At 32.1% G+C, this 57,671-nt stretch carries 59 protein-coding genes, 5 tRNA genes, 2 riboswitches and 1 other annotated feature (1 of these 67 running past the window's edge); of the genes, 5 read left to right on the top strand and 59 right to left on the bottom strand.

Annotated elements, in window-relative coordinates; all coding sequences use genetic code 11:
- Positions 1 to 251 precede the first annotated feature (251 nt).
- The 6 genes from DW1_RS14220 to DW1_RS14250 form a co-directional block, all read right to left on the bottom strand.
- Positions 252 to 1,694 carry a potassium/proton antiporter gene (locus tag DW1_RS14220; RefSeq protein WP_074351553.1) on the bottom strand — a complete coding sequence of 481 codons (1,443 nt, stop codon included), beginning with the start codon at positions 1,692 to 1,694 and terminating at the stop codon, positions 252 to 254.
- Positions 1,695 to 1,782: 88 nt separating this feature from the next.
- Complete coding sequence (locus tag DW1_RS14225) at positions 1,783 to 2,376, bottom strand: ABC transporter ATP-binding protein (RefSeq protein ID WP_074351555.1); 594 nt, start codon at positions 2,374 to 2,376, stop codon at positions 1,783 to 1,785.
- A gap of 4 nt (positions 2,377 to 2,380) precedes the next feature.
- A complete protein-coding gene (locus DW1_RS15365; protein ID WP_159433600.1) occupies positions 2,381 to 2,539 on the bottom strand; it encodes a hypothetical protein in 159 nt (52 codons plus the stop codon).
- Positions 2,540 to 2,738: 199 nt separating this feature from the next.
- On the bottom strand, positions 2,739 to 2,972 hold the full coding sequence (locus DW1_RS14235) for an ATP-binding cassette domain-containing protein (protein WP_074351557.1): 234 nt from the start codon (positions 2,970 to 2,972) through the stop codon (positions 2,739 to 2,741).
- 44 nt (positions 2,973 to 3,016) lie between these two features.
- Positions 3,017 to 3,304 carry an ATP-binding cassette domain-containing protein gene (locus DW1_RS14240; protein WP_074351559.1) on the bottom strand — a complete coding sequence of 96 codons (288 nt, stop codon included), beginning with the start codon at positions 3,302 to 3,304 and terminating at the stop codon, positions 3,017 to 3,019.
- A gap of 465 nt (positions 3,305 to 3,769) precedes the next feature.
- The gene (locus DW1_RS14250) at positions 3,770 to 4,720 is read right to left on the bottom strand and encodes an amidohydrolase family protein (protein WP_074351560.1); all 951 of its coding nucleotides are present in this window, start codon (positions 4,718 to 4,720) and stop codon (positions 3,770 to 3,772) included.
- 325 nt (positions 4,721 to 5,045) lie between these two features.
- On the opposite strand from DW1_RS14250, the gene DW1_RS14255 reads away from it, so the two are divergent.
- Entirely contained in the window at positions 5,046 to 5,417 is a 372-nt protein-coding gene (locus tag DW1_RS14255) for a YbaN family protein (RefSeq protein WP_074351562.1), read from the top strand.
- Positions 5,418 to 5,447: 30 nt separating this feature from the next.
- Here DW1_RS14255 and DW1_RS14260 read toward each other — a convergent pair whose 3' ends face one another.
- The 5 genes from DW1_RS14260 to DW1_RS14280 all read right to left on the bottom strand — a co-directional run bounded on the left by DW1_RS14260 (position 5,448) and on the right by DW1_RS14280 (position 11,477).
- Positions 5,448 to 5,918 carry an acyl-CoA thioesterase gene (locus DW1_RS14260; protein ID WP_242942514.1) on the bottom strand — a complete coding sequence of 157 codons (471 nt, stop codon included), beginning with the start codon at positions 5,916 to 5,918 and terminating at the stop codon, positions 5,448 to 5,450.
- Positions 5,919 to 6,214: 296 nt separating this feature from the next.
- The gene (locus tag DW1_RS14265; protein ID WP_074351565.1) at positions 6,215 to 7,291 is read right to left on the bottom strand and encodes an NlpC/P60 family protein; all 1,077 of its coding nucleotides are present in this window, start codon (positions 7,289 to 7,291) and stop codon (positions 6,215 to 6,217) included.
- 438 nt (positions 7,292 to 7,729) lie between these two features.
- Positions 7,730 to 9,982, bottom strand: coding sequence for an RNA polymerase recycling motor HelD (gene helD, locus DW1_RS14270; RefSeq protein WP_074351567.1), 2,253 nt, complete (start codon positions 9,980 to 9,982; stop codon positions 7,730 to 7,732).
- A gap of 290 nt (positions 9,983 to 10,272) precedes the next feature.
- Positions 10,273 to 10,719 carry a threonine/serine exporter family protein gene (locus tag DW1_RS14275; RefSeq protein ID WP_074351569.1) on the bottom strand — a complete coding sequence of 149 codons (447 nt, stop codon included), beginning with the start codon at positions 10,717 to 10,719 and terminating at the stop codon, positions 10,273 to 10,275.
- On the bottom strand, positions 10,716 to 11,477 hold the full coding sequence (locus DW1_RS14280) for a threonine/serine exporter family protein (RefSeq protein ID WP_074351571.1): 762 nt from the start codon (positions 11,475 to 11,477) through the stop codon (positions 10,716 to 10,718). Before DW1_RS14280 ends, DW1_RS14275 begins: the two co-directional genes overlap by 4 nt.
- A gap of 331 nt (positions 11,478 to 11,808) precedes the next feature.
- Between DW1_RS14280 and DW1_RS14285 the strand changes: the two genes are divergently transcribed.
- The gene (locus DW1_RS14285) at positions 11,809 to 12,147 is read left to right on the top strand and encodes a LysM peptidoglycan-binding domain-containing protein (RefSeq protein ID WP_074351572.1); all 339 of its coding nucleotides are present in this window, start codon (positions 11,809 to 11,811) and stop codon (positions 12,145 to 12,147) included.
- Positions 12,148 to 12,311: 164 nt separating this feature from the next.
- Here DW1_RS14285 and DW1_RS14290 read toward each other — a convergent pair whose 3' ends face one another.
- From DW1_RS14290 to DW1_RS14445, 31 genes are all read right to left on the bottom strand, one after another.
- The gene (locus DW1_RS14290; protein ID WP_074351574.1) at positions 12,312 to 13,142 is read right to left on the bottom strand and encodes an endonuclease VIII; all 831 of its coding nucleotides are present in this window, start codon (positions 13,140 to 13,142) and stop codon (positions 12,312 to 12,314) included.
- 679 nt (positions 13,143 to 13,821) lie between these two features.
- On the bottom strand, positions 13,822 to 14,691 hold the full coding sequence (locus tag DW1_RS14300; RefSeq protein WP_074351576.1) for an AraC family transcriptional regulator: 870 nt from the start codon (positions 14,689 to 14,691) through the stop codon (positions 13,822 to 13,824).
- A 489-nt stretch (positions 14,692 to 15,180) separates the two neighbouring features.
- Positions 15,181 to 16,011, bottom strand: coding sequence for an alpha/beta fold hydrolase (locus DW1_RS14305; RefSeq protein WP_074351578.1), 831 nt, complete (start codon positions 16,009 to 16,011; stop codon positions 15,181 to 15,183).
- Between the two features lie 369 nt (positions 16,012 to 16,380).
- On the bottom strand, positions 16,381 to 17,070 hold the full coding sequence (locus tag DW1_RS14310) for a radical SAM protein (RefSeq protein WP_074351580.1): 690 nt from the start codon (positions 17,068 to 17,070) through the stop codon (positions 16,381 to 16,383).
- Positions 17,071 to 17,129: 59 nt separating this feature from the next.
- Positions 17,130 to 17,227, bottom strand: a riboswitch (guanidine-I (ykkC/yxkD leader).
- A gap of 306 nt (positions 17,228 to 17,533) precedes the next feature.
- On the bottom strand, positions 17,534 to 19,159 hold the full coding sequence (gene pruA, locus DW1_RS14315; protein ID WP_074351582.1) for an L-glutamate gamma-semialdehyde dehydrogenase: 1,626 nt from the start codon (positions 19,157 to 19,159) through the stop codon (positions 17,534 to 17,536).
- Positions 19,160 to 19,259: 100 nt separating this feature from the next.
- Positions 19,260 to 19,380: riboswitch (molybdenum cofactor riboswitch) on the bottom strand.
- 300 nt (positions 19,381 to 19,680) lie between these two features.
- Positions 19,681 to 19,944, bottom strand: a complete 264-nt coding sequence (locus DW1_RS14320) for a GNAT family N-acetyltransferase (protein WP_143474441.1) — start codon at positions 19,942 to 19,944, stop codon at positions 19,681 to 19,683.
- Between the two features lie 825 nt (positions 19,945 to 20,769).
- Positions 20,770 to 21,927 carry a tryptophan synthase subunit beta gene (trpB, locus tag DW1_RS14325; protein ID WP_074351586.1) on the bottom strand — a complete coding sequence of 386 codons (1,158 nt, stop codon included), beginning with the start codon at positions 21,925 to 21,927 and terminating at the stop codon, positions 20,770 to 20,772.
- A gap of 47 nt (positions 21,928 to 21,974) precedes the next feature.
- Positions 21,975 to 22,217 (bottom strand) — a binding site (T-box leader).
- A gap of 413 nt (positions 22,218 to 22,630) precedes the next feature.
- Positions 22,631 to 23,515, bottom strand: coding sequence for an alpha/beta fold hydrolase (locus tag DW1_RS14330; protein ID WP_074351588.1), 885 nt, complete (start codon positions 23,513 to 23,515; stop codon positions 22,631 to 22,633).
- Between the two features lie 55 nt (positions 23,516 to 23,570).
- Entirely contained in the window at positions 23,571 to 24,332 is a 762-nt protein-coding gene (locus tag DW1_RS14335) for an REP-associated tyrosine transposase (protein ID WP_074351590.1), read from the bottom strand.
- Between the two features lie 120 nt (positions 24,333 to 24,452).
- Entirely contained in the window at positions 24,453 to 24,770 is a 318-nt protein-coding gene (locus DW1_RS14340) for a type II toxin-antitoxin system VapC family toxin (protein WP_074351592.1), read from the bottom strand.
- On the bottom strand, positions 24,761 to 25,003 hold the full coding sequence (locus DW1_RS14345; RefSeq protein WP_053962824.1) for a hypothetical protein: 243 nt from the start codon (positions 25,001 to 25,003) through the stop codon (positions 24,761 to 24,763). The genes DW1_RS14340 and DW1_RS14345 overlap by 10 nt, the downstream gene beginning before the upstream one ends.
- A 331-nt stretch (positions 25,004 to 25,334) precedes the next feature.
- Positions 25,335 to 25,784 (bottom strand): DUF4431 domain-containing protein, encoded by a 450-nt coding sequence (locus DW1_RS14350; protein WP_074351594.1) that lies wholly within the window; start codon positions 25,782 to 25,784, stop codon positions 25,335 to 25,337.
- A 311-nt stretch (positions 25,785 to 26,095) separates the two neighbouring features.
- Positions 26,096 to 26,977, bottom strand: coding sequence for a MerR family transcriptional regulator (locus DW1_RS14355; protein ID WP_074351596.1), 882 nt, complete (start codon positions 26,975 to 26,977; stop codon positions 26,096 to 26,098).
- 315 nt (positions 26,978 to 27,292) lie between these two features.
- The gene (locus tag DW1_RS14360; RefSeq protein ID WP_074351597.1) at positions 27,293 to 27,847 is read right to left on the bottom strand and encodes a Uma2 family endonuclease; all 555 of its coding nucleotides are present in this window, start codon (positions 27,845 to 27,847) and stop codon (positions 27,293 to 27,295) included.
- A gap of 106 nt (positions 27,848 to 27,953) precedes the next feature.
- On the bottom strand, positions 27,954 to 28,355 hold the full coding sequence (locus DW1_RS14365) for a hypothetical protein (protein WP_074351599.1): 402 nt from the start codon (positions 28,353 to 28,355) through the stop codon (positions 27,954 to 27,956).
- A gap of 347 nt (positions 28,356 to 28,702) precedes the next feature.
- On the bottom strand, positions 28,703 to 28,933 hold the full coding sequence (locus DW1_RS14370) for a type II toxin-antitoxin system MqsA family antitoxin (RefSeq protein ID WP_074351600.1): 231 nt from the start codon (positions 28,931 to 28,933) through the stop codon (positions 28,703 to 28,705).
- Between the two features lie 4 nt (positions 28,934 to 28,937).
- The gene (locus DW1_RS14375; protein ID WP_074351602.1) at positions 28,938 to 29,252 is read right to left on the bottom strand and encodes a DUF4258 domain-containing protein; all 315 of its coding nucleotides are present in this window, start codon (positions 29,250 to 29,252) and stop codon (positions 28,938 to 28,940) included.
- A gap of 175 nt (positions 29,253 to 29,427) precedes the next feature.
- Positions 29,428 to 29,688, bottom strand: coding sequence for a hypothetical protein (locus DW1_RS14380; protein WP_074351604.1), 261 nt, complete (start codon positions 29,686 to 29,688; stop codon positions 29,428 to 29,430).
- A gap of 124 nt (positions 29,689 to 29,812) precedes the next feature.
- Positions 29,813 to 30,292: a 23S rRNA (pseudouridine(1915)-N(3))-methyltransferase RlmH gene (rlmH, locus tag DW1_RS14385; RefSeq protein ID WP_074351605.1), complete on the bottom strand. Its 480-nt coding sequence runs from the start codon at positions 30,290 to 30,292 to the stop codon at positions 29,813 to 29,815.
- Between the two features lie 21 nt (positions 30,293 to 30,313).
- On the bottom strand, positions 30,314 to 31,066 hold the full coding sequence (surE, locus tag DW1_RS14390) for a 5'/3'-nucleotidase SurE (RefSeq protein ID WP_074351607.1): 753 nt from the start codon (positions 31,064 to 31,066) through the stop codon (positions 30,314 to 30,316).
- A gap of 36 nt (positions 31,067 to 31,102) precedes the next feature.
- Positions 31,103 to 31,270 carry a CxxH/CxxC protein gene (locus DW1_RS14395; RefSeq protein ID WP_074351609.1) on the bottom strand — a complete coding sequence of 56 codons (168 nt, stop codon included), beginning with the start codon at positions 31,268 to 31,270 and terminating at the stop codon, positions 31,103 to 31,105.
- A 184-nt stretch (positions 31,271 to 31,454) separates the two neighbouring features.
- Positions 31,455 to 32,249, bottom strand: coding sequence for an MBL fold metallo-hydrolase (locus DW1_RS14400; protein ID WP_074351611.1), 795 nt, complete (start codon positions 32,247 to 32,249; stop codon positions 31,455 to 31,457).
- 100 nt (positions 32,250 to 32,349) lie between these two features.
- Positions 32,350 to 33,606, bottom strand: a complete 1,257-nt coding sequence (locus tag DW1_RS14405; RefSeq protein ID WP_074351613.1) for a UDP-N-acetylglucosamine 1-carboxyvinyltransferase — start codon at positions 33,604 to 33,606, stop codon at positions 32,350 to 32,352.
- A gap of 93 nt (positions 33,607 to 33,699) precedes the next feature.
- Positions 33,700 to 34,521: a two-component system regulatory protein YycI gene (yycI, locus tag DW1_RS14410; RefSeq protein WP_143474442.1), complete on the bottom strand. Its 822-nt coding sequence runs from the start codon at positions 34,519 to 34,521 to the stop codon at positions 33,700 to 33,702.
- Positions 34,522 to 34,548: 27 nt separating this feature from the next.
- Complete coding sequence (locus tag DW1_RS14415; protein ID WP_074351616.1) at positions 34,549 to 35,988, bottom strand: hypothetical protein; 1,440 nt, start codon at positions 35,986 to 35,988, stop codon at positions 34,549 to 34,551.
- A 25-nt stretch (positions 35,989 to 36,013) separates the two neighbouring features.
- Positions 36,014 to 36,571, bottom strand: a complete 558-nt coding sequence (locus DW1_RS14420) for a hypothetical protein (RefSeq protein ID WP_074351617.1) — start codon at positions 36,569 to 36,571, stop codon at positions 36,014 to 36,016.
- A gap of 99 nt (positions 36,572 to 36,670) precedes the next feature.
- Entirely contained in the window at positions 36,671 to 38,473 is a 1,803-nt protein-coding gene (locus tag DW1_RS14425) for a sensor histidine kinase (protein ID WP_074351618.1), read from the bottom strand.
- Between the two features lie 3 nt (positions 38,474 to 38,476).
- Positions 38,477 to 39,166 (bottom strand): response regulator YycF, encoded by a 690-nt coding sequence (yycF, locus tag DW1_RS14430; RefSeq protein WP_074351619.1) that lies wholly within the window; start codon positions 39,164 to 39,166, stop codon positions 38,477 to 38,479.
- A 488-nt stretch (positions 39,167 to 39,654) separates the two neighbouring features.
- Positions 39,655 to 40,479, bottom strand: coding sequence for a peptidase MA family metallohydrolase (locus DW1_RS14435; protein WP_074351621.1), 825 nt, complete (start codon positions 40,477 to 40,479; stop codon positions 39,655 to 39,657).
- Positions 40,480 to 40,619: 140 nt separating this feature from the next.
- Positions 40,620 to 41,363, bottom strand: a complete 744-nt coding sequence (locus DW1_RS14440) for a polysaccharide deacetylase family protein (RefSeq protein ID WP_083605700.1) — start codon at positions 41,361 to 41,363, stop codon at positions 40,620 to 40,622.
- 103 nt (positions 41,364 to 41,466) lie between these two features.
- The gene (locus tag DW1_RS14445) at positions 41,467 to 42,840 is read right to left on the bottom strand and encodes an MATE family efflux transporter (protein WP_074351622.1); all 1,374 of its coding nucleotides are present in this window, start codon (positions 42,838 to 42,840) and stop codon (positions 41,467 to 41,469) included.
- Positions 42,841 to 43,068: 228 nt separating this feature from the next.
- On the opposite strand from DW1_RS14445, the gene DW1_RS14450 reads away from it, so the two are divergent.
- Positions 43,069 to 44,400 carry a S8 family peptidase gene (locus DW1_RS14450; RefSeq protein WP_083605701.1) on the top strand — a complete coding sequence of 444 codons (1,332 nt, stop codon included), beginning with the start codon at positions 43,069 to 43,071 and terminating at the stop codon, positions 44,398 to 44,400.
- A gap of 40 nt (positions 44,401 to 44,440) precedes the next feature.
- On the opposite strand, the gene DW1_RS14455 is transcribed toward DW1_RS14450, so the two are convergent.
- Complete coding sequence (locus tag DW1_RS14455; RefSeq protein ID WP_074351624.1) at positions 44,441 to 45,979, bottom strand: M23 family metallopeptidase; 1,539 nt, start codon at positions 45,977 to 45,979, stop codon at positions 44,441 to 44,443.
- Positions 45,980 to 46,157: 178 nt separating this feature from the next.
- A complete protein-coding gene (locus DW1_RS14460) occupies positions 46,158 to 46,937 on the bottom strand; it encodes a gluzincin family metallopeptidase (RefSeq protein ID WP_074351625.1) in 780 nt (259 codons plus the stop codon).
- A 135-nt stretch (positions 46,938 to 47,072) separates the two neighbouring features.
- On the opposite strand from DW1_RS14460, the gene DW1_RS14465 reads away from it, so the two are divergent.
- Both DW1_RS14465 and DW1_RS14470 read left to right on the top strand, forming a co-directional pair.
- The gene (locus DW1_RS14465; protein ID WP_242942515.1) at positions 47,073 to 48,125 is read left to right on the top strand and encodes a DnaD domain-containing protein; all 1,053 of its coding nucleotides are present in this window, start codon (positions 47,073 to 47,075) and stop codon (positions 48,123 to 48,125) included.
- A 5-nt stretch (positions 48,126 to 48,130) separates the two neighbouring features.
- The gene (locus DW1_RS14470) at positions 48,131 to 49,117 is read left to right on the top strand and encodes an ATP-binding protein (RefSeq protein ID WP_074351628.1); all 987 of its coding nucleotides are present in this window, start codon (positions 48,131 to 48,133) and stop codon (positions 49,115 to 49,117) included.
- 157 nt (positions 49,118 to 49,274) lie between these two features.
- On the opposite strand, the gene DW1_RS14475 is transcribed toward DW1_RS14470, so the two are convergent.
- From DW1_RS14475 to DW1_RS14545, 15 genes are all read right to left on the bottom strand, one after another.
- A tRNA-Thr gene (locus DW1_RS14475) sits at positions 49,275 to 49,350 on the bottom strand.
- An 18-nt stretch (positions 49,351 to 49,368) separates the two neighbouring features.
- Positions 49,369 to 49,445, bottom strand: a tRNA-Asp gene (locus tag DW1_RS14480).
- A 33-nt stretch (positions 49,446 to 49,478) separates the two neighbouring features.
- Positions 49,479 to 49,554: transfer RNA gene (locus tag DW1_RS14485), tRNA-Val, on the bottom strand.
- Positions 49,555 to 49,563: 9 nt separating this feature from the next.
- A tRNA-Glu gene (locus tag DW1_RS14490) sits at positions 49,564 to 49,638 on the bottom strand.
- A 5-nt stretch (positions 49,639 to 49,643) separates the two neighbouring features.
- Positions 49,644 to 49,719, bottom strand: a tRNA-Lys gene (locus tag DW1_RS14495).
- A gap of 468 nt (positions 49,720 to 50,187) precedes the next feature.
- Complete coding sequence (locus tag DW1_RS14500) at positions 50,188 to 50,766, bottom strand: GNAT family N-acetyltransferase (RefSeq protein ID WP_074351630.1); 579 nt, start codon at positions 50,764 to 50,766, stop codon at positions 50,188 to 50,190.
- A 41-nt stretch (positions 50,767 to 50,807) separates the two neighbouring features.
- The gene (gene dnaB, locus DW1_RS14505) at positions 50,808 to 52,151 is read right to left on the bottom strand and encodes a replicative DNA helicase (protein WP_347499886.1); all 1,344 of its coding nucleotides are present in this window, start codon (positions 52,149 to 52,151) and stop codon (positions 50,808 to 50,810) included.
- Positions 52,152 to 52,230: 79 nt separating this feature from the next.
- The gene (rplI, locus tag DW1_RS14510) at positions 52,231 to 52,680 is read right to left on the bottom strand and encodes a 50S ribosomal protein L9 (RefSeq protein ID WP_074351632.1); all 450 of its coding nucleotides are present in this window, start codon (positions 52,678 to 52,680) and stop codon (positions 52,231 to 52,233) included.
- Positions 52,680 to 54,686 (bottom strand): DHH family phosphoesterase, encoded by a 2,007-nt coding sequence (locus DW1_RS14515; protein ID WP_074351633.1) that lies wholly within the window; start codon positions 54,684 to 54,686, stop codon positions 52,680 to 52,682. The genes rplI and DW1_RS14515 overlap by 1 nt, the downstream gene beginning before the upstream one ends.
- A 22-nt stretch (positions 54,687 to 54,708) precedes the next feature.
- Positions 54,709 to 55,656, bottom strand: a complete 948-nt coding sequence (locus tag DW1_RS14520) for a DUF2232 domain-containing protein (RefSeq protein ID WP_074351635.1) — start codon at positions 55,654 to 55,656, stop codon at positions 54,709 to 54,711.
- Between the two features lie 10 nt (positions 55,657 to 55,666).
- Positions 55,667 to 55,993: a MazG-like family protein gene (locus tag DW1_RS14525; RefSeq protein ID WP_074351636.1), complete on the bottom strand. Its 327-nt coding sequence runs from the start codon at positions 55,991 to 55,993 to the stop codon at positions 55,667 to 55,669.
- Between the two features lie 221 nt (positions 55,994 to 56,214).
- Positions 56,215 to 56,448: a 30S ribosomal protein S18 gene (rpsR, locus tag DW1_RS14530; protein ID WP_074351638.1), complete on the bottom strand. Its 234-nt coding sequence runs from the start codon at positions 56,446 to 56,448 to the stop codon at positions 56,215 to 56,217.
- Between the two features lie 15 nt (positions 56,449 to 56,463).
- Complete coding sequence (gene ssb, locus DW1_RS14535) at positions 56,464 to 56,928, bottom strand: single-stranded DNA-binding protein (protein ID WP_074351640.1); 465 nt, start codon at positions 56,926 to 56,928, stop codon at positions 56,464 to 56,466.
- Positions 56,929 to 56,951: 23 nt separating this feature from the next.
- Positions 56,952 to 57,236, bottom strand: coding sequence for a 30S ribosomal protein S6 (gene rpsF / locus DW1_RS14540; protein WP_074351642.1), 285 nt, complete (start codon positions 57,234 to 57,236; stop codon positions 56,952 to 56,954).
- Positions 57,237 to 57,408: 172 nt separating this feature from the next.
- Positions 57,409 to 57,671, bottom strand: partial view of a site-2 protease family protein gene (locus DW1_RS14545; protein ID WP_074351643.1) — the 3' end only. Its footprint extends 517 nt past the window's final position; only the last 263 of its 780 coding nucleotides appear in the window; the start codon falls outside the window, past its right edge; its stop codon occupies positions 57,409 to 57,411.

The following is a 57,671-nucleotide window of genomic DNA, read 5'->3' on the forward strand; positions in this document are numbered from 1 at the left end:
ATAAAAAAGTGAGCCTATGAGTTATTCTCTAGGCTCATAATATTTCAATAATAAGTTTGCATGAATCTGCTAATATAGTTGCTCCATTTGTTAAACTTGAATCATCAGATACTAAGAGCAAAAACACGTTTGCAATTTCTTCATCTGTCTGATTCGTCTATTACATACTTAATTGCCTTCTTTTCTAAGTCATCTTCTTTTACAAGAACAGTTTGAAGATGGACTGTTTCACAAAAATAACGATTTTGAATTCAGTTTTTTTTCTTTTTTTGTATGGCCTCGTCTTCAATTTTCAAAAGCATCTTTGGATCTCCAGCCATCATTACCATATCTCCTGCTTCGATTACCGTTGTTCCCCTTGGCGTAATCATCCTGCCATTTCTTCTAACTAGAACAAATGATACATCCTTAGGCAGATTAATATCTATTATGGCTTTGCCGACAAAGGGACTACTGACTGGAATCTTTAATTCTAATAGTTCTGAATATATCTCACCAGAATAGTCTGTAAAAGTCTTTAGAACAGTCCCTTCATCCTCTACTAAATCTAACTTCTTAGCAATTGGAACCAGTAGAGTCCCTTGTATTAAAACAGATAATAGACCAACGAAAAACACAATATTAAATATTTCCTCTCCCAGCATTATCCCTTTAGTTAAAGGATATGTGGCAAAGACAATAGAAGCAGCTCCACGAAATCCCACCCAAGAAACAAGGAGTATCTCCTCCTTAGTTCTCTTAAATACAGCCAATATAGGAAATACAGCTAAAGGGCGAGCTACAAATATAATAAAAAGTGCCACTCCAACTCCTGGTAAAACTATGTTTTTCAATATAGACGGGAATACTAGCAACCCTAAAGTAAAGAACAAAAAAATCTGCATAAGCCAAGACAATCCATCAAAATAGCGAACTAAGCTTGTTTTATGAACAAGTCTACTATTTCCCATAATAAGTCCGGTGATATACACTGCCAAGAAACCATTTCCGGAAAGAATATCTGCACTAGAGTAGGATAGCAATACAAGAGCTATGGCAGTGATAGAATAAAGCCCATCTATATCAAGATTAATGTGATTTATAAACCATACTGCCCCTTTTCCTATAATAAAGCCTACTAAAGCTCCAATCACAATCTGATTAGCCAAAAGTATCCATATGTTATGTGCCTCTCCTGTTATTAAACCTAAAAAAATAGTTGTCAGCATATAAGCCATAGGGTCATTAGAACCACTCTCCATTTCTAGCATGGGTGCTAAACCATTTTTAAGATTTAATTTTTTAGAGCGTAGAATGGAGAACACAGCTGCCGCATCGGTGGATGATATAATTGAACCAAGGAGCAAGCCATATATCCATGGAAATCCTAGAATATAATGTGAAAATGCTCCTAGGGTAAAAGCAGTAAGCACCACTCCAATAGTAGCAAGTAATGTAGCAGGAAATGTCACTGGTTTTGCAGTCTCCCAATTAGTTCCAAAGCCTCCAGAGAAGATAATAAATAAAAGCCCAATATTACATAGCTCTCGGGCAATAATTGGATCATCAAAATATATTCCACCAGGTCCATCAGACCCCATGAACATTCCTAAAGCAAGAAATATTATAAGAGTAGGTATACCAAATTTATATAGCACCTTGCTTGAAATGACACATACCAGTAAGATAATCGCTACAATTAATAAAGCATCCATAGCATATCTCCTTAAAAATTAAGTCTGGTATTAGTCTTTTATTTATATCTTTAAATAATTCATATTTTTATAAAAAATAAGTCTCTTTTTAATTGCTTCCTTTTATCTGAAGGTCATAAAGATACTTATATACTCCTTGTACAGATATTAAATCTTGATGTTTTCCCTTTTCTACGACCTTTCCCTCTCCACTTGCACCAACTATGGCTGCCATCTTTCCTTCTTCTAAGGCTATATCAACTCCATCTAGTACCTTTTTGCTTTCGTCATATCCAAAGCATATGCCTTTCATCTCTAGCATACTATTTGTTAAATAATTATTTTGGCTACATTCTTTAATATTATCAGATTCCATAGGACTATTTAACATCTCAAATACTCGACTTGCACCTGCAAGGGAACCTTGGATTCCAACAATAAATCCTCCAATATTTTCAAACAAATAGCTAGCGTTTCCTTGCAAATGCAGTATTGCTGCTATTGTCCCTACATCTATTTTCCCCTTCATAGACATATATAATCCTAATACTAGAATTCCAATAGTCTTTAAAGTTCCATACAAAATATTGATTACATCCAATGTAGAATTTATTTTTCCTCTTTTAATAGTCGTTGCAGCCAAACCTTTATTGTCACTATCATACTTATTAAATACCTTATTCTCTATGTTGAATATTTTCATTTCGTTAAACCCATCTAAATATGTCAATTAATCTTTGAGTCATTTTACCCATTTTACTCTGCACATAGTCTCCAGCCTTTCTTAATGGCGTGCTAAATAAAGAGTTTATGAGAACAGATATTAATCCAATAACTATAGCTATAATAGCAAACTGCCAATTCATAAAAAACATCGAAATCATTGCAACACTTCCAATAATAATTGCACATGCAACTCTATGTCATCGTTAATAATTTCAAATATCCTGTCAACAGCTGGTACTACCATTCGCATATTCCTTTTTAAGTAAGTTATCTACTTCATCTTTAACAAAAATATTTTCGTCCTTTAGTATGATCACTTCTTCAAATAGACTTGTGACTTCATCTATTAAGTGAGTAGATATAATTACTTGTCCTGGGGTTGTTTTGTATATCCTCTAATAAAAGATTATAGAATTTGTATCTAAAGGCAGCATCTAATCCTAGTAATGGCTCGTCAAATATAGTAAGCCTAGCCCTTGAAGCTAGCCCTATAATAAGTCCAACAATAGTTTGATTGCCACGTGAGAGCTTATTATATTTCTTTTTTGTGTTAAGATTAAATTCCTTTATCAAAAAGTCTTTATAACCTTCATCCTAATCTTTGAAGAGAATCTTAGCTATTTCAAAATCCTTTTAACCTTAATATCATCTACACCAAAACCTTTTTCTTTTACTATACAGATTTTTTCTAAGTCTTTAGAGTTCTCGTATATCTCTTCACCATATAGTTTTACTTCACCGCTATTCTTATTTATTTGATTAGAGATAATATTTAGTAGTGTTGTTTTTCCTACACCGTTTCTACCTAGTAGCCCATATATTTTGTTTTCCTCCAACTTTAGATTAATATTAGTAAGTACTCTTGTACTACCATAAAATTTGCTTAAACCCTTAATTTCTATCATCCTATTCACTCCCTTTAAGCTTTAATATATATTCTGAGATCTCTTCTATAGGTATTTCAAGCCTATTAGCTTCTCGAATTATTTCAAGTAATATTTCCTGAAAAAAATGTCCTGTCTTTTCTTTAATATCTTCTTTCTTGCCCCTTCTGCCACAAACATTCCCAATCCTCTCTTCTTATATAATATTTCTTCATATACTAAGATATTGAGTCCCTTTCTTGCAGTAGCAGGATTTATTTGATAAACTTTAGCGAATTGATTTGTCCGAATTTAAGTCAAGCAATTTCCCTCCTCCATCATTGGTTGCTTGTATACCTAGTTACTTATGTAACCAAGTATGCATCCGTTTAAGATTTCTGTTAATACTTTTAGAAAAATTTTTAAAGTAGGTGAATATTGAGGATAAAACTTAAAGGACTATCTAAAAACAAGGTTTTTAGATAGTCCTTTAAGTTTAAAAACACATTATCTATATAGTAAAGAATTTTTCCTTATTTCATCTAACTCATCTTCATTGAATAGTCCTAGCTTATATAGAAGTAAAAATTCTTGTGACACTCCACTATCAAATAATAATAAATCATCACTATTAACTGTTATAGTTATGCCCTTATCAAACAATCTTCTTGCTGGATGCTTTTTAATATCCTCAACAGCTCCAAGAATGTAGTTGCTACTTGGGCATACATTTAATCTAATATTCCTTTCTTTTATAAGATCAATTATGTAATCACTTGAAACTGCCCCTATACCATGCTGAACTTCGTCTACATCTAATAGTTCTATAGCTGTTCTCACATGTTCAGCTACTAGAAATTGTCCTGCATGGATCTTGAGCTTAAGCCCCTTGTCTCTTGCATATTTATAATACTCCTTTAATCTCTGATAGCCTTCCATAGTTTCTTCACCATAGGCATCTATGGACAGGAATACTCCACTTTCTATACAAGGTATAAGGTATTTATCTAAATTCTCTCTAGAAGTAGTTATTGCCATTCCTACCTCTGGTCTAAAGTCTATGTAGTCTTTATACTTGTCTTTAATTTGGGAAATAATCTGGAAAAAGTTGTTATACTCGGTAAAGTTCATTAACTCATGGCAGTCAATACTGGTTTCTAATATCTTTATACCATCTTCTATGGCCTCTTTTACAGTCTCTTCAATTAAAAAAGCTATATCCTCTTCATTCCTGATACGTTTAATAACTTCATTGAGTATATATTCATTTAATTCTTTCACACCATTCATTTTTTTAGGTGCTCTAATCGCAGTCCCCCCTGCCCACTTGTTAAACACTGAAAACCTCATACCAGTACTGCAATGATTATGAACTTCTCCCTTTGTTACCTGCCTTAATTTAGACAAGTTTCCTTCTTGTAATCCTTCTTTAAATAATATAGTTTCCTTATTGCTCATATCTAACTCTCCCACATCTATTAATATTATATATCATTTGTACTAAATCTAACTGTTTTATATCTATATGTCAACCACATATATATAACTTTATATTTTTTCAGCGCTTAATTTCACTAGGAGTTTTCTTTTGTAATTCAGCTATTTATTTAATATACTTTATTACATTTTATAATGCTTTATTTTTCTCTCTGATTTGTCATATTCCATCAATTGAAATTGTTATAATTTAGAGTGTATGATAGAACTTCTATGATAAATATTGTCTACTTTAAAAAATGCTGGGTATAAATAAATATATTATTTTAAATAGCAGGAGATAAAAATGAAATTATTAAACTTTTTATTTATCACAATTGGTATACTATTTGCTGGAATAGGAATGATAGAAATATTAGTACCTGTGCTTCCTACTACACCCTTTTTAATATTAGCTTCAGTTTGCTTTGTAAGAGGCTCAGATAAATTTGATAGATGGTTTAAAAATACTAAAGTCTATAAAAATTATGCAGAAGACTTCGTAAATGATAGAGCCATGACATTTGCTAGAAAAGCTAAACTAATGGTTATATCAGATTTGATGCTAATGTTTCCATTTATTAAGCTAGACAACTTTTATATTAGAGTGTTTATTATAGCTGTTGTAATTATGAAATATTGGTATTTCATATTTAGGATAAAAACAAAAGTGGAATAAAGCAGTTAACTTTATTCCTTGTCATACTGTCTATTTCTTTTTATTATTTAAGTACCGCTCCCTTCCTTCTTCAAATAACCTGCGCTCCTCATCATTAGTAATTTCTAACGGAGGTACAGCTGCGGGCTTACCATTTTCATCTAAGGCTACCATGGTAAAAAAGGCTGTAGCCGCTACTTTGGCCGAGTCTTCTTTTGCAAAATCTTCTACTAGAACCTTAACAAAAACCTCCATAGAGCTATTCCCAACGAAGCTTAGTTTTGCATTAAATGTCACTAAGTTGCTTATATGTATAGGATAATGAAACTCCACTTTGTCTACCCTTGCAGTCACTACATTTCTCCCTGAATGTCGTGCTGCTACTACTCCTGCCGCATTATCCATTAGCTTCATAATCTCTCCACCATGAACATTTCCAGCTATATTAGAGTGAATAGGTTCCATTAAGTTTCTTAGATTTATCTCAGACTGTTTTACTGTCTTACCTATAATGATAATCACCCCTTAGTTTATTATAACTTTTAGTTTATTATAACTTTTAGTTTGTTAACAGTTCTATACTATTTCGTTTATTGAAATTTATTAACCTATGTAAACTACATTATTTTATTATATCAAAATTCCCATTTTATAAAAAGATAATAGTTCTAAATTTAATATACCAATTCGTTTTACTTTCAACCTATTATCCTACCTTTTTATATTTAGCCTAGCACTCCCTAAACTCTATAATGCTCTAATTATTAGATTTTTGTCTAACATCTAACAATTAGAGCATTATAAACCTAGGTGTATATTTAAGGAAGAACTCTTCTAGCTGTATAATAATTTTTGGCATAATATCCTGTTGCAAGAGTAGATATCTTCACTACCTCCCCTGCTTTAGGAGCATGAACGAATCCACCATCTCCTACATATATTCCTACGTGATTGATGTTCTTTCCATCTCGGGCGAAAAACACCAAATCTCCATATGTTAGGTTTTCTTTTGATACATAAGTTCCTGCTGTTGCTTGATCTCTCGATACTCTTGGTAGTTCTATACCGAGCTTGCCATATAAGGAATATATTAAGCCTGAGCAGTCATAGCTACTAGGTCCAGTTGCACCCCATTGGTAGGGCTTGCCCATTTCTTGAGATATAAGGCTTGCTAGTTTTGCCTTATTATTGCTTTCCTGCCTATTATACCCCCCCCTTGATACGTTTGAGTTACTCCTCAATGCATTCTCAATTTCTAAAACATTCTCATACATTCTTTCAGCTAAAACAAATGCTTGCTCCCTTGTAGTAGTTCCTTTGGGATTAAACCTGTTGTCTCCAACTCCACTTATTACACCAAAGCTATACAAGTAACTGACAGATTCTCGTGCCCACAATGAAATTATATCAGTATCAGAAAATATATAATCGTATGATTTTTGGTAGTTAAATCCAGGCCTTACTATTTGTAATGTTTGGTATAGCATCACACTGATTTCTTCTCGAGTTATGGTATTATAGGGATCAAATTTTCCATTTCCCTTACCCTTTACAATTCCTAGCTGGTATGCTTTTAAAATCTGTGTATTTTTTGTATCAGTAAATGGATTTTTTTCTGGCAATATGCCTTCCTTGCCACTCAATGCCTCGTATAAATTTATAACAACCTGACAAAACTCTTCTCGTGTAATATTAGCTCTATACCTTGATTGTAAAGTTTCTGGGATAAGATTGTTTCCTTTAGCTTTTTCAATATGTATTTTTGCCCATTCGCTAGGGATATTGACATTGCTCTGTGACAAAGCTACATCAGCATAAGTAATTTGAGATAGTGACATAATAGCTAGAATCATAATAATGAATACTAACTGAAGCTTAACAAATGGTTTCTTCATTAGTTACCATATCCTTTCTTTGTTAAATCTGTACATGGAAGCAATAATTAAAGATATGTCAGTTTTAAATTACATATATATTATCAAAAAATACACCATTTATGTTAACTTCATTATTCCATTATATCCATGTTATTCCAATTTGTATCGTAACTCATTGTTACCTTAATCAAACACTCTACTATTCTTTCCTTATTGCTGCCTAAATTGGTACTTTTACTCCTACCTCTATTCCATCAAAGCATTTTCGGTTTTTTTCTACCCTACCTTATATAATTTTTAAAAAATATGCTGTCTCTATAGACAGCAGTATTTTATGAGTATTTCCACCTTATTATTTAGTTTACTATACTATACTTCATGTAAAAGATTTGCCTCTCTACCATAGGTCAGCTTTTAAACCCATTTTGTTTGATTTGCTTAAGGAAAAACTGACTTTTAATACCTATCCTTCAACAATGGTGTAATCTCTCCAGAATAGTAAATACATAAAACATGAAGGGCTCTAGTACAAGCTGTATATAGCAGTAGTCTTTCCTCCTCACAATAGTAATTTTCATTTCCTGCATTATATATAATCGCTGCATCAAATTCTAGTCCTTTAGCTAGATAGACTGGAATAACTAACGTATCACTTACATACTCATCATCGTCTTTCATTATGGCTTTAATGTGAATCTTATCTTTTAAGAAATTATATACCTTTTTTCCTTCCTTTATAGTCCTAGTTATTATTCCAATAGATTTATATCCTTTCGCCTTATATGTTTTAATATCTTCGAGAATCCTCTCATTTATAGCCTCTTCGCCAGGAAACCCTTGTAATATAGGCTTATCTCCGTTTCTTTCAACACAGCCGTCTGTAATTTCCTTATTAAGAAGCTTTCTTGAAAAGTTTGTGATCTCCATTGTTGATCTATAGCTTTTGGTTAAGTTTATTATACATGTATTATTTTGGGGAAATATACTGCAAATATTGCAATAATCTCCTAGGTTCATAAATGGATTAATTGATTGGTTTAGATCTCCTAATATTGTCATATTAGCATGGTTAAAAAGCTGGTAAAATATTTCATACTGTAGTGGTGTATAATCCTGTGCTTCATCAATAATGACATATTTGATATCTGATGTTTTGGGGATACCTTCTAAAGCTCCTTTCAGGTATAAAAGAGCTGGTTGGTCTTCATAATTAAGTCTTCGGTTTCTAAGATTTTCTAAGGTATAGCTTCTAATCTCAGTAATATCTTTCTCGCAGAATTTAGTATTTGGACTTCTATGGAGGAACTGAGGACTTTCAAAAAGATTCTTATATATATCAACTATATCAAACTTAGTCATCTTATTGATTTCATGATATATGCCCTTCATTTCCTCATTTACAATAGCTAAGCTTTTCTGAAACACCTCTACTTTATCTAAATATTCACCTGAGTTCCAAAGCTCTTCAGTTACTTCCTCTATACGTTGGTTTCTATAAGGCTCTATGAGAAATAAAATTCTTTCTTTTACCTTTTGAAGTTTCTTTTTTACAGAAAGCTGTATATAATCATAATCTTTGAAAAACAGTTCTCTTAACTCCTCAGCAGAAACTATTAATCTGTCTCTAAAAACAATATCTTTAAAGTCTCTATCCATATTCTCAACATGAGCTACATATTGCTTTAGTACATCAATAAACTCTAAGGAAGATTTGTATTTTATATTACTGATCCTTTTCTGATAATTAGGGCCTTTTCTTGAACTCAAAATATACTCCATCATTTCACAATAGTCTTCTTTCATGAGTTCATTTCCTAAAACCTTATGCATATATTCTTTAAAAGTTGTCTGATACATGTTATCTTCTCCAAGTTGTGGTAATACATTAGAAATATAATCATTAAATATTTCATTGGGAGAGAATACAACTATGTTTTGTGGAGTTATTTTATCTCTGTACTTATATAAAAGATAGGCAATTCTATGGAGAGCCACAGAAGTTTTCCCGCTTCCAGCTGGCCCTTGAACAATTAGATTTTTGTACTCCTCATTTCGAATTGCTCTATTCTGCTCCCGTTGAATAGTAGTTACTATTGCTTTCATCTTGCTGTCAGTACTTTTACTCAATATATCTTGAAGTATTTCATCATCAATTTTTAGGTTGCTGTCAAACATATACTCAATTCTACCATTATTAATCTTGTACTGTCTTTTTAGTGTAAGCTTCCCCTCTATAATTCCTTCAGGACATTGATAATTTGCTTTTCCTATTTCATAATCATAAAACATACTTGAAATCGGTGCTCTCCAATCGTATATAAGAAAATTATAGTCAGCATTAATAAGATTTGATAACCCAATATAGTACTTCTCAGACTTCTCTTCTCCATCTTCTAGAAAGTCTATTCTTCCAAAATAGGGCGATGAAAGTATTCTCTCGTATTTTTCCTGGAGTCTTCTAGTCAACTCATGGCTTCTCTTCTGCATTTTCATAATGCTAACGAAACCCATAAAGTCAGCAATCTGCTCTAGCCCGTTAACTATAGAAACGGACCCTACATCCTCCCATAGCTCCTTTTGTATATCAATTGCATCCCTTCTGATTTTTTCTTTAGTATCCCGATTTTCATCATATTGTTTTCGAGCTTCTTCAAGTACATTTTTTAGCCATTCATTTTCAAGCTTCCACTCAATTTCATTATTTTTCATGTATTCTCCTCCTGATAAATATTTTTAAAAAATATTTTTAAAACCTATTGACATTGTTTGTTTTAAAGTATATAATATAATTGGGTAGATATATTGTGTTATTATATTTAGCGATATCATATCTATTTTATCACTCTTGTTTTCTTATGTCAATAAAAATTATAATTAGTTGAAAAAATAGCAGGGCTTACATCAAAAGATGTAAGCCCTTAGTATTTATCATCATTTAACCATAGTCTAAATGCATTTACTTATTAGACATCAAATTAAAGTTTAACACTTAAATATAATCACTGTTTTTTCAATTTCTGCTGTATTACCATAAACACTCTAAACAAAGAAGAACCAGCCATAATACCAGCCGCTATTGATGCTGAAAGACCTACCGTCTGTGCGCCACTACTTGCAAACTTGTCAAGTGCGCCATTAACAGCATAGCTCATTGTATAATATAGTGAGCGTCCAGGAATCAAAGGAATCACGGAAGAAGTTAAGAATGTAGTAGTTGGCGTTTTCTCTATACGAGCCAGTACTTCAGAATATATTGTAACTATCATAGAGGATATAAAATATCGTGACATCTCACTTTTAAGCCAAAATATAAGCAATAGATAAATTATCCATGAAAACATACCGCCTATAGCAGCATACCACAATTTCCTTCCTCTTATATTAAAAAGCATTGAAAATCCTAAGGAACCTAAAAAAGCCATTATAATTTGAATGGTATAAATCATCTAAGTATACCTCCAAAAAAAATTGATGCAACGCCAAATCCTACAGCAATTGACAAGGCCATGACAATCGCCTCACAAAGTCTAAACAGCCCTGATATAGTATCCCCTCTAATTATATCTCTAATAGAGTTAGTTAAAGCAATACCTGGAATCATTAGCATAATATTTCCTATAATAATCTTATCTATGCTTTCCCCGATTCCTGCACTAACAGATAATATTGCAAATAATCCAACTACAAATGAAGAAATTATGTTAACAAACAGTATGTTAGTATCTATCTTTTGAGTTAAAACGATTGTTAATTTCAGTAGTATACCTATCACAGAAGAAACTAAAGCATCTCTAAAGCTTCCTCCGAAAAAAACAGTGAAAACCCCTGCATTTAATGCATAGACAATATATTCAACAAAAAGACCATAGGTTTTTCCTTTATTTATTTCAGCTAACTCATTAGCAATATAATTTGCTTCAGGTGTGTAGCTACATATATAACGTGAAAGGCTGTTAAGCTTGTCCACTTTATCTAAATTAGTAGAGTACTTATGGATTCTTCTAGTTTGGGTAAAAGTACAACCATCTTCTCTTTGTAAGGTTACAACAATACTTGATGTAATTGTGAATACATCGACTCTTTTTGCATTATAAGATTTACAAATACGCTTGATAGAATCCTCTACCCTATTGATTTCAGCGCCACTAACTAACATTTGCTCTCCGATATCCAATACACAACATAACAATTCCTCAGTTAACATTATAGATATCTCCCCCATATTATGATTCAATAAGCATGAACTAAATAATATTATAACTAATATGTACTAACATATCTATATAAAAAGTAAATGAAGATTAAGCACCAGTTATTGTGTTATTAACCTGCTTAGCAATTGTTATAGCTTCAATTGCTTCTATCACAAATCCCTCCTAAAACCCTATTTTATATCATATTAATTTTATCATGTTATTTTAAATAGCGATATATTAAATTTCTTTTATCATTCAACTCAAATCTGTATCTCTTGGCTTATTGTTGATGTAGAAAAATATTTTGCAGTGCATATAATGCTACAAAGGAGTGATAATATGCCAATACTAATGCCAGCCTTATGTAGTTTTGTATATATTGTTGAGTATGGCGACACATTGTATTCAATAGCAAGGAAATTCAATACAACAGTCCCTATTATCCTTCACTTTAATCCAAATATAAATCCTAATATTATTTACCCAGGCCAAGCTATATTCATTGCTGAGTCTCCTCCAGAAGCTATTATTTACACTGTCAAACAAGGGGATACATTGTACTCAATAGCTAGAAGGTACGGAACCTCTGTGGAAAATCTAATTAAATTCAACTATCTTGCTACACCTGAGCTAATATATGTAGGTCAACAATTAGTTGTAACTGCATCACTTCGCTAGTCATAAATAACCCCTAGGAATAGTTATTCTTAGGGGTTATTTATGACTAGCCTCGCACCAACATTTCTTTTAGCCATACTGGCAATTATTATACTAACCATCAGTCGGATAAGTACTTTCTTATTCTTCTAAAATCATTTACTTCTTTTATCTAGTTATTTATTTTACTTTGGTTGACATTTCTCACAATAATATATACTTCCACCATAATAATTCTCTTTTTTTACAATAGTTCCACATCTTATGCATGGGGAATTTACGCTGTTTTTGCTCATCATAGTCTTATAGCCACCATTATTCCCAAAGAAGTCCTTTTCTGTGTCTCTGCCATTAAACTCCACCATCTCTAATAACACAGATTTAATAGCTCTATATAATTCATAAACTTGCTTATCCTTTAATGTGCTTACTTTGGATCTTGGATTAATATATGCGTTCCATAATATATCCTGCAATACACCATTGCCTAGCCCTGGTATTCTCTGTTCAGTCGCAAGGAATGCCTTTACGCTTAACTTTTTCACGTCTTCTGGAGATACTAACTTGTTGAAATACGCTTCATTAAATTCATCTGATAGTGGAGATGGCTTTTCCCGTGCAACTTTGTAATATATATTATCGAATTCAGCATCATCTCTGAAACACCATATACCTCCATACATTTGAATTGTGGCACTTACCTTAGAATTATCATCTAATTCTAGTAAGAGCTGATGCTTTATAGGAGCCTTCTGCCCCTGTCTGTGGTATCTTAAATTTGTTCCATCACCTATTAGTAGCACTGCCGAATCTAACTGGATACGAACTAGCCCACCATATGCTGTTGCATTTAAAATTGTACTCCCATTAAGAAGCTCATTATATCCTTGAGGATCACCATGATACCAGGCAAATTTATGTGGACTATAATTTACAATGCTATTAACTATTTTCCTTCCTTTTATTGTGTTATTAATCTGGCTAGCAATTGTCAAAGCCTCAGGTATTTCTAACAAGACTATCCCCCCAAAATACTATTTTATAGTCATTTTACCATATTATTTTAAATAGCGATATCTAAATTTTATCAACAAATAATAGTAGAGAGCTAACTTATTGTCTTCCTTAGTAAAAAAACTTTGACAAAGAGCCCTTTAAAACTCTATTTTAGATATATTCGACTAAACTTCCTTTCAGGACTACAGTATAAAGGGTGGCCTATAATGGTCCTCCAAACAATGATTGTTGTATAACTGACCCAATTAGCCTTATATTTATGTTTTCTCGCTTTGGAAGTATAGGAGTCTGATCAGTGGAAAGAATACTACTTGTTTATGCAATGGCGGTTACAAGCTTTGGTCTTGCAGAAACTTTTTTCAGAGGCTTCGATTACTTTCCTTTTTTATGCCAATGTTAGTTATAAGCTATTACCCAACTTCTGCTGTCTGCGGATGGGGTGAAAGCTATCTTAAGGGCCTACTTGCTCTTCCTGCAGGAGCTACGTTTTTTATCTTTTCTAATTTTGTATGGAGTTTTGGAATAAAACACTATAAGAGTACAGGAAGCTAGTAAATGACTTATATGTCAAGTAAATATTTTCAATAAGGTTCTATAATAAAGGGTTGTAGCAAAGTCTCTTATACCTTTTACTACAACCCTTTGTTTTTCACATCTCTTACTCTGTTTCCCGTCTCTTTATTTCTTTGTAATTGCTACCCAAATCTCTTGACGGTTTTCCTGCAAATAACATTCAATAACTGGCAGGTCAGCTAAATTATAACCTGAGTTAGGAAGCCACTCAGTATAAAATTGTTTATAAACTTTCTGTATTGCTCCAGGTAATTCTCCATTTGCTTCAAAAATCGCCCATGTAGCAGCAGGATAGTCAAATTCTTTCATTCCATCAAGCACTGGGACATGTGTGCAATCTTCTGCATTAACATAGTTTGTAATGCCTATTATATATTCCATTTCCTCTGATTCACCCCATTGCCCTCCTTGGGCAATTCCTAGAAAACCTGAAGGTCTATAGTCTGGGAAATTCTCAATAAACAAATTCATAGTTCCGTCCTTCCATGCGTTTTCCCAAATACCGGGAACTGTCTCAAAGGCAGATGCCGTTTTTACTTTGTGTGATACTCCCATTACTTTAAATGCAGGCCATTGTTCAATTTGATAGTTCATATGATTCTCTCCTTTTATCGTTATTTGAAAAGAGATCTTAGGACAGGACTTTAACTGAACTGTCTCGTTCCTTACACTTGAAGGCAGTACTCCATGGAAATTTTTAAATGCTCGGGTAAATGAGTCTTGAGACTCGTAACCATACTTTAAAGAAATATCAATTATTCTTTCTGTACTATTCAATAAATCAAAGGCTGCCATAGTTAAACGTCTATTTCTTATATATTCTGACAACGACTTGTCTGCTATATATGAGAACATTCTTTGGAAGTTATAAATAGAACATCCAGCAATTCTTGAAATAGTCTCATAGGATATTTCACCTGCAAGGTTTTCCTCTATATAGTTTATTGACTCGTTCAATCTTTTAATCCAATCCATTTTTCTCTCTCCTAGTTTAATCATACACTTTTCACAATAGCCCAACTCGATATTCTATGCCGCATTATGTCGGGTCACTATTTTTTAACACTATTCCTAAATAATATATTCTTAATACTAATCCTTCAATTATTCTATATATAACTATTCTAATAATATTTTCAAAATAAATCTATGTCTATTTTTATAAAGTGTTAGGTATAGTTTTAAATATTATTTAAACTAGTACTAGATAGGGGTGGGGTTATTTGGAATTAACAATTTTTGTGTATCTCAAAGTATTCATTATAGCTACTGTAGCTATTAAGTATTGATTCTTTATGTTTAAAATGAAACATAAAGAAAACTGTTGCACAATTAAATAAAAAATTTCAATATACAATAACTCCTTATAATGACACTAAATAAACTAGAAAATTCCTTATTCACCTTACAAATAGATTTGTTTTTAGAAGATGCTAAATAAAGAAATTCTTAAGCTATTCATTATTATTTACCTTCATACTTTTCTTCAATAAATTGTATTAATTCTTCGTTGAATCTTTCTTGTTGATCGTAGAATAGAAAATGTCCACATGATTCAAGCGGTACAAGTTTAGAATTTTTAATACTGTGCTTTTGTGAAATGGCTAAAGAGAAAAGACATATTTGGTCATTGAGTCCATGAAGAATCAATGTTGGAACTTTAATTGTTTTCAAGTCATTAAATAAACCTTCTTCGCCAAGCCATGTATTTGCAACAGATGCAGAAGACCAACTGGCAGCCTGCAAACCCAGTTGAAAAATCCAATCTGATAATGGTTGACTAACATAGTTATGAAATACTTTACTACCAAACTCTTTCAAGGTTTCTGGCCTGTCCTTGTATATACCTTGGATAATATCTATCACATCTTGCCTTTGCAAACCATATGGGAAATATGGTCTTTGGATCAGACTAGGTGCTGCAGCAGCAAATAAAGCCAGTTTTGATACTCCGTAGCCTTTATGTCTAGCCATGTATCTTACACAAATTGCTCCTCCTGTTGAATGTCCTCCAAGAGTGAAATTTTTTAATTTAAGAGCGTCAACTACACAGCGAATGTCGTCGGCTAAACGGTTATAATCGTATCCACTCCAAGGTTTATCAGACAGTCCGAATCCCCTAAGGTCTATGCCTATACATCTGTACCCTAACTTAGGAAATTGATTAAACTGATATTCAAACAGATTATGGTTCCCCGGCCATCCATGAATTAGCAAAATTGTCTTGTTGCCTATTGGGTTAACATCTTCTACATAAATATTGACACCAGGTTCTACATTAATATAGTACCCCACTTATATCCCTCCTCGGAAAATATCTGATAATATGATATTCAGCCGAAATTATATTCGTACCAGAATCCCTATAGATTTTATCAGCACCACTTTCTCGTTATGAGAAAAGCTTCTATCAAAAGCCCTACCTCATCAAACTGTATACAAGACTCTTCTTCCCTCAGTGTTACAGATTATTCAATTAGTCCAGGTAGTAATCTTGCCCCTTGGTGATTTTGTATTTTATCATTCTGTGATAATCTCTAAGAAAGTAATTTCCTTTCTTCCTTTATCGCATAAATATAAAAAACAACAGAAGAATTTCTGTTGTTTTTTATATTTATGCGACATATGCTTACTATATCTAGTATCTATATGTGTATTAGCTTACTAAATGTTTAATAATGCATTTGAAATTTGCTTAAATCTTTCATCATCAATACCAAGCTTTTTCTTGAACCTTTCATCTTCCATTCTCGCAATAATTATCTCGTTAGGGGATATTTTCTTAATAATGTCCTTTATCTTCTCAATAGATTCTTCATCATCATTATATCCCTTAATAATAGTAACTTCAAATATAAACTTTCCTTTGTATTGTTTATTAAATAAAGCCATGTTTGAAATATACTCTTCTAAATTATATCCTTCAATTGGTCTCTGGACTTTTTGAAAATCTTCTTCAGTTATTACCTTTATCTCTCCTATAACCTCATCACATTTATTAGCAACTTTTATATATTCTTCTTTACCTAGTAAATAGCCATTAGAAAGCAGTCTTACAGACACTCCCTTAGCTTTTATAAGGTCAATTATATGGCTAACTCTGTTATTTAAAAGAGCCTCTCCCTTTGAATTAATATAAACTAATTCTACTTTATAATTTTCTATCATATTTTCTAGTTCTTTTAATGAACTATCTATTTCCTTAAATGATTGTTGTGTATCTACTTTATTATGTGTTCGTCCTATAGGGCAAAATATACAATCAAAATTACAATACTTTTCAGGAAGTACATCTACTTCCAATACTCTCTTACCATCTTCAACGTAAATCTCTTTATAACTAAAGTCACTCATTTTTTATCCTCCTAAATTACAAATTTAAAATAAAAAAGCCTAAAGAAATATTATTAAATATCTCCCAGGCTTTTATCCCTCCGTGAACACAGTAAGAACTGTGCGCTTTCTCTCGGACCTGCCAGCTATAAACTGCGGAACCCTAGAAAACTTAAACATATATTAAATTGATGCTTATAATTTTAAAGTTATGAATAATTTTAACATAATATCATAATCAAATCACTATATAAACCTTTTTATACAAGTAGGATATCTCCGCAATAAAAGCCTTATTTTCCTAATTAAATCATTTATTTTTTTCTTCATAACTTTTGGCCTATTTTAAGATTATATTATTTGCATATTATATTCTAGTTATTCACACAAGTTTAACATATCTGACTGCTTCTAATAGACTCCGGACTGATCATAATGAAAAAGCAATAACCCCGTCCCCTTGCTTTACGATTCATAGCAACAATTATTCCATAAACGAATATCTATAACTACCAGGTGCATTAAAAGTTTCCTTTATCACTCTAGGACTTACCCATCTAAGCAGATTTAGTTTACTTCCAGCCTTATCATTTGTTCCTGAAGCTCTTCCTCCACCAAATGGTTGCTGACCTACAACTGCTCCTGTAGGCTTATCATTTATATATAAATTGCCTGCCGCATATTCAAGTATATTCTCCATTTCAACTATAGCTTTTCTATTCTGAGAAAATATTGACCCAGTTAGTCCATAAACGGTAGATTCATTACAGATATTAAGGGTTTCTTCAAATTTATTATCCTCATACACATATATCGTAAGTACAGGTCCAAAGATTTCTTCCGTCATTGTTTTAAAGAATGGATTTTTAGTAGCTATAATTGTCGGTTCTATAAAATACCCTATAGTATCATCACAATTTCCTCCCACGATTATTTCAGCTTCATTAGAATTATTAGCATACTCAATATATCCTTTAATTTTATCAAAGGATTTTTTATCTATAACAGCACCCATAAAATTAGTAAAGTCTTCTACATCTCCTACTTTAATAGTCTCAACCTCGCTAATCAATTTTTCCTTTACCTCGTTCCACAGGCTTTCAGGTATATATGCTCGAGAAGCAGCTGAACACTTTTGCCCTTGATATTCAAAAGCACCTCTTATTAAAGCAGTAACTAGCTTATCAACATCTGCATCTTTGTGAGCAAATACAAAGTCCTTTCCACCTGTCTCCCCAACAAGCCTAGGATAAGATCTATATTTATCTATATTTGCACCTACTGTTTTCCACATTCCATTAAATACTTCTGTAGAACCTGTAAAATGAACTCCTCCAAGCCATTCACTATTAAATACTATATCTCCAATTAAGCTTCCTGAGCCAGGAATAAAGTTTATCACTCCATCAGGTAAACCTGCCTCCTGTAGTAGTTTCATAAAGAAATAGTTAGAATACACAGCTGAACCTGATGGTTTCCATACAACTGTATTTCCCATTAAAGCAGGAGATATAGATAAGTTTCCACCTATAGCAGTGAAATTAAAAGGGGTTACTGCAAAAACAAATCCCTCAAGAGGTCTGTACTCCATTCTATTCCAGCTCTCATTTGTGGAGATTATTTGCTCACTGTAGATTTCTGACATATAATACACATTAAATCTAAGAAAATCTATCAATTCACAAGCAGAGTCAATTTCAGCCTGATGAGCTGTTTTACTTTGTCCTAGCATAGTTGCTGCATTTAAAGTAGTTCTCCAAGGTCCTGCTAGCAACTCAGCGGCTTTTAAAAAAATTGATGCCCTATGCTGCCATGGCATTTTAGACCATTCTCTTTTAGCTTCCAAAGCTGCTTCAATTGCTAATTTTACTTCCTTTTCTCCCGCCATATGATAAGTTGCAAGAACATGATTTTTGTTGTGGGGAATGATGCATTCTTGAGTTTGACCCGTATGTACTTCCTTTCCTCCTATTATTAAAGGAATTTCATAATGCTTCTGTTTAAGTTCAGAGATTTTTAACTTGAGGTTCATTCTTTCAGAACTTTCTTTGTCATAGGTTAGAACAGGTTCATTTTCTGGCTTTTTTACCTTAAAACAGCTGTTAGACATAAAAATCCTCCTTTTAATAATGTTTTGAATATCATCAAAGTTTTAAAAGAAGGTATCCTTGATCATAGCAAACAAACTAAATCAATATATTGTTTAGTTTGTTTCAACTACGTTCCCTTCTTTCCAAACTGGGAGGCAAAGCTGCTTCCAACTTTACCCTAACAGTCTTTTGTTCATAGGTAGAACCTCTTGGAACAAGAGACTCGAAGAAACTTTCAATATAAACTTGTCTAGACACACTATAGTTGTGGCAATTCTAAATTTTCAGAAAATAAATAATTCCATAAATATTATATGCCGTTTTAGGGACAAATTCAACTTTTTATAGCTTAAAGGACAGGCATAGTTTTTGTTCAGTCTACAGCCCTAGATATTTCCTTTATATTGTTTTTTCCATCACTTTAATCTCCCAGTTTTTTTCAGGATGAATTGAACTAACTACTTCTTTTACTACTTTGAATCCGATTTTGGTCCAAAATTTAAATCCACTTTCGTTTTGCTTTAACACACCTAGTCTTATTCTAGAGTATCCTTTTTTTTTGCATGTTAACTATAAATTCTTCTATGAATGCTTTTCCATATCCTTGTCTATGAAAGTCTCCATGAATTAATAATAATCCTATATATACTGCATCTTCATCTGGATAACTCATTATATAATCAATAATTCCAATATCTTGACTATTTATAGATATTAAACTGTATCTCTTATTCTTCAAACTTGAATTTGGCGGTATACTATTTTTATCTTCGATGACAGTTCCCATTGAAGGCTTTCCATTCATTGAAATTTTGGGACAAGGGGACGTTTCATCCGTCTTGCTTTGGGACAAGGGGACGTTTCATCCGTCTTGCTTTGCGCTCTTCTCGATTATTATCTTCCTCATCTCTAATATTCTACTTAGTTATCGTATACTTATATCTGTCTCATTATAACTTTTTTGATCATCTCATTTTTCTTCATTCAAAAATTTAGTTATATCATCGCTTCTATCATTCCAACTCAGTGGAAACTCTTGCATTCTTCTAATCGATTCTAAATATAAAAACATCATCCTTCAAATTTTTCACTTACCTCATTATTTAAGTAATCAAATAGTTTATTATTTGTTAAAACTTTCTTCATCAAAATATCCTCCCTCATTATTTAAGTCTTAAAGAGTAACTTTAATAGGAGGACCTCTTTAGGTTGTTACAAACCATATATATAATATAATAAAATAAATATACATAAAAATATTAGCTTTCTCATAAATCTACATCCAAAAATAGAAATTATTGTTTCTATTTTTATAATATTAGCTAAATTATATAATAATTTAGCTAATATTACCACTGATTTATCCTTTACTTTTTATTAGTTCAAACTCCTTGGCCAATACTTTTATAAAGAGCAATAATACAATCCCCTTATAGCTTCGATTAGCGAATCTTTTCAAATGAATATCTTAAAGATGTAGTAATGAATGATTAAAATATTATATTATTGCATCTTAGGGGGTAATTTAGACGAATAACTAAAAAGCGAAAAGAGAAAACTAAAAGAAATAAATTTTTTCTAAAAAGCCTCTCTCTTTAGTCTATACAACTAAAAAGAAAGGCTTCTATCTTCATCTCATCATATCTTTTATTTGTGCTACATCCTTATCTCCTCTACCAGATAAATTAATTATTATAACCTTATCTTTACTTAGATTTTTAGCTAACTTCATTCCATAGGCTATGGCATGGGAGCTTTCTAAGGCTGGTATTATCCCCTCAGTTTTCGATAATTTAAAGAATGCATTTAAGGCTTCTTCATCAGTTACGGATTTGTATTCAGCTCTTTTTATATCACTGTAGTAGCTATGCTCTGGTCCTACTCCTGGATAATCTAGTCCTGCTGCGATAGAATGCGTATTATGCTTTAGTAAGTAGCTTTTAAAACCATGTATTACACCCACATTACCTCTACTTATACTAGCTGCATGTTCCTTTGTATCAATTCCTCTTCCAGCTGGCTCTACTCCTACCATTTTTACTTCTTTATCATTGTAAAATGGTGAAAATAACCCTATGGCATTACTTCCTCCTCCAACACAAGCTACTACATAGTCAGGTAATCTGCCTTCTTTTTCTATTATTTGCTTTCTTGCTTCTTTTCCTATTACTGATTGGAATGTCCTTACTATCATTGGAAATGGATGAGGTCCTACTGCTGAACCAAGAAGATAAAAGGTATAATCTTTATTTTTTACATAGTCCTCTAATGCCCTATCTACTGCTTCTTTTAGTGTCCTATTTCCTTCCTTTACAGCTACCACTTTTGCTCCTAGCATTTCCATTCTAAAAACATTTAATTCTTGTCTTTTAGTGTCTTCTTCACCCATATAAATGGTGCAATCTAATCCAAGTAAGGCACATACTGTAGCTGTAGCAACACCATGCTGTCCTGCACCTGTCTCTCCTATTATTCTTGTTTTTCTCATCCTTTTAGCAAGCAGGCCCTGTCCCATTGCATTGTTAATCTTGTGAGCTCCAGTATGGTTTAAGTCTTCTCTTTTTAGATAAATCTTAGCTCCTCTCATCTCTTCTGTTAGTCTCTCTGCAAAGTATAGTGGGCTCTCTCTACCTACATATTCTCTTAAATAATAGTCTAGCTCTTTTAAGAATACTTCATCCTCCATTGCATTGTAAAACTCTTCTTCTAGCTCATCTAATACTAACTTTAATTCCTCTGAGACAAAAGCTCCTCCATACTGCCCAAATAATCCATTTTCTCTTTTCATTTTTATTCCTCCTAATATATTTTTAAATACAAAAAAACCTTCATCCTCAATAGGACGAAGGTTAAATTCGCGGTGCCACCTAATTTATGCAAAAATGCATCTCTCTTAATGGGATACTAACATATCCTGTCCTCAGTTAACGGTAGGCTTCCGGCATGGGGTACTTTCAAAAGATTTCCACCAGCTTCTACAAAGTCCATTCATTAAAACCCTCTTTGCTAAAGTCTCACCATTCTTTAGCTCTCTGTGAAAGATAAGAATTAACTACTCTTCTTTGTCCTCGAATTTAATTTTATATTTTTTAAAATTTTATCAGATATAATATAAATTTGCAATAGGCAAGATTGAATTTCTTGATAATTCTGAAAGCTTTTTCTCTTATGCAATCCTTGCTCCTAAGTACTTATTTCTTTCGCCAACTAAACTTTCTCTGTCTAGAGGAATTTGCTGTCTCGTACCAGTCATTGTGAACTCTAATACATATTTCTATAACAACTTTTATCGGGGATATATTAAGACAATTTTTTGAATGTGGATATGAGCTAATAAGAAGCCTAAAAAGCTCTATAAAAGAAATATCCTCAATGATACTAGAGTCTTTTCGCAGAGAGCCTCTAACACCTAAAGATACCACTCTACTTTAATATATCACAAAAAATGTTGTATGACAGCTGAATCGTCCCCTTGTCTCTTGTCTTTTATATCAATTTTGCTCTACCTCTTTATGAAACGCTTGGATCACCTTACTAAGTTCTAACGGATACTGGAATGCAACATATGCATGACTTCCCCCTGGAATAACCACAACCTTACTTGACTTCAAAAGCTTTTGTAAGCTTTCTATGGCTGCTTTTATCTCGTTCGACTTCCATTCATCTTCACTTGGTAACATTAAAACAGGACAGGTGATTTTTTCAAAGTATTTTTCGAATTTGATATCCCAAAAATCTTCTAGATATTTATCTATTACCCATTTTGGACAGGCCGATGTATATTTCCCACCTCCTGTTTCCCAAGTATTATATATTTCGAATTCTTCAATTTGCTTGTTCCACGAAATGCCACTTTGCTCGTAGTTCTTTTTTGCCATCTCAATTTTTTCAACTATTGAATCAAAAACAGGATTGTTTTTCTTTGCTCTTTTAGCTCGCAGTTCTATTTTTTTATTTGGTATTTCTTCTTTTCTTATATTAAATACACCATTTTCACCAAAATAATTCTGAATCGCACCTTCTGCTACAATAGATTTTACTCTTTCTGGGAAACGCGCTGCAAGATTTACTGCAATTTCCCCACCTAAAGAACTTCCTACTATATGCGCCTTCTCTATTCCTAATTGATTCATAATCTCTATAATATCTATTGCCATATTGTCTAATGTGTATCCATTTACTGTTTTCTCTGATTTGCCATGTCCTCTAAGGTCCAACGTAACTATGTGATATTTATCAACAAAATAGGGTATAACTCCATTCCATTGTGCCAGGTTTCCTCCTGAAAAGTGTAAAAACACAATGGTTTCTCCATTTCTAGGATACTGATTTACTTCTAACTCCGTCCCATTAGCTTTAACTCTCAACTGCTCCAATATTCTACCCCTCCTAACATTAATCAATTTAGCTTCTTGGTGGCAAGAGGACATTTCATTTGTCTTGTTTTATAATCCTCTCAATTGCTGTCTTCCCTATATCTAATATTCTACTTAATTGTCGTATACTTATATCTGTCTCATTATAAATTCTTTTGATTATCTCATTTCTTTCTTCATTCGAAAATTTAGTTATATCATCTATGTTATACTTTTGACTAATTATTTTTCTGTAGGTATCATCATTATATTTTTTTACTTCTCTATACTCCAGACACTCGTCGTTATTTATAATATTCATATGACTGGTAAAACCCTCTACTGTCTTAAAGTAAGTTCTGATTAACTCTGTATCTATAAAAGTACTATGTCCTTGATACGCAAGCAAATATTGTCCATAGCTACTCCACTTGTAATCTTCTGGTTTGTTTGTTATTCCAGCTTTAACTGGATTTTGATGAATGTATCTTAGTACCGTTATTAGATAGTCTTCTGTCTCAACAGGTTCGCTCTTATACCTGTTTTGAAATAAATGACCTGTCCTTTGATATTTATTGTTATGCCAACTAACATATCCTACTGTCATACGCTTGATACTCGTTCCTAGCTCTTCATCTTCTTTAATTAATACATGGAGATGATTATTCATAAGACAATAACCATATATTTTAAATTTACCAGATTCTTTAGCTTTTATAAGGACTTTAATAAACTTTTCTTTATCCTCATCATCTAAAAAAATGTCTCTTTTGTCAATACCTCTTAGCATAACATGATAAATTCCAGTTTTACTTCTTACTCTTGCTTGTCTTGCCATAATATCACCCTACTTTAATATAACATAATGAATATTGTAAGACAGACGAAACGTCCCCTTGTCCTAAGACAGACGAAACGTCCCCTTGTCCTACGTCCCCTTGTCCTACGTCCCCTTGTCCTATGGAGTTTTAATATTATAATTAGCTCTAAGCCTTGATGCTATATCTGCAATTTTATAATCCACATCAATAATTGAGAGATTTGGGTAATTGGACAATATTAATTTGTACCTATTTTCTAAAAAGACATTATTATCTTTTTTAGGTTTTACTAATATCTCCATAAAAGATACTATTGACATAAAAGCTTCATTTCTACCATCTTGTATCTCTATAAAAATTTTCTCTAATTTATCTGCATAATTATGATTATCTTCAAAATAATATATAAAACAATTAGTGTCGAGTAATATAGTTTCTCTATTGTTTATTCCCATGATTCTCTTTCCTCTTTTATATATTCATTAGTGTCAATATTGTTCCATAATTCCTTTCCTAATCCTCTCATAACTTTTGCAAAACTATCTGGCTTTTCCATTAATAAGATTTGCCTAGTTTCTTCGTCATATAGCCATATAATTTCAGCACCTGGTCTCAATCCTGCTTTTTTTAATATTTCTTCTGGTATCTTTAGACTTCGGTCCTCATTCAGCTTAGAAATAAGACTCATTATTAACACTTCCTTCCTTTTATAGATATCTTAGGATATATTAACTTACATATATTATATCATTATTTTTTACACATTGTCTGAATTTGTACTAGTTTTTCTTGCCTTTACTATAATTATAGATGCAATTTGTATTATGAAAGAAACAATTGTTATTAGTACTAAAAGACCAACAGAAGTAAAGGGCTTGAAATACCAGCTCCATTCCCCTGGTAAGTCCTCCCAAATTATATTTTATTACACCTAAATCTATTAATGAACATAATATAAATTATGTGTCATAACGGTCAGTCTTATTGTTAGAAACCAACAATAATATTTACTATGGTTATTAATCCAGAATCTCTTCTACTTGTATTAATACATCTGTATGATGTCCACCAAATATCGCTTTAAATAAAGTTCCTTGTATTCTAACTCGACTATCTATATAACTATCCAATAGTTCAGTTTCTTCTTCACCCATAGGGACTACTTGTATTTCAGTAACTCCAAGTACATCTGAATTTTGAGTATCATTCTCCGTTGCAATAACATCAATTGGGTTATCCAATTGCAATATAAACGGATATTGTTGAGCATCAGTATCAGGGTTCTCTCCATAATTTGGTGGACCATAGTACATTCTTGTAATTAATTTGCCTTCAATTATTGATACATTAGGCTCAAAATAGTATTCACCTGAATCCTTCAACACCTCTACATCATTTGTGTCTTTTTTACAGGCAATTAATGAAAGTACCAGTATCAATAAGACCAAATACATAACAGTTTTCTTCAAAATATAATCCTCCCTATCTTAAATTAGTTACATATTTATATACTTATACGTATTATATCATTTAGCTATAGCTATGATAACCCCTTATCCATCAATATTTATCCTAAATAGCTTGTCCTACTTATGGTATGGTTCACCATATCAGTTCTACTAGCAAAACTTATTTGTTGGTTGATGTATCGAAGAAAAATGAATTCAAGTAAAAAATATACCAAAAAACCAGTAGGTTTTCATCATAATAAACCTACTGGTTTTATAAAACTGATATATCTGATTCTTCAGCTTCTTGACATTTGTAAAAAACAATGTTTTTATCTTTGATACCAGTCTTGTATTTCAGGATGTTTCGCTATAAGCCTTTCATTTGTTTCTAGCAATTTTTCATAGTAATCATTATATATTGGACTTAATTTTCTCATAGCAGGTATAAAGACATCATAATATCCACTAGTTTCCCCAAATTTCCTAAACAACTCCATCAAACGTGCTGCATCAGATTCTCTATATTCTTTAGTCTTCTTATATTCAATATATTGTTCTAATATTTCTTGATTCTCATTATAATAAGTATCAAAATCATTTACAGCATTTGTCCATCCACTAGATAGCTTATATACATCTGTATCATCAATAGTAGATGTCACAGTATCAATGATATTTTGTAAATCAGTAGGAATCACAAATGATTCCACTTCATCTAAAAATGTAACTATGATTTGATATGCCTCTTTTTGTTCTTCTCTTTCTAATTCAATATTTAGAAATTGGCCAAAGTGAATACTAATAAATCTTCCGTAATATCCTGGAAATATATTTAATAATCTTTGTTTAATTGTAGATTGTTCAAATAATCTATTAAGACCACTTTCAATCGTTTCTCTATCTTCACCTTGAATTAACCCTTCCAATAATTCTAATTTTTTCTTCTCGTTATTATGTTCTATTTCCTTCTGATACTTTATCTCACGTAAAACAGTATTAGGTGATTGGCTGCATAAAACTTTACTGATTTCTTCAATACTTAAATCAAATTTACGAAGTAAAGCTATCTTTTTTAACTTTTCAACATCTCCCTGACTAAAATATCTGTATCCATTTTCTCTAATTTCAGGAGAAATCAATCCTTTTTGTTGATAATATTCTACTGCCTTTTTTGTAAGCCCTGTCTCCTGGCATATATCTTTAATTAACATATCTAACACCTCCTAATTTAATATTAATGTATCCCCTAAGGTGCTAGTCAAGTATCGAATTAATATTATACTCAATTTCATCTTGTTTTAAAGCATATTTAATATGTTTTATACTAATTTTTATAAATATTTCCAATAACGCATAGCTTGTCCACTACTTATGATAGAGTCCACCGTATCGACTCGACTCATAAAATAAATAGAATATGTTTAGTAGTTGGTTTAAGCTGATAAAATAAAACAGTAGGTTTCATCATAAGAACCTACTGCTTTATTTACAACGCTATTAATAACTTTGAAATTTATTTAGCTTTTCTATCCAAATATATCATTTAATTTAATCTCTAAATCCTCAAATATAATTGATTTTACTACATCTTCTTTAGAATATATAGTTGGCTCAGAGTAAAACCTATCTTCTTTTAATGTAAATATATGAACTGTATTATTTTTAGGAGATATTATCCAATATTCTTTTACTCCAACCTTCATATATATTCCCATTTTTTTTATGAAATCATTTGATGCTGTAGATGGAGATAATACTTCAACAACAAGAGTAGGTACACCAGTATAATTTTGTTCTCCTAATCCTTTCTTGTCACATATTACTGTTAAATCTGGTTGCACTTTGTGAATTTTTTCTTCGTCTTTTAAAACTACATCAAAGGGAGCAACAAAATGTATACAGTCTTTATTTTTAAAATAATTTCTAAATTCCGCTGACAAATTTGTTACTACCATTCGATGTGCAACTGAAGGAGCAGCTAATAGATATACTTTCCCATCAATGAATTCTAAATTATTATCACTATTTATATCTATTTCCATAAATTCTTCATAAGAAATCTCTTTTTCTTTTGGAATCATATTTTCGACCCCCAATCCCTCTTTTTTAAGACAAATTATAAAGATTCTCTTTAACATATAATACCCAGATATATTATATCATATTATATATTACATATAATATTAACTATGTGTCGTGATTTGTTTTACTGATTTTATCTTTTAAATCAAACTTTATCATTAAGAACTTATGAATTAGAAAGGTTATAATTCCACCTATAATTGTCCCTATAATATCTTTCCAATCAAATGTACCTATAGGTAGTTTAATCTGAATAAATTCATATGCTATAAATCCTAAAACTGACCCTAATATTACTATTAATTCATCTTTATATTCTTCATATTGTGCTTTAGCCATAAACAAAAAAGATGCTGTAATGACTGCCCCTATATTGGGAAATATGTCTGCTAAACCATAATCATTAATGTTGTTACCATATATATAACTTCGATATATAGTAGACATAACAAAAGTTGAAATTAGGAATATAAAAAACAATTTATAATACAATCGTCTTTTTTTCATCATTACCTCCATTTAACATGACGCATTAATCTACCTATATACATTATATCATTTAATCCTAATTAATAGTAACCCCTTAAACATTATCCTACAACGCATAGCTTGTCCTACTTATGATAGGGTTCACCGTATCAGTTTGACTCGCAAAATAAATAGAATGTATCTAGTGATAGATGTATAAACTCTACTATAAATAAATAAGGTGTTTAACATAATCTATGCCAAACACCTTGTTAACTATCTTCTAATGATTTCATTTTTATAATTCACCAAAGCTTTTACTTGAAATATTTTCTACATATTTCTTCTATATCATTTATAAATACCATCTTTTTATTAAATTACTCCTAGGCTACCATTTCATTATAATTAATGATAAGAACTTCTGCTTTATTTTTTCTTAATTCTTCTACAATGTTTTCTAGTTTTATGGCTGTTTCAGTGTCTACATAATATTCTCCACATTGATTACAAGTATTGGCAGGAACATTTTTTATAATAATTATGCCATCCCCTAAATCTATAATATGATTTACTACTCCTTTTTTTAATTTTCCTTTACATAAAGCACAATTCATATTACTACCTCCTTCTGGTCTTAAAATCTTCTAACCATTCATTAGTATTTGGATAATATGCAGTTATCATCCACACATTTCCCTCTCCCAATGAACATACTACATGAAGAACTTTATCATTATCACATCTTCCAGCTATAAGGCAACTTGGAAATGGATAATCTGAAGAATAGTATTCTATAATTTCTCCACTCAAGACACACTTTATAACATCTTTTACTTTAATTTCTCTTTGCTGCATTCTAGTTAGAACATGACCACTCCACTGTATATTATCTTCTTGTAATGCTCTTCTTATATCATCTATATCAAATAACATATTTCCCTCCTAAAACAGGTGTTTTTTTGAATAATTCCATTATTCTTTTTGAGATAATATAATATATATTTATTATACCTCATTGATAAAAGTTTGCTACATGTTGTGCATAATATAAATGATACGCATTAACTCATGTTTTAAATATCTTCCTTTATAATCTTAAAACATTTAATTATTTAGAAATGTTTGTTTTTTCTCCACAATGTCTGCAATGATAATTATGTTTTTTAGCAGAAGATAATCTTTCAAGATTTTCAAAACCTCCACAATTTGGACATCTCAATCTTTTTTTATCCAATATAATGTATGAGGATATTAAAATAGCTGAAAATATAAAAAAGGGCCATTTTGTAATTCCAACAACTAATGTAATTACTGAAAGCACAATAAATATAATTCCAAGATTAATATGTCTTTTTGAAATAGATTTCATAAGCTATACCCCCTTTAAAATAGATAACCATTACTTCGCTACTTAATACTTACACGTATTATATCATTTAATTCTACCTTATGATAATCCCTTAAATATTATCCTATAGCCCTTAGCTTGTCCACTACTTATGATACGGTTCCCCCTTCATTATCCTAAACCCTCTATAAATCTGCTCCAACAAAATCACTCTCATGAGCTGATGAGGGAAGGTCATTTTGGAGAAAGATAGGCTGAAGTTGCTTTTTTGGGATACTTCTTTTGATATTCCTAATGAGCCCCCTATGATGAAGGTTATATCGTTTATACCTTCTATCATAAGGGACTCAATTTTTTCTGAGAGTTCTTCTGAGGATAGTTGTTTGCCTTGTATTTCTAAGGTTATTATATATGAATTAGCTGGGATTTTTGAGAGGAGTCTTTGTCCTTCTTTGTCTTTGATCTGTTCCATTTCTTTATTGCTTAGGTTTTCTGGTGCTTTTTCATCTTCTACTTCTATAATCTCAAGATTACAATATCTTGATAGTCGTTTAGAATACTCCTTTATACCTTCTTGCATGAACTTTTCTTTTATTCTCCCAACAGAGACTATACGAATTTTCATTAGATTCTTATTACCTCCTAATTATAACCAGTCTTTTACCTGTTCTAATAGGTTATAGTTTGTTAAGTCATAGTGCAGAGGTGTAATCGTTATATATCCTTCTCTTAAATAGAATCTATCAGTTTCTTCTTCTTTTTCTTCATTATGTCTTCCTTTAATTGCTAAGGTTATTTCATCTTCGCCATTTCTATTTTCAACAAAATAATAATCATAAACAATTCCGCCAATCTTGCATACTCTAATTCCCTTTATATCTTCTTCTTTTCTACATGGGAAGTTAACATTTAGCACTATATTATTCTTAATCAAATCTTCTTTTACTTTTTCAAATATTTCCTTAGCATGCTTTGCAGCTACTTCAAAACAATTAGGTTCTTCCCCTAGTTCACAAGAAAAAGCCATAGCTGGAATTTTATATATATTTCCCTCAATAGCTGCTGATACTGTCCCTGAATATAATACATCTGCTCCAACATTTAATCCTAAGTTTATACCTGATAATACTACATCTACTTGCCCATCTACTAACTTATCTAGTGCAACTCTTACACAATCTGCTGGTGAGCCAGATATGCTATAGGCCCTTGATTTAATTCCTGGGATATTGACCTTTCTCACTAAAATAGGTTTTGTTAAAGTGATTGAATGTCCAGCAGCACTTCTTTGTCCTTCTGGTGCTACTATTACTACCTCATAATCTTTTTCAAACTCCTTCGCCAATGCTTGTATACCTATAGCATTTATTCCGTCATCATTTACTAATAGTAATCTCATACTTGCCTCCTCATATTGTCTTATTCGTAAATACTCTTATACAACCAAATACTTTGGATGTCTATCACAAAATTCACAGGTATGTGGACTTGTCCAGTCTGTAAAGCTTACTTGATCAAGCTCATAAACATCTGGGGACTGCTCATATGTCTCTACAAATTCCTCTAATGCAATTTCTAAATGATCATTACATACTACATACATCGAATCACTCCAAACTCATTAATATATGGTAATAGAGAATAATATATAGTATTTGCAAAAAGTATAGGTTTTACAACATTATATTGAAAACCAGGTTCAAACCAATATCCATCTGGTTTTATATGAGTGTATAGGTTTTACAACATTATATTGAAAACATGATAATCTTGGGTTTAACTTAAGATTAAAAACAAAATACTTTAGATGGTCTATCTCTATAGGTCAGCTCTAAGTTTATGTCTTTAGTCACATTTATACCCTTTTCTGTTAGTATATTAGCAACAGTTTGATAAGCCAGCTCTGGAAAATTATTTTCTTTGCTCAGGTGACCTAATAATATACATTCATTCTCACCATTTAACACTTCTGCTAAAAGCCTCCCTGCATCATCATTTGAAAGGTGTCCATGCTCACTTAAAATCCTTTTTTTCAAATACCAAGGATATTTTCCTACCTTAAGCATTTCTATATCGTGGTTAGATTCTATTAATAACAAGTGAGAATTCTTTATATTCTCTTTTACTTCTTCACTAACGTATCCTGTATCTGTCACTAAGCTAATTTTCACATTTTCATAATAGAAGCTATATCCTACAGGTTCTATAGCATCATGAGATACTTTAAAAGGATGAACGTTCAAATCTTGTATTTCAAAAATCTTATCTGTATCAAATATATTTATATTCTCTTCCTTGACTTCTCCTATTTCGGATTTCATACTTAGCCAGGTCTTTTCATTTGCATATATTGGTATATTAAACCTTCTCGACAAAATTCCTATACCATGAATATGGTCCTTATGCTCATGAGTTACTAATATTCCATTAATTGTGCTTGGTTCAACTTCTATGGAGACAAGTGCCTCCTGAATCTTTTTCCCACTTAGGCCTGCATCTACTAATAATTTTACTCTATCTGTTTCTATATATTGGCAATTTCCACTACTACCACTTGCCAGCGAACAAAATCTTACTGTCATATATTCTCCTCCAACCACTTACTATTCTACTCATCCTATTTAATAAACATAAAACAATTATATCATAGATTGAAAAATGGAAAAAGCCGAGTTGTCCCGGCTATCTATTAACCCTATATATTTTGGCTCCTAAGCCTAAAAGCTTTTGTTCTATATTCTCATATCCTCTATCTATATGGAAAACATCATCTATTTCAGTTTTACCCTTTGCTATAAGTCCTGCAACTACAAGAGCTACTCCTGCTCTTAGATCAGTGGCTCTAACTCTAGCACCAGTTAGTTCCTTCACTCCTTCGATTATAGCCACTCTTCCATCTACTTTAATATTGGCGCCCATTCTCTTTAATTCATCAATATATTTGAATCTAGCCTCAAAAACACTTTCTGTAATAACACTGCTTCCTTCCGCTATGGATAAAATAGCTGCCATTGGTTGTTGGAGATCCGTAGGAAAACCTGGATAAGGCAGTGTTTTTACATTTACTCCTACTAGTTTACCGTTTGAGATTACCCTAACTGAATCATCATATTCTATTATATTAGCTGATGTTTCTCTAAGCTTTGCTATTATAGACTCTAAATGTTTTGGTATTACATTTTTGACTAATACATCTCCACCTGTAGCAGCTACTGCAACCAAATAAGTACCAGCTTCTATCTGATCAGGTATCACACTATAGGTACAACCATGTAACTTTTCTACACCTTCAATCCTAATTACATCTGTGCCCGCTCCTTTTACATCTGCTCCCATGGAGTTTAGGTAGTTAGCCACATCTACAACATGAGGCTCCTTAGCTGCATTCTCTATTGTAGTTCTGCCCTCTGCACATACTGCAGCCATCATAATATTTATAGTAGCCCCAACACTCACTACGTCTAGATATATCTTGGTTCCAACAAGCTTGTCAGCTCTACATTTTATAACCCCATGCTCTATGTCTACCTTAGCTCCAAGAGCTTCAAAGCCTTTTATGTGCTGATCTATAGGTCTAGTTCCTATATCACAGCCTCCAGGATAAGCTACTTCAACTTCCTTAAAACGACTAAGACCAGCTCCTAATAGATAGTAAGATGCTCTTATTTGCCTTGATAGGTCATATGGAGCTACAATTTTAGTTATCTTACTTGTATCGATGACCATTGTGCCATTTTCATTTAACTCAATGTCTGCCCCAATAGAAGACATAATATTAGAAATACAAAATATATCCTTTATCATAGGAAGATTTTCAACAACACATCTTTCACCTGCTAATATAGATGCAGGGATTATAGGCAATGCTGCATTTTTAAATCCGCTAACCTCAACTGCTCCATTAAGTTCATATCCGCCCTCAATTATTATCTTCTCCACTTAATATGTCACCCTCTCTCTGCTTAAATTAAAACAAAAAATAGAAGAAATATAGTATCTCTTCTATTTTTATTTATAAAATCCTTCATTTATTTAATTATCTTCCAAAAATATTTTAGTCCCGTCATTAAATATAACTCTCCAAGCTGGAGTAGCCTTTCCACCTATGGTGTTACTAGAGGGGTCAAGATAGTAACATATTGATATTTTCTCTATTGTCTTCCCATATGCTTCCTCCATAGCTAATAGCTTAAGTAAGGCTCTAGGAGCAGACATAATAGTTAAAGTAGTAGAGTCATCAGATTCTGCTGATTCTATCCAATATCTTTCAAATTTATTTATCCCTGTGGAACTAATAGTAAATCTCATGTAACTCTTTTCAAAATAGAATCCATCGATAAACTTTGTAAATTCAATAAAATAAACATCATCATCATTACTAATAACACTTAATTTATAATCATCAGCTAAAAAGCCTTTATCCTGAATAAACTCCTTTGCAATATTTTCTGCCATAGTTTGTGTTAGGTTATCGTATACAGAAACTATGTTAGCATTCTCGTAAATTATTTCATTATCATTTCTTATACTAAGATTTTCATTTCCATTAGTATAAAAATCGCTATCATTGATGGTCTCTTTGGAGTATTTGCTGCCTAAGAAGTTACTGATTATATCTTGGGAGTCATATACTTCATACTTGATTTTATATAATGGCATAGATGGTATATCCTTAGGTATATCCACTGCTATATTAATATTCTTTTCTAGCAAAACAGCCCTTACATCATTAATAAAATTATCTCCTACTAATGGAGCATTGGTATTTCTGCTATTTATCAGCACATAAGCTAGAAATATATTTGTGATGATAAAGGCAACTATGAGAATATTTTTCGCCTTTGACCAGTCCATATTAATTTCACCATCCAAATAAGTTAGTTATCTTGGATTCCCCCCGTTTTCTACATAACCATCATAAGCATCAAATATATAGCTATGTCCTGCCACATCTATGATCCAGACTGGCTTTAAGTATTGACTTCCCTCCACTGATGAATCGTAGAATGCTAAACTTGCATTCTCAATAGCTAATTTGAACTTTTCATCTAATTCATCTGCAGATAGTATATCTATATTTATGTTATTGTACTTAATGTATTTTGCTTTAAGTTCACCGTAGTTTTTATTAATTACATCATAAGCAGACAACATATCTTTATATTTTGGTGTTACTGTCCCAACTTCCTTCCATATATGCCTTTTGTATGATTTTACTTGATTATTAAACATTTCAATTTCTATAGAGTTTAGGGCTACATTTTCATCTGATGCTACAGTTAGTCCTTTAAGTTTATATTTAAAGGTAAACCTATATCCCTTATTGTTTTCAAATTCAATTTTGTCTACCTTATATAGGTATGTATCTTTAGGCCTACCCATATGAGTATCTATAAAGTCTATAGCATTATTGAGACTCGTAATAGGGTTCCCAGCCTCTGCATTTGCTTCAACAGCTTTAAAAAATTCAAGAGTACCATTTTCATGAATCTTCAAAGTTCTTTGGCTATCAATGTATATCACTGAGCCATCATTTTCCTCGATTCTTCGTATATATGCTAAGTCCCTATTAAAAAATAAGGATGCTATATTATTCTCCTCTAGTTCACTACTTATGTCGATTTCTTTTTGCACATGTACCTGTGGTAAATTAAAATTTATCTCCCAAGGAATATATGTGTTATTTTTATTCTCACTTGAAAACAAATCCTTTACTGTATACACTCTTGTATAATCACTTTTACTTATGTTGTCAATTTCATTCTTTATATTCTCATCACTAAAGTTTACTCCACTAATTTTTATATGGTTCTTTCTATCGCTAATCACAATAAAATTTTCCCTTGGGAAATCTAGGTAGATATATATACTATTAATCTTTCTGATAGACTCATTGATTGAGGATGAAATATCAGCATCAAACATTTTTCCAAAAACAAATGTATATATATCATTAGAGAAAAAGAAGCCAATAGATCTTTTTGTCCTATTTTCTTCAAATTCTTCATCAGTCATTTCTTCAATTTTAATATTCTTTGATTGGAATGCTGCTTTAAGTATTTCCTTACCTTTATCCCAAAGCCCGTGGCTCTCATCAATATACATAATGGCACGATTATTCCCGCTAAAATTGATGATATATTTTTCAGGTAAAATAAAGTCAGATAATACACTTTCTTTAACATCATCGGATTCTTGTCCAAATGCAAAGGAACTAAATAATTCCTCTGGGAATTCAACCCATAGTTGTTGTACAAGATAAAACGTTATAAGAACTAAAAAAGCTAGTAAAAAAGATTTTGCTCTTTCTCTTTGCTTCATATTTATCATCTCCAAAGAGATACTATTATTTATTATTTATCAAATTTTTTATAGTCTCTATAACAGGAGATATAATAGCATTTTTAGCGTTATCTAAAGTCTTAGCTGCATCATCTATTCCTTTACAAAGAACATACTTTACGTCTGTATAGGTATTATATCCATCTTTTTTTGTAACAACAATTTTATAAAGTCCTTTTTTTAGCTCTATTTCCTTTGGGTATACACCACTATCATTTAACTCTACATCTTCAGATAAGAGTAAGCTATAGTCCTCATCTTTTGCAGACTCAATAAGCTTTTCAATGGTTTTAACGTCTTCCTGTATCGCAACATTTGTATTTAAATATACTTCTAGAATCACATTTGAGTCTTTTTTACCTTTAATAGTAATTAAAATAACGTCTCCCTCTGTCTGTATACCATTTTCACTATTTACATTTATTTGTACTTCTTTTTCAGTTTTTTGAGTTTCTACCTTAACAGCCTGTTTGGTAACTGTATCATCACCAGCATATGCCATATTGCTTGTAATACTAACAGTTGCCAGTACTAGTGCCATTGCAAGGAGTTTTCTAGACATAATAATTCCTCCTCATACCATATAATACTACATTTTCATTATATACTAATTTTATTACAAACATATTACAGTGCAATTAAATTTGAATTACACATAGACTTATTTTAAAGGTAGTATTATGTCAACAGTTGTTCCAACATTGCATTCACTATTAATTCGAATCTCACCATTATGGGCTTCGATGATTTGTTTAGCAATGGAAAGACCTAATCCAGTACCACCCATCTCTCTAGATCTTGCTTTATCTACTCTATAAAATCTCTCAAATATTCTGTTTATGTCTTCCTTAGGAATTCCAATTCCATTATCCTTAACTGTTATAGTCACTCTCTCAGAATCTGAGTTTGCTCCAATTTCTATTGTCCCATTATTAGGTGTATATTTGATTGCATTGGTAATTATATTTAGTATCACCTGCTCTATCCCATCTTTATCAGCTAAAACTTCCCCAATATCTTCCTTAATATTCAATTCTATCTTTTGATTTTTTTCCTCTGCTGATATTCTAATCTTTAGATAAATACTTTTTAAAAGTTCGTTTACTTTTATAGATTTTTTACTCCATTTCGTTTGTTTATAATCTAAATCAGAAAGCTGTAATAAATCTTTCACAATTCTTGCCATCCTATCGCATTCACTATCTATTACAGACAAGAAGTTCATTGAGATTTCCTTATCATCAATAGCACCATCCATTAATGTTTCGGTATAGCTTTTTATAGTGGTAATAGGCGTTTTAAGCTCATGAGACACATTAGCCACAAATTCCTTCCTCATATTTTCGAGTTTTTGTTGTTTTGTTATATCTTGAAATACTATTATCATACCACCTATATTAGAGTTTTCGTCTATTAGCGGCGCATATTCTGCATTATATACCTTAGAATCAATCTCAATTATTTCACTGCCTCTCCATTTCTCTTCCTTTGAGATACCCCTTATAGTTATCCTATTGTTTTTTTCGTCGAATATTTCATCATACTGTATCTCGCTTAGTTCTTCAGGTTTTACCTTAAGCATATCTAAAGCTACTGGGTTTGCATGTATAATCTTTCCATCTAAAGAAACTGCAATTACACCATCAGCCATATGAGTAATTATGGTGTCTAGCTTGCTTTTTTCCTTATTCACTTCTGCAAGAGTACTTTTTAACTTTAGGGTTAAGTAGTTAAACATACTTGCAAGCTGGCCAATTTCATCATCTGATTTAACCTCAACAACTTGGTCAAAGTCTCCTTTAGCCATTCTTTCTGCTTTTTTAGTTACATCATTAATCGGTTCTGTTATACTTCTAGCTATTAAAAAACCTATCAATACAGTAATGGCTAAAGCTAAAGCTGTAGCCTTTATTAAAATCGTCTTCGATTCTTCTAATGTATTATACATATCTGTCAGGTCAGACGTTACATATATAATCCCTTTTATCTTTCCATTATCTGACAATACCGGGTAGGCTAAGTGTTTTGCTCTACTTGTGCCATTGTCTATAGAGCTATAGCCTTCTCGCTTTTCACCATGCTTTTTTGCATCAATAATTAACTCAGCCTGAATCTGGCTAAGGTTAAATGCACTTTGTCCTATTATTTTATTGTTACTAGAATTACTAGCGATTATTGAAGAAATACTAGTATTGTCTATAATATATATTATCTCAGTTGCATAAACAGGAAGCTGTTTTACATCTGTTTGGATTTCCTCCTTAACTAGATTCCAGTCATCATTCTTCGAAATATTGTTAGACATGTTTATTAAATTTCTAACCCTTGTCTCCATCGTTCTTGTAGCTTGATTTAAGTGATGATCTTCAAACTTTCTTATGATGAAAGCCATAACAATCACCATAGCAATAAAAACTAGGAGGAAATATACCACTATAAACTTCCACCTAATGCTCTTAAACATTAATTAGCCCCTCCTAAAGTAGTATCCAACTCCTCGCTTTGTGAGAATATACTTATATTCTCCAGAACTATCCTCTACTTTTTCTCTTAGTCGTCTTATAGTTACATCAACCGTCCTAATATCACCGTAATATTCATAGCCCCATACCTCTTCTAATAGCTGCTCTCTAGTAAATACCTGTTCTGCCCTTGTAGCTAAGAATTTCAACAGTTCGTACTCTCTTTGAGTAAGGTCGATAACCTTATCATTTCTTCTCACTTCATACTTGCTAGCATCTATTACTAAATCGCCAATATCTATAATCTCACTGTTATTTGACTGGCTAAATAGTTCTGTTCTCCTTAAGTTTGCTTTTACTCTGGCTACTAGCTCTCTCATACTAAATGGCTTAGTTATGTAATCATCTGCCCCTAGCTCTAGTCCCAGTACCTTGTCCACTTCTTCCTCCTTTGCAGTAACCATTAGAACTGGAGTTTGAAGTTTTTGCCTTATTTCTTTTAATACTTGAAAACCATCTTTTTTAGGTAACATGACGTCAAGAAGAATCAAGTCTGGATTATCGTTAAGAGTTTTATTTATTGCCTCTTGTCCATCATAAGCTATAATTACATCATAGCCCTCTTTTTTTAAATTAAAGCTTATTATATCAGCTATAGGCTTTTCATCTTCCACAATTAATATTTTTTTACTCATGATATGCACCTCAAATAATGAATTTTATTACTTCATCTATCTCAATTAAATAGTATTCTATCTATCTTATATTCTATATAATAAATTTATTTCCTTCTTACAAATTCTGTGATATTTCACAAATAAGAAAAGCTTCTATCGATGATTTGAAAATTAAGGAAGCTTTTCTTGAACCACTGCATATACGACTTGCACGAAATCAAAGCTTTCGACAACTTGCTTAAAACTCATTGAAAAAAAAGTTCTTGATTATAAGGATTATAAAGTAGAGTTTTTCTGTTCGTTATAAAAAATAAATAGCAAAAAAGTCTCATAGAAAAGAACTAAAATATGGACTTTATGCCCTTGACACATTTTGTAAAAAAAGATAGAATATTCTTGAAATATCTAAAGCCCCCTATTTTCTTATTTTTTTACAATATAAAGTCAACCTATTATTAGACGGTTGACTTTATATATTTGTTTCATAAATTCTTATAATTTAAATTTTAGTCAAACCCATTATACTCAAAAATATTAGTCTTAAAAACTACCTTTGCAGACTTGTTTATGCTGTTTCCTTTTCCCAGTATATCAAGCATATTTCTCATTTTATCAAATCCCCAAGTGTCTGATATTCCTTTTACTATTTCAAAAGACTTCCTATAGGCAACATTTTGGTCAATATCATCAAATCTTTTATCCAAATCCTCTAAAGTAATTTTATATTCATCAGGGCTATACTCCTGCCATTCAAATCCTGTAAGCTTATACTCAGTATATAATGCCAACCCTTCAGTAAGCCACATGGGATAGTTACCTCTAGTTATATCATCTATTAGTAGATGTGTAAATTCATGGAGTACTGGACCGTTATACTCATATATTTTCTCAAGATTTTCAGTATCTTTAATCCATGCTCTTGGAGATAATATATTAATTACTCCACTATAGTACACCCCTATAGGTGTGCTCCCTCTATTGAACCTTAAGTTTTCTATAAAAGCCTTTTCATCTTTATAAATAATCACATCACTCTTTGAGGATGGGATATACTCATACATATTACATATGCTTTCATGGTATTTATCTGCTATACTAGCAGTTAATTTTGCATACTCTTCATCTTCTTTTTCATATCTAATTATAAAATTTTGTGTTTCTAATATTTCAAAATCCTTTGCGTAACTTAGAACCCTAGCTTTTTCAATATGCTTTACTATTGGATAAAAAGAAACCTGTAGTATTTCAAACTGATATATAAACACAGCAACTAATGCTGCTATTAATAATATTACTATAAGGGTAGGACCCCTCACTAATTTAACTTGCATACCAACTTCCCCCTTTTAAATTCATATGTATGAGGGAATAGCAATATTATATCATAATATTATGTAAACTTCATTGTTAAATTTTATAAGTCAATCCTCATCAGTTAAAATCTTTCGTTATGAAAAACACCCAAAATTTTTTACTCTTGCTCTAGGAGTTCTGATATTGTAACAAATTTATATCCTTGATTAATTAACTCAGGCAATATTACCTTTAGAGCTTCGATAGTTTGATTTTCGCTTGCTTCATTGTGGTCATGAAATAAAATGATGTCTCCATTTTGAGCTTGAGATATTACTGTTTCAGCTATTTTATCTGCTCCAGGATTACTCCAGTCTTTAGAATCTTGATAGTATGTCCATAGGATTAACTTACATTGATTTCTTAGTGCTACGTCATATACTGTCTGATTATAAGTACCATAGGGCGGCCTAAATACCCTAGCCTCTTTTCCTGTACTGGCAAGAATAATTTCTTGAGTTTTGTCAAATTCCTCCTCTACTATTTCTAAATCTTTATTCTTCATATTTATATGATTATAGCTGTGAATACCTATTTCATGCCCTTCTTCTCTTTGCCTAAGTAATATTTCGGGATACATCTCTCCATGCTTACCTAAAATAAAAAAGGTTGCTTTCACATTGTACTCCTTAAGTATATCTAGTATTTCATGTGTGTATATTGGATGGGGACCATCATCAAATGTTAGTGCTAAAACTCTTTTGTCTCTAGGCCCATTAGATACTATGTTAGCTGCTTCAGCTAACTCGTCTAAGCCATTGAAAAAAGTGGGCTTTGACTTACTTTGAAATATAAAAATAGAAGCTATTATAATTATAACTATATTAGCGGCTATTCCAATCCTTACTTCTTTTTTTAACATTGTAACTCCTCCATTTGGTTATATAACTAATATAATTATATTATCAAACTTCAATCTATATGCAACAAAACTCAGCATCGCTTATTCATGCTGAGTTTTGTTGTTATATGTCATGTACTACTCTATTTATCCACTTATCAGAAATCAATCTCTTTACTGCAAAGAAGCATTTTACCATTTCCTCTGCAGTAAGCAATGCTACTACCCAATAAACTGGCAGCTTTAAGAAAATAGCTCCAATAAACGACAAAGGCACTCCTATAGCCCACATTGTAAAAGCCTCAAGCTTTAATGAATACTTAGCATCTCCTCCACCCCTTAAGACTCCTACTATAAGAATAATATTTAACACTCTCATTACCATTATGACAGCTGTTATATATAGTATCATAAGGCTATCATGCACTACTGTATCTGAGACCTTAAATATGTTAAGCATCCCTCTTGCTGTCACAGCTATGGTAATAGCTATAAATACTCCTGTTATAACTCCTAATGCTGATAGCCTATATGCATAATCCTTGCCTTTTTCTTCTTCTCCTGCACCTATTAAATTACCAACCATTACTGCTGATGCGTTTGCTATACCAAAGACTAGTACCATATACAAGTTTGATATAGTGCTAGTTATTTGAACTGAAGCTATTGCCTGAGTTCCTATCCTTCCATATGCCACTGAATAAACTACAGCCCCCAGTCCCCAGCATATTTCATTGAAAACTACTGGCAATATGGTTTTAAAGGACTTTACTACATAAGTTCTATCAAAGCTTAGCATATCTCTAAAGCCAGCAGCTAATGTTCCCTTACCTATATAAACACAAATTATCAATAATACAGTCTCTGCTATCCTTGCTATAAGAGTAGCTAATGCTGCTCCATTGACTCCCATTTCTGGCATTCCAAAATTCCCAAATATAAGCATATAATTAAATAATGCATTAATAGTTAAGGCCACCACACTAACTATCATAGGAAGTATGGTTTTTCTAATAGATCTTAATGCACTACTATAGGCAAGTGTAACTGCTGTAAATATATAGCTTAGACCTACTATTCTTAGATAATCGCTTCCTAGTTTGACTACATTAGTATCTTTATTAAATATTTTAATTATAGCCTCTGGTATAACTAATGCTATAAATGTAAATATTAGAGAAATTAATGTTCCAATTGAAAGTGACAGGCCTAGCATCCTTTTAATATTTGTCTCATCCTTATTGCCCCAAAATTGAGAAATAAAGATATTTGCTCCACTATAAAAGCCCATAATTAGTATGGTAAAGAAAAAGAATAGTTGATTTGCTATCCCTACTGCTGCAATTTCTGTCTCTCCCACTCTGCCTATCATTACCGTATCCAGCATATTTAAAGACGATGCTATTAAATTCTGAATTACAATGGGTAGTGCTATGGTAAACAATATCCTATAAAATTCTGAATCTCTAAATAGTCTATTAAAATATTTTCTTTTCAATTTCTGTCCTCCTCTCTCATAGGCAAAAATAAACCACCTTGAAGTTTTTCAAAGTGGTTTGCTTCTTCACTCATAAGGAACACTATACTTCTTAATATCCTAATTTCATTTATATAATTATACCACATTATCTCTACTTCTCAAGTATAATTTCATACGCCATACTCTAAAATTTATTAACACTTTTTGATACTGCTGCATAGATTAAAGCATAGGAAGGTGAAGGTAATGAGAAGAATGAATTCAAAAATATGCCCTGTTTTAAGTGCAAAACTACAAACCCTATCTAATGAAGAGCTTCCTGTTATAGTTAGAGTCAGAGAAAACCATAAGGATAAGCTAAATAACTTGGCTCATAATATGGAGGGTAAAATTAAAAGAAACCTTCCTTTAGTTGATGCCATTGCATTAAATATGCATATGGGTGAAATAGATAGATTATCTAAAGACCCAAGCATTGAATATATAAGCTATGATTCAAAGGTATTTGCTCTACTAGACATCGCCAATGCTTCCATAGGAGGCAGTTTTCCTCGTGAAATAGGCTTAACAGGTGAAGGTGTGACTGTAGCAGTAATAGATACAGGCGTGGCACCTCACAATGATCTAACAAAACCAAAAAATAGAATTATTGGATTTAAGGACTTTGTAAACAATAAAACAGCACCCTATGATGACAATGGTCATGGAACACATGTTGCTGGAATAATCGCTTCAAACGGTTTTTCTTCAAACAGAAAATATATGGGTATAGCTCCTAGTGCCAATATTTTAGCTGTAAAAGCTCTAGATGAAAGCGGAAGCGGAAATACTTCTGATATAGTATCAGCTATAGAATGGGTTGTTAAGACTAAGGATCAATATGATACGAAAGTTTTAAACCTTTCACTTGGAAGTCCAGCAAACAATGCCATAAGTTCAGACCCTTTAGTAAGAGCAGTTGAAGCAGCTACTAAAGCCGGTCTTACTGTAATAGTGGCAGCAGGAAATAGTGGCCCTTCAGCTAAAACTATTTTATCTCCTGGAAATAGTCCCAATGTAATCACAGTAGGGGCTGTAGATGATAAGAGAACTGCTGATCCCAGTGATGATACAATTGCTAACTTTTCAAGTCGAGGTCCCACAAAGGAAGGGTTAAAAAAACCTGATGTAGTGGCTCCTGGAGTAAGTATAATGTCTTTATCTAATAAGTCAGCCGATGGATATGTTACATCAAGCGGTACTTCCATGGCTACTCCTTTAGTATCAGGTTCCGCAGCTCTTCTATATAGCAAATATAATAATTTGACTCCAAGTCAAGTAAAAGCCATGTTCATGAATTCATGTAATGACTTAAAGGATAAGCAAGAAAATCAAGGAGCTGGAATCATAGACTTAAGAAAACTGTTTAAAGCTGAAGAAAGTCAGCCTCCTAAAACTACACCACCACTTAGACCACGTTTTCCCATATCGCCGCTACCCCCTAAGAAGGAGAAGAAGGTAGCGTCATCAAACTCCTTTAATGATATTATAATAATCCTAGTTCTAATCTTATTGATTCTAGCAATTAGTGATAAATAGTAAAAATAATAAAGCCCACAGATGTGGGCTTTGCTATACTCTATTGATAATTTTTACCTAAATATTTATATGGATCTTGAGCTACTCCGTTTTTCCTAACTTCAAAGTGTAGATGAGGTCCAGTGCTTCTGCCTGTATTACCTACAGCAGCTATATGTTGACCCTTATACACCTTTTCTCCTTTTTTCACATATATCTTACTACAGTGAGCATATCTAGTGGTAAATCCTCCACCATGATCTATCTCGACCATATATCCATAGCTACCATTAGATCCTGAAAATGTTACAGTTCCTCCATCGGCTGCATATATTGCAGTACCTGTCCTAGCAGCAAGGTCTATACCTGTATGGGCTCTTCCCCATCTACTTCCAAATCTAGATGTAAGAGTACCTCTAGTAGGCATTTGGAAGCTTCCTGTTCCCTGCTTAGGAGGCGGGTTCTTAGTTCCCTTAATTACTATTTGTGCAACTGGCTGGGATAATATAGTTTCTTTAATTATTTCCTTAGCCACTTCTATTCCATTATGTTTTTCCACTTTAGCTACTATTTCGCTTTTACCTTCTACTCCTTTTTTCTTTACAGACTGTTGGTCCTTGTACATATTGTCACTGTATTCATATTGGGTTTCAAATTTTATATTTTCAGTATAAGTTTTTTCTTCGTATGTTGCTACTGTTAAAAAAGGCTTGGGCACTATTAAGCTTAGTTCATCACCTGGATGTACTAATTCTGAATTCTTACCCGGGTTAGCCATTTCTAGTTCTTTTACACTTATATTATATTTCTTTGCTATCGTCCAGTAATTTTCGCCTTTCTCAACTACATGAATTTTTTCTTCATCGGTTCCTTTCTGAAGTAGTTCAAGAACTTTATCAGGGTCTTCAATTTTAGAAACTGGTACTTCTCTTTCCACTATCTTTACATCTTCAACTATTTTTATCTCCTCAATTTTTGAGCCTTCCTGCTCTGCAATCTGAAGATAAGGCTTTTTAATCTCTTCAATTATTTCCTTTGCAATGGATTCAGATTTTAGATATGAAAAATCTTCTCCATTTATATTAATTGCATATGCAACAACATTAAACGTTATATTTGACTTGATTTTATTTTTAATACTAGTCTTATTAGTCAGTTCTTCATTTTCTGCATGAACTTCTTCAAAGGATAATTTTTCTTTTATGACTACATCAAGTCCTTGTTCTTTTACCAAACTCTTATGTATAGAATCATATATATCTAATACATCCTGTTTATCTCTAACGACTCCAATATCTATGTTTCCAAGCTTAACGTTAAATGCTCTTGTAGCAATTTCATGCTCTACTTCCTTTTGATATTGATAAAACTTAACTACAGAAAAGGTAAGAAATAAAATGGCAACTACTGCAATTATGCCAGTTCTTGCGTTTAAAATGTTCTTATCAAACTTCAAGTTTTTAAACCTTTTAAATTTATCTTTTGGTATTTCAATATTTATTTTCTTAACACTAGAAGCTTTCTCAGTAATAAATTTCTTAATTTGAGTTAGTTTGATATTTAATAAACTCTTGGTTCGATTTTCTTTCGAGCCCTTCATGATCTAGCTCCCTTCCATCCTGTAATATAACAGTAATCCTTTTGTAACAGGATTGTAATTTTTCGCACAACTAGATTATATCATATTTTTATCATTTGACAACCCTTATTTAAAGTCCATATTTTTGTTATTTTTTTCATATTGCTACTCTTTTATACTCTATTATACATATTATTATCTAATTTTTTGTCGATATAATATTAACGTTAAAACCTAAGGTATCCTGACCTTGAAATTTAAAGTTATACTTACCTTTAACCTTTACTTTTTCGATTAATCTACCTAATGCTTCTACCTTAACTCCTTCTGGAACTATTATATTAGCTAAATAATAATTAGTTACATCATCAGGTTTATTTTTTTTATATGTGGTTTCAAGCTTCCATCCATTATTATATTCTGCTGCAATAGGATACCAGTTCCTTAATATATATTTAGTTGTTCCTTCCTTTGAAATATGCGCTAAATGAGAGATATCCATTTCATACTTTATTTCAATATCTAATTTATTTCCTTCCTCTAACTCTTTATCTAAATTAACCATTAATAAACTGTTGTTTTTTCCCACTATTTTATAGCTAGCTTTTTTGTTTCTCACTTTCACATATTCTATCACTCCTATTTTAGTAAGTAGTTTTTCCTCTTTATTGGACGATTTTTCTCCAACATCTTGATATTTTACATTTTCGAGCATAATTATCTCATTAAGATGAAAAAATAGCTTATCTATACTTTTGTTAGTCTTGTTTATATACTCTATATTTTCTAACACAGATAGCTTCTCCTGCGCTGGGAAGAACTCTGCTTTAATAGTATATTTGTTCATTTCTTTAATAGTGTTTATATTCCATGTCAATTGGACATCATCTTCTATGAAAATATATAAAGCTATAGGTACGGCTGCTACTAAGAGGAGCAAGAGAATTTTAATTATAATCTTTTTTATTAAATATTTCATTATTTACCTCCTAGTATTTTTGTTGTCCTGTTATTAATATATTTTACTCTATAAGAAATATGACCAAAGGTATGATATAATATTTGTATGTAATAAGTTGATTGGTAGGTGATATGTATGTCCTTCTTTTTAGAAGTGACTGATTTAGATTTTGGTGATACTCCTATAGAGAATATTTTTATAAATGACTATATGCCTATGGCAGACGGTACGTATGTAAAAGTTTATTTATTAGGATATAAATATGCTAAGGATGATGACGAGAAACTCTGTGTAAACAACGAAAGTATATCTAGACAATTAAATATTCCTTTGACTGATGTATTAAAAGCATGGGACTTCTGGGAACAAAAGGGAATCATTGTAAAGCATAAAAAGGAGGATGCAGATGAATATGATTATAAGGTTGAGTTTTTAAATTTAAAGCAACTATATATTAAAAACAATTATGTATTAAAGTCTCAAGCAAATTCTATAAAAAATAACACTTCTATCTATACATGTACTGCAGAGGATTTGGTTGAATCTAATAAAATTCCAAGTATTAATGAAATGTTTACTTCTATTGACTATATAGTAAGACGTCAGCTTGTTCCAAATGAAAAAAGAAAAGTCCTAGAATGGCTATATAACTACAATATGAGTCCTGAAGTAATAGTTAAAGCATTCTTTTATGCTGTGGAACAAAAAGGTAAAAGAAATATTAACTATGTTGAGGGTATAGTAAGAAACTGGTATGATATGGGAATTACAAATCTTGATATGCTTGAAAAGCATTCAAAAACTCAGGATGAGAGATTTTATAGCTATGATAGAATAATGAAATCATTAGGATTTAGCAGTAGGACTCCAAGTGAAGCAGAGATGAAAGTAATAGATAAATGGTTTGATGAATGGAAGTTTACTATGGAAGTCATACTAAAGGCCTGTGAAAATACAAAAAAAACTGCAAATCCAAGTGTTAATTACATAGACGGGATATTATCTAAATGGAAAGAGAAAGGAATATCCTCAGTAGATGATATTGCAGTGAAAGATAAGCCTCAACCTCCTAATTATCAAAGCTCCAATAGTACTGCTTCACCAAGAGGTGCTAAAGCTAAAACTAGATTCCATACTGCAGAACAAAGAACTGCAAAATATACTCCTGAAGAGTTAGAAGCTATTGCAAGAAAAAGAAGAGGATGATTATTATGGATAAGTCATACATAAAGGAAATATTAAGAGAATATGAAAAACGAAGAGAAAATGCGCTATTTCAGCAAAAACTTAGACAAGAAGAAGTATATAACAAAATTCCAAGATTAAGAGAAATAGATACTGAAATATCTAAAACTGGAATATTAATAGCCACTGCCATGCTTCAAAACTCGCAGTCTTATGAAGAAAGCTTGGATAAAATAAAGACGGAAATGGAGAAGTTAAAAAGAGAAAAAGCCATACTTATGACTGAAAACAATATTCCTTTAGAGTACTTAGACATTAATTATACATGCAATTCCTGTAATGATACTGGTTTTTTAAAAAATGGCTCAAAATGCAATTGTCTCACACAAGAGCTTATAAATAAAGCTTATAAAATGTCTGGGGTTCAACATGTCCTTGAAAAAGAAAACTTTAAGACATTTGACATCAACATATTTTCAACTGAGCCCTTTGAAGGTGAAGAGTATTCTCCTAGAGAAAACATGTTAAATATACTAAATATATGTGAAGGTTTTTGTATTAACTTTGACGAGGATAATGAAGAGAATTTGCTTTTTTATGGCACCACAGGCTTGGGTAAAACGTTTATGTGCAACTGTATAGCAAAAGCTCTATTAGATAGAGGAAAAATAGTAATATATCAAACTGCTTTTAAAATTTTAGAAATAATCGAAGAGCATAGGTTTAGGAAAGGCTCACAAGTTGATATGGACGATAATAATTATAATTTATTGTTTGATGCTGACCTCTTAATAATTGATGATCTAGGGACTGAACTTACAAATACTTTCACTAATACGGAAATATTTAATATCATAAATTCCAGGCTTTTTAGAAGGAATAAGACTATTATCTCTACTAATCTTTCCTTAATGGAAATAGCAGAAACCTATGATAATAGGACATTCTCTAGAGTCTTTGGAAAATTTACTCCACTTAAATTTTATGGACCTGATCTAAGATGGGAAGCTTAGGATAAATAATAATTTCAAAAACAATAGCTTAAACACAAAATAGCAAGATAGAGCCATCTTGCTATTTTTGTGTTTAAAGCTTTAGATTTGTATATACTCGCTCTATAAATATGAAAAAAGCCGTCCCGATTCTAACAATCAAAACAGCCTTTTTATATGGAGCTGGCGAAAGGAATTGAACCCTCAACCTACTGATTACAAGTCAGTTGCTCTGCCAATTGAGCTACGCCAGCATATTCCTTACTTTAAAATGGCGACCTGGAAGGGACTCGAACCCTCGACCTCCAGCGTGACAGGCTGGCATTCTAACCAACTGAACTACCAGGCCAGGTAGTAATTAATTTATTGCTTTGCAGTATAATGGTGGGCGCAATAGGGCTCGAACCTATGACCCCCTGCTTGTAAGGCAGGTGCTCTCCCAGCTGAGCTATGCGCCCATTATTTTATGGTGACCCTACCGGGATTCGAACCCGGGTTACCGCCGTGAAAGGGCGATGTCTTAACCGCTTGACCATAGGGCCATTAATGGTGACCCATCCGCGACTCGAACGCGGGACACCCTGATTAAAAGTCAGGTGCTCTACCGACTGAGCTAATGGGTCAAGTCTTTTTTGGACTACTCTTAATATATTACAGCATAGGACAACCAATGTCAACAGTTTTTTTATAATTTTTAAAAGGTAATATGTCCCAAAATATATACAGTCTAAATACGCTTTTATAAAGATGATATAAAACTAAGTAAGCTATTCTTGGAGAATATAAGATCAGGTTCTTTAAATAATAACACCTAAGCAAGGCTTTAATATCTGCTATAAAAATAACTACAAAAAATTATCCATCAAATTTTTATAAATCAAAAAGACTTTTATTGAAGCTCATTAATAGAAGGCTCTTGGTTATAAGAATTACAGAGTAAAACTTTTCTATTCCTTATAAAAATAGGTTTAGCTTATGCGCCAAACCTATTTTTATCCACAGTTTTTTAAAAAAATCAATTGACTTATCCACATACTAACAGACATATGCACAAATGTTCGATACTATTATGTGGATAAGACATATATAGATTACCTTTTTTGAACCTTCATCTCATAGTATTTACAATAAACTATATTATTTTTGATTGTAAAATACTCTTCATTCCATACATGACTTTTCTCATCGTATGCTTGCTCCATAAGGTTTGAGTGCTTTGATTGGTACTCTCGTGTTATTTTGAATCCACATTTTTCATAGCATCTTATTGCACGCTTATTAAATTTAGCCACATCTAAATACAAGGTATTCATTTTCATAACATCAAAATAATAACCTAATACGGCCATTAATGCGTCAGAACCATATCCTCTATTCAGTACATCAGGATTAAATACTATGCCAAGTCTAGCAGCTCTCATTATCTTTTTGATGTTCCTTATATTTATATAGCCTATCATTCTATCTTCCTCATCTAAAACTGAAAAACATCTAGTATTTTTTCTAGAAGTCCTATAATTAAACCAGCTTCTAACCTCATCATCACTAAAATTCGGAAAATTATAGTCCTTAAATAATGGATCATCATGCTTACCCCAGTTTCTCATCTCAAGCACATCTTCATATGTCAGCAACCTTACCTTAACCCTATTTCCTCTTACTTCACACACTAGCCTCTCCCCCTGATTTTAGAGTGTGGTTTCACAATTTTCTATTGTCTCGGTTTTTCTAAATTTAAAAACTTGGTGTATTCTCCCATAAATACTAGCTCTACAGTACCTGTAGGTCCATTACGATGTTTTGCTATAATAACTTCCCCAATATTTTTCTTTTCAGAATCAGGGTGATAATAATCATCTCTATATAGAAACATTACAATATCAGCATCCTGCTCTATGGCTCCAGATTCACGAAGATCTGAAAGTATAGGTCTATGATCAGCCCTAATTTCAGGTGCACGAGATAGCTGTGATAGGGCTATTACTGGACAATCCATCTCCTTAGCCAACCCTTTTAATCCTCTTGAAATAGCTGAAATTTCTTGCTGCCTATTTTCATTTCTTCCTTCACCTGACATTAGCTGCAAGTAATCTATCATTATAAGGTCTAAACCCTTCTCCATCTTAAGTCTCCTGCACTTAGCCTTCATTTCCATTAAAGTAATACCTGGTGTATCATCAATAAATATTTTAGCTTGAGACAGTGGTCCCATGGCCCTTAAAAGCTTTGGCCAATCTTCTTCATCTAGTCTACCATTTATTATCTTCTGTAGTTCCACATGAGATTCAGAACTTAACATACGCTGTACCAACTGTTCTTTTGACATCTCAAGACTAAATATGGCTACCGATGCATTTCCTTTTAATGCAGCATTAACTGAAAGATTAACGGAAAAGGCAGTCTTACCCATAGATGGTCTAGCTGCGACAAGGACAAGGTCAGATTTTTGGAGGCCTGATGTCTTTTGATCCAAATCTATAAAACCTGTTGTAAGCCCAGTCAAATCACTCTTATTTAATGCCATTTGCTCAATTCTAGAGAAACTTTCAAGAAGCACTTCTTTTATAGGATCCAACCCTTCACTACTTCTTTTTTGAGTAATCTCAAATATTTTTTTCTCTGCTGCGTCTATGATTACATTTATATCTTCATCTGCTTCATATCCCTTTGCTATAATATCATTAGAAGCACTAATGAGTCTTCTTAGTATTGATTTTTCTTCAACTATTTCACAATAAAATCTTATGTTGGCAGTAGTAGAAATAGCCTCAGATAAATCTGCAAGATATAAAATTCCTCCTACAGCATCTAAGGTATTCCTTTTTTTAAGCTCATCAGACAAAGTTATTAAATCTACTGGCTCATCTCTATTATAGATTTCTAAAATTGCCTCATATATTTCCCTATGAGCTTCCTTATAAAAATCGCTAGGCTTTAATATCTCTGTAGCTGCTATTATTGCATTTTTATCAAGTATCATTGAACCTAATACTGACTGTTCACCTTCAATGCTATGAGGAGGTACTCTGCCTAATGCTTGCATTTCGGTTGACATACTATCACCTCTTTAACTGTGTATAACGAACACAAGATACTAGATGAGTAAGTGCATCAAGTATCTTGTAATGTCTAGTCTATTCCTCTGTTACTTTTACCTTCAATTTTGCTGAAACATTAGGATATACCTTTACATCTACTATGGTAGTTCCTATAGTCTTTATGTTCCCACCTTCAATGTCCATTTTTCTTTTATCTATGTCTATATTATGTTGCTTTTTAAGTGCATCTGATACATCTTTTGTTGTTATGGAACCAAATAGCTTCCCATTTTCACCTGATTTTCCTTTTAACTCTACAGTCAATTCTGATATCTTTTCTGCTAGTTCTTTAGCTTTAGCAAGCTCCTCTTCCTCTTTAATTCTCTTTGCAGCTTTTTGTTCTTCTAATACTTTCACATTTCCCTCTGTTGCTTCCTTAGCAAGATTTTTAGGAAATAAAAAGTTTCTTGCATATCCATCCTTTGCGTTAACTATTTCTCCTTTTTTGCCTAGTCCTTTTACATCTTGAAGTAAAATAACCTTCATTATTTTTCACCTTCCTCAAAATATTCTCTTATTGCTTCTTTTAGCATTTCTTCTGCTTCATCTATATCCACATTATCTAGCTGGGCTCCAGCCACCGCTAAATGACCACCGCCACCTAGCTTTTCTAGTATAAGTTGTACACTAATATCACCTAGGGACCTTCCACTAATGTGTATTCTTCCATCACTGACAACTAAAACAAAAGATGCCATTACTCCATTTATATTGAGAAGGTCATTTGCTGACTCAGCAGCTATGAGAACAGAATCCTTGCTTTCTTTTCTTAGTTTAGATATGGCTATTTTATCGTCTATTATTTTAGCTTCTTTTACTACCTCAGCTTTTGTAATAAATGTATTTATATCATCCTTGAAAAGTTGTCTCACAGAAGTAGTATCAGCTCCTGCCCTCCTTAGAAAGGATGCAGCTTCAAATGTCCTTACTCCTGTCTGGAAAGTAAAGTTTTTAGTATCTACAGTGATACCTGCCAAAAGAGCTTCTGCCTCAAACTTATTGATACTTATCTTTTCTCCCATATAATTAAGTATCTCTGTAACTAACTCACATGTAGAGGATGCATATGGTTCAAGATAAGATAATACTGGGTCCTCAATAAAGTCTGCCCCTCTTCTATGGTGGTCTATAAGCACAACCTTATCAATTATTTCCAGAAGATGAGGTGCTTCGGCATAGCTTGGTCTATGGTTATCTACTAAAACACACAGAGATTCTTTGTCTGCTAAATTTCTAGCTTGCTCTGGCGTTATAATATCTTCTAAATACTCTGGATGTTCTGTTTTTAGTCTATCAAAAATATTTTTTATAGATGGATTTACTCCGCTTAAAACTATATAGGCTTGCTTATCTCTATTTTTAACAGCCCTATATATCCCTATAGAAGCTCCAAAGCTATCCATATCTCCATTCTTATGTCCCATAATAAAAACTTTTTCCGATTGGTCAATAAGCTGTCTTAAAGCATGAGATATTACCCTTGCTTTTACTTTAGTCCTTTTCTCAACGGCCTTACTCTTTCCTCCATAAAAACTTAATTTATCTATTCTTTTTACAACTGCTTGGTCCCCACCCCTACCTAAAGCTATGTCGAGGGCAGCATTTGCATATTCAAATTGTTGACTAAGACTTTTACCATTTACTCCTATACCTATGCTTAGTGTTACAGGTATTCCGTTACCTAAGTCTACTTCCCTTACACTATCAAGAACTTCAAATTTCTTAGCTTCTAGAATTTCTAAATATTTATTTTCAAAAACCAATAAATATTTGTCATTTTCATATTTTCTAATAAACCCGCCTACTCTAGAAGCTAGTGAGTTAAGAATTTTATCTACCTCAACAAACACTATAGGTCTACTGGCTTCATCTGTGTTGTTTCTGACATCGTCATAATTATCTATTTGAATTATACCTACATTAACCTTTTCATCATTGTACTTAGTCTTTAATGTCGTAAAACCTGTATTATCTATCCAATATAGCATTATAATATATTCTTCTCTATTTTCTCTGCTTTTGCCTTTCTGAACAACATTATACAGAACCTTATAATATTTGTCCTTAATAGATACTTCTATAGGTGTGTCTTCTTTCCTATTCAGAATACTGTCTATGTTAAATCCTAGCATAATATCCTTAATGTTTTCATCTAGGAGCTTTTCTGAGTCAGCTATCTGAAGGAATTTTGTATTATACCAAGTAATTGTACCATCAGTTTCCACCATTACAAGAGGTATTGGCAAGTTTATTATAGCATATTTTGTAGCTGTATCTAGTCCAGTAGTCAAGCTCTCTATATACTTTGTCCATTCTAGTTTCTTAAGATGGATGTTTTTCCAATGATAATATATTAGATATCCTAATAGTAACACTCCTATTGCAGCAATCCTCGGTTCATAGAAAGCAATAATAACTATTAGAACTCCAATTATTAGCAAATAGAGCTTTGAATCTGGAACTAGAATATTAAATATTCTTTTATTTGACATAACTTTTCCTCCCCTAAGGAGTTTATTCCACTCTTTTCAATTTTCTAAAATCCAGCCCTGCATCTAGGAATCCTATGAGTGAAATTATTAAACTCAGTGGAACATTTATAATTATTAGAAAAATAATTATGGCCTTTACAATCTTATGCATCTTTCTCTTATTCATCAAGAAAACCACAACTGACAATCCTTGAATGAAAAAAACAAAGGATATTAAAATTATCGTATTAATAAATATTGTCTCATAATATAAAATTTTCATATATCTAAATACTAAAGCTGCTCCTATTATGACTAAAGAACCCATTATAGCATTATTAGGAAGCCTAAAGTGCATAAATCTAGGTATTTCAACTGATTTATAGCCTAATCTTTTAAGTATTGCAGTAGACATCCAATAGTTCAGATATACAATGAAAACAGAAGAAATTATTATAATTGCAGGTATCATTATTATTATAGTCTCTACTGTTGCTATTAACATATCTTTTATTACAGACATTTCATATGTAGAAAGCTGCATTTCTTTTAGTATGTCTAGCTGAATCCTCAGAGATTCCGTCAAAGTAGCATTAATCTCGGATAAGAAGCTAACACCTGTCACATACCCCATAATTGCTATTGATATTAGTATAGTTACTATGGCAGCCATGGCTCCACAAATTAATATTTGCTGTGGTTTATACTTATTATTTATCATATAGGTTAGTACTATAGAAATCAACCCAAATGCTAAAAATATTAGAATCCCAGTAAATATATCAGTGAGTACTCCGATTAGTATGCTAGAGCATACTATTGAATATATATTGTATCTTGTCTTATGCCTTACTCCAAGAATTATAAAAGGTACAGGATAAAAAAATATGATTATAGGAACTATACTATACCCAAAAATTATAATCAATGTCATAATTGTTGTTATAATAGCAGTCTCTGCAATCCGGGTTGTTTTTTCTCCTAAGTTCAATTTATTCACCTCAAACTCTTTTTCTCTTTAAATGCTCCAATAAACTACCTATGTCTCCATACCACTTCTCAATTTTATGTTCCTCTAAAAGAGCCAATTTAGCTTTTTCTTCTACTTTTGTATCTATGCTTTCATAGGATACACCGAGTCTTTTTCCAAGTAAGTATGTTACAAATATTACATTTGATATTGCATCAAGAACTGCATCGTGACTATTTTGAATACCCCTTACTAGAAGATCATATAAGGAAGCAACAGCCATAAGAAGCTCGCTTTTAAGCCACTCTATTACCTTTATATTTTTTGTCACATCAATATTCTTGTCATTTAATGACATAGTTAATCCCCCCTCTATACATTATACCAAACCATTGACCCTTTAACTATTTTTTTATGCATTATAATCCATAAAGTAATTTTTTATGCAAAAGCATTATCTATGTCAATTGAGTGAGTATATGAGTATTTCAGGAAATCGGGTTAGGTCATAAAAAAAACAAAAGAGATATACTACATATTATATAATATACCTCTCTTCTATACTATTTAAATTTAAAATTAGTCTGCTGTATATGGTAAAAGTGCAACTTGTCTTGCTCTTTTTATAGCACGAGTTAACTGTCTTTGATGTAAAGCACAGTTTCCTGAAATTCTTCTAGGAAGTATCTTTCCTCTTTCAGTAACATATTTCTTAAGCTTATTTACATCTTTATAGCTTATGCTAGTAGCATTATCAACACAGAAACTGCAAACTCTCTTCTTAGTTCTAAATTTTCTTCCTGGTTGTGCCATTCTCTTTCCCTCCTTCTAGAATGGAATATCATCATCGTCCGTAGGATGGAATCCATCCATATCTATATCCATACCGAAATCTCTGCTCTGATTAAAGTTTTGATTAAATTCTCTATTTTGACTTTGGCTACCTTGTCTAGCTTCTCCCCATTCAAGGAATTGAACTCTATCAGCTACTACATCTGTAGTATATCTCTTAGTTCCATCTTGAGCTGTATAGCTTCCTGTTTGAATACGTCCTTGAATTGCTACAAGTCTGCCCTTAACTAAATAGTTTGCACAGTTTTCAGCCTGTTTTCCCCAAACTACTATATTTATAAAGTCTGCCGTAGGTTGTCCTTTACTCTCAAATTCCTGCTTTTTTTCTCTCGATAAGTCTTTATCCACCGCTATGCTAAATCTAGAAACTGCCATTCCAGTAGACAGATATCTCAGTTCAGGGTCTCTTGTCAATCTTCCAATGAGTACTACACTATTCACAATTACACCCCCATACGGCTCTATTATTCATCTTCTCTAATTATCATGTGTCTAATTACATTGTCTGTAATTTTAGCAATTCTGTCTACTTCATCTACAACATCTGCACCAGAAGTGATATTTAATAGTACATAGTAACCTTCTTGAAAATCATTGATTTCATAAGCAAGCTTTCTGCTTCCCCATACATCAACATTATCAACTGTACCATTTGTCTCAACTATACCTTTGAATCTTTCAACAAGAGTATTTCTTGCTTCTTCTTCCATATTTGGTGCAAAGATTAAAACAATTTCATATTTTCTCATGTGTTTCACCTCCTTTTGGACTAAACGGCCCTATCTATTTAATAGAGCAAGGATAACATACTACATCACAGTATTATATCACTTATTATGTATAAATACAATAAAAATTATCATAAACATCATTTTTCTTTCTAACAACAGATTTAGATAACTATTTTTCATATCTTTAATATTAATCATGTATCATTAAACTGCTTCTAGCCAATTCATTTACTTTATCATGTAATAATGATTGCTTTCCTTTCATTTCTTCTGCTTTAGCTATATTGCCAATAGCCTTATAATATTCATATGCATACCATAATGCCAAGTATTCAAATCTAACATCACCAGAACTTAATAATAAATCTATATCACTAGAATTTATGTTTTTAATACTTGTGCCCCTCTCTAGTTCATCAACTGAGTCTATACTAAGCACTAGATAATGAATTC

Origin of the sequence: Proteiniborus sp. DW1 (genome assembly GCF_900095305.1) — a bacterium.
In the GTDB taxonomy this organism is placed as follows: domain Bacteria; phylum Bacillota; class Clostridia; order Tissierellales; family Proteiniboraceae; genus Proteiniborus.

What these genes read in the sequence shown, in the direction of transcription:
- rpsF (WP_074351642.1), bottom strand. Translation starts at nt 57,236, where the DNA reads ATGAGAAAATATGAAATTGTTTTAATCTTTGCACCAAATATGGAAGAA.
- DW1_RS14375 (WP_074351602.1), bottom strand. Translation starts at nt 29,252, where the DNA reads ATGTTATTTGATATAGATGATATAAGAAGAGCATTACAAGAAGATAAT.
- yycF (WP_074351619.1), bottom strand. Translation starts at nt 39,166, where the DNA reads ATGAGTAAAAAAATATTAATTGTGGAAGATGAAAAGCCTATAGCTGAT.
- DW1_RS14440 (WP_083605700.1), bottom strand. Translation starts at nt 41,363, where the DNA reads ATGTTAAAAAAAGAAGTAAGGATTGGAATAGCCGCTAATATAGTTATA.
- pruA (WP_074351582.1), bottom strand. Translation starts at nt 19,159, where the DNA reads ATGTCTAACAGCTGTTTTAAGGTAAAAAAGCCAGAAAATGAACCTGTT.
- DW1_RS14450 (WP_083605701.1), top strand. Translation starts at nt 43,069, where the DNA reads ATGAGAAGAATGAATTCAAAAATATGCCCTGTTTTAAGTGCAAAACTA.
- DW1_RS14420 (WP_074351617.1), bottom strand. Translation starts at nt 36,571, where the DNA reads ATGTCTAGAAAACTCCTTGCAATGGCACTAGTACTGGCAACTGTTAGT.
- rpsR (WP_074351638.1), bottom strand. Translation starts at nt 56,448, where the DNA reads ATGGCACAACCAGGAAGAAAATTTAGAACTAAGAAGAGAGTTTGCAGT.
- DW1_RS14515 (WP_074351633.1), bottom strand. Translation starts at nt 54,686, where the DNA reads ATGTCAAATAAAAGAATATTTAATATTCTAGTTCCAGATTCAAAGCTC.
- DW1_RS14360 (WP_074351597.1), bottom strand. Translation starts at nt 27,847, where the DNA reads ATGATTCCAAAAGAAAAAGAGATTTCTTATGAAGAATTTATGGAAATA.
- DW1_RS14415 (WP_074351616.1), bottom strand. Translation starts at nt 35,988, where the DNA reads ATGAAGCAAAGAGAAAGAGCAAAATCTTTTTTACTAGCTTTTTTAGTT.
- DW1_RS14435 (WP_074351621.1), bottom strand. Translation starts at nt 40,479, where the DNA reads ATGCAAGTTAAATTAGTGAGGGGTCCTACCCTTATAGTAATATTATTA.
- DW1_RS14365 (WP_074351599.1), bottom strand. Translation starts at nt 28,355, where the DNA reads ATGAAAAAAAGACGATTGTATTATAAATTGTTTTTTATATTCCTAATT.
- DW1_RS14340 (WP_074351592.1), bottom strand. Translation starts at nt 24,770, where the DNA reads ATGGGAATAAACAATAGAGAAACTATATTACTCGACACTAATTGTTTT.
- DW1_RS14275 (WP_074351569.1), bottom strand. Translation starts at nt 10,719, where the DNA reads ATGATTTATACCATTCAAATTATAATGGCTTTTTTAGGTTCCTTAGGA.
- dnaB (WP_347499886.1), bottom strand. Translation starts at nt 52,151, where the DNA reads ATGTCAACCGAAATGCAAGCATTAGGCAGAGTACCTCCTCATAGCATT.
- DW1_RS14250 (WP_074351560.1), bottom strand. Translation starts at nt 4,720, where the DNA reads ATGAGCAATAAGGAAACTATATTATTTAAAGAAGGATTACAAGAAGGA.
- DW1_RS14455 (WP_074351624.1), bottom strand. Translation starts at nt 45,979, where the DNA reads ATGAAGGGCTCGAAAGAAAATCGAACCAAGAGTTTATTAAATATCAAA.
- rlmH (WP_074351605.1), bottom strand. Translation starts at nt 30,292, where the DNA reads ATGAAAATTCGTATAGTCTCTGTTGGGAGAATAAAAGAAAAGTTCATG.
- yycI (WP_143474442.1), bottom strand. Translation starts at nt 34,521, where the DNA reads ATGGACTGGTCAAAGGCGAAAAATATTCTCATAGTTGCCTTTATCATC.
- surE (WP_074351607.1), bottom strand. Translation starts at nt 31,066, where the DNA reads ATGAGATTACTATTAGTAAATGATGACGGAATAAATGCTATAGGTATA.
- DW1_RS14345 (WP_053962824.1), bottom strand. Translation starts at nt 25,003, where the DNA reads ATGAGTCTTATTTCTAAGCTGAATGAGGACCGAAGTCTAAAGATACCA.
- DW1_RS14460 (WP_074351625.1), bottom strand. Translation starts at nt 46,937, where the DNA reads ATGAAATATTTAATAAAAAAGATTATAATTAAAATTCTCTTGCTCCTC.
- DW1_RS15365 (WP_159433600.1), bottom strand. Translation starts at nt 2,539, where the DNA reads ATGAATTGGCAGTTTGCTATTATAGCTATAGTTATTGGATTAATATCT.
- trpB (WP_074351586.1), bottom strand. Translation starts at nt 21,927, where the DNA reads ATGAAAAGAGAAAATGGATTATTTGGGCAGTATGGAGGAGCTTTTGTC.
- DW1_RS14470 (WP_074351628.1), top strand. Translation starts at nt 48,131, where the DNA reads ATGGATAAGTCATACATAAAGGAAATATTAAGAGAATATGAAAAACGA.
- DW1_RS14380 (WP_074351604.1), bottom strand. Translation starts at nt 29,688, where the DNA reads ATGAAATCTATTTCAAAAAGACATATTAATCTTGGAATTATATTTATT.
- DW1_RS14400 (WP_074351611.1), bottom strand. Translation starts at nt 32,249, where the DNA reads ATGACAGTAAGATTTTGTTCGCTGGCAAGTGGTAGTAGTGGAAATTGC.
- DW1_RS14255 (WP_074351562.1), top strand. Translation starts at nt 5,046, where the DNA reads ATGAAATTATTAAACTTTTTATTTATCACAATTGGTATACTATTTGCT.
- helD (WP_074351567.1), bottom strand. Translation starts at nt 9,982, where the DNA reads ATGAAAAATAATGAAATTGAGTGGAAGCTTGAAAATGAATGGCTAAAA.
- DW1_RS14355 (WP_074351596.1), bottom strand. Translation starts at nt 26,977, where the DNA reads ATGTTAATTAAAGATATATGCCAGGAGACAGGGCTTACAAAAAAGGCA.
- DW1_RS14285 (WP_074351572.1), top strand. Translation starts at nt 11,809, where the DNA reads ATGCCAATACTAATGCCAGCCTTATGTAGTTTTGTATATATTGTTGAG.
- DW1_RS14320 (WP_143474441.1), bottom strand. Translation starts at nt 19,944, where the DNA reads ATGAATGGAAAGCCTTCAATGGGAACTGTCATCGAAGATAAAAATAGT.
- DW1_RS14335 (WP_074351590.1), bottom strand. Translation starts at nt 24,332, where the DNA reads ATGGCAAGACAAGCAAGAGTAAGAAGTAAAACTGGAATTTATCATGTT.
- DW1_RS14220 (WP_074351553.1), bottom strand. Translation starts at nt 1,694, where the DNA reads ATGGATGCTTTATTAATTGTAGCGATTATCTTACTGGTATGTGTCATT.
- DW1_RS14225 (WP_074351555.1), bottom strand. Translation starts at nt 2,376, where the DNA reads ATGAAAATATTCAACATAGAGAATAAGGTATTTAATAAGTATGATAGT.
- DW1_RS14525 (WP_074351636.1), bottom strand. Translation starts at nt 55,993, where the DNA reads ATGTCATTAAATGACAAGAATATTGATGTGACAAAAAATATAAAGGTA.
- DW1_RS14425 (WP_074351618.1), bottom strand. Translation starts at nt 38,473, where the DNA reads ATGTTTAAGAGCATTAGGTGGAAGTTTATAGTGGTATATTTCCTCCTA.
- DW1_RS14265 (WP_074351565.1), bottom strand. Translation starts at nt 7,291, where the DNA reads ATGAAGAAACCATTTGTTAAGCTTCAGTTAGTATTCATTATTATGATT.
- DW1_RS14240 (WP_074351559.1), bottom strand. Translation starts at nt 3,304, where the DNA reads ATGATAGAAATTAAGGGTTTAAGCAAATTTTATGGTAGTACAAGAGTA.
- rplI (WP_074351632.1), bottom strand. Translation starts at nt 52,680, where the DNA reads ATGAAGGTTATTTTACTTCAAGATGTAAAAGGACTAGGCAAAAAAGGA.
- DW1_RS14280 (WP_074351571.1), bottom strand. Translation starts at nt 11,477, where the DNA reads ATGTTAACTGAGGAATTGTTATGTTGTGTATTGGATATCGGAGAGCAA.
- DW1_RS14310 (WP_074351580.1), bottom strand. Translation starts at nt 17,070, where the DNA reads ATGAGTGACTTTAGTTATAAAGAGATTTACGTTGAAGATGGTAAGAGA.
- DW1_RS14300 (WP_074351576.1), bottom strand. Translation starts at nt 14,691, where the DNA reads ATGGATTGGATTAAAAGATTGAACGAGTCAATAAACTATATAGAGGAA.
- DW1_RS14370 (WP_074351600.1), bottom strand. Translation starts at nt 28,933, where the DNA reads ATGAATTGTGCTTTATGTAAAGGAAAATTAAAAAAAGGAGTAGTAAAT.
- DW1_RS14395 (WP_074351609.1), bottom strand. Translation starts at nt 31,270, where the DNA reads ATGTATGTAGTATGTAATGATCATTTAGAAATTGCATTAGAGGAATTT.